Origin of the sequence: Thiolinea disciformis DSM 14473 (assembly GCF_000371925.1) — a bacterium.
GTDB classification, from domain to species: Bacteria; Pseudomonadota; Gammaproteobacteria; order Thiotrichales; family Thiotrichaceae; genus Thiolinea; species Thiolinea disciformis.
This window is the reverse complement of the sequence record NZ_AQVE01000002.1, coordinates 1-57,671: the sequence shown is the minus strand read 5'-3', so window position 1 is coordinate 57,671 and position 57,671 is coordinate 1. Positions and strand designations below refer to the sequence as shown.

The 57,671-nt window shown below is 43.8% G+C and carries 55 protein-coding genes; 17 read left to right on the top strand and 38 right to left on the bottom strand.

Annotation, left to right across the window (positions count from 1 at the left end):
* Window positions 1–135 precede the first annotated feature (135 nt).
* The 6 genes from A3IE_RS0101825 to A3IE_RS0101800 are packed head-to-tail and all read left to right on the top strand — an operon-like array spanning window position 136 to window position 6,851.
* Complete coding sequence (locus A3IE_RS0101825) at window positions 136–813, top strand: RDD family protein (RefSeq protein WP_020393869.1); 678 nt, start codon at window positions 136–138, stop codon at window positions 811–813.
* A gap of 3 nt (window positions 814–816) precedes the next feature.
* On the top strand, window positions 817–1,842 hold the full coding sequence (locus tag A3IE_RS0101820) for a stage II sporulation protein M (RefSeq protein ID WP_020393868.1): 1,026 nt from the start codon (window positions 817–819) through the stop codon (window positions 1,840–1,842).
* A complete protein-coding gene (locus A3IE_RS0101815; RefSeq protein ID WP_020393867.1) occupies window positions 1,839–3,416 on the top strand; it encodes a hypothetical protein in 1,578 nt (525 codons plus the stop codon). The genes A3IE_RS0101820 and A3IE_RS0101815 overlap by 4 nt, the downstream gene beginning before the upstream one ends.
* Window positions 3,413–4,579, top strand: a complete 1,167-nt coding sequence (locus tag A3IE_RS0101810) for a DUF4350 domain-containing protein (RefSeq protein ID WP_020393866.1) — start codon at window positions 3,413–3,415, stop codon at window positions 4,577–4,579. The genes A3IE_RS0101815 and A3IE_RS0101810 overlap by 4 nt, the downstream gene beginning before the upstream one ends.
* Window positions 4,576–5,547, top strand: coding sequence for an AAA family ATPase (locus A3IE_RS0101805; protein ID WP_020393865.1), 972 nt, complete (start codon window positions 4,576–4,578; stop codon window positions 5,545–5,547). The genes A3IE_RS0101810 and A3IE_RS0101805 overlap by 4 nt, the downstream gene beginning before the upstream one ends.
* Window positions 5,544–6,851 (top strand): DUF58 domain-containing protein, encoded by a 1,308-nt coding sequence (locus A3IE_RS0101800; protein WP_020393864.1) that lies wholly within the window; start codon window positions 5,544–5,546, stop codon window positions 6,849–6,851. Before A3IE_RS0101805 ends, A3IE_RS0101800 begins: the two co-directional genes overlap by 4 nt.
* Here the strand turns inward: A3IE_RS0101800 and A3IE_RS0101795 are convergent.
* Window positions 6,848–7,306 (bottom strand): Fur family transcriptional regulator, encoded by a 459-nt coding sequence (locus A3IE_RS0101795; protein WP_020393863.1) that lies wholly within the window; start codon window positions 7,304–7,306, stop codon window positions 6,848–6,850. The genes A3IE_RS0101800 and A3IE_RS0101795 overlap by 4 nt on opposite strands.
* 98 nt (window positions 7,307–7,404) lie before the next feature.
* On the opposite strand from A3IE_RS0101795, the gene recD reads away from it, so the two are divergent.
* Window positions 7,405–9,165 (top strand): exodeoxyribonuclease V subunit alpha, encoded by a 1,761-nt coding sequence (recD, locus tag A3IE_RS19640; RefSeq protein WP_020393862.1) that lies wholly within the window; start codon window positions 7,405–7,407, stop codon window positions 9,163–9,165.
* Here recD and A3IE_RS0101785 read toward each other — a convergent pair.
* From A3IE_RS0101785 to A3IE_RS0101775, 3 genes are all read right to left on the bottom strand, one after another.
* On the bottom strand, window positions 9,129–9,959 hold the full coding sequence (locus A3IE_RS0101785) for a M90 family metallopeptidase (RefSeq protein ID WP_026154722.1): 831 nt from the start codon (window positions 9,957–9,959) through the stop codon (window positions 9,129–9,131). The genes recD and A3IE_RS0101785 overlap by 37 nt on opposite strands.
* A gap of 65 nt (window positions 9,960–10,024) precedes the next feature.
* The gene (locus tag A3IE_RS0101780; RefSeq protein ID WP_020393860.1) at window positions 10,025–11,269 is read right to left on the bottom strand and encodes a TIGR03862 family flavoprotein; all 1,245 of its coding nucleotides are present in this window, start codon (window positions 11,267–11,269) and stop codon (window positions 10,025–10,027) included.
* Window positions 11,262–12,221 (bottom strand): hydrolase, encoded by a 960-nt coding sequence (locus A3IE_RS0101775; RefSeq protein ID WP_020393859.1) that lies wholly within the window; start codon window positions 12,219–12,221, stop codon window positions 11,262–11,264. Before A3IE_RS0101775 ends, A3IE_RS0101780 begins: the two co-directional genes overlap by 8 nt.
* 101 nt (window positions 12,222–12,322) lie before the next feature.
* On the opposite strand from A3IE_RS0101775, the gene holA reads away from it, so the two are divergent.
* A complete protein-coding gene (gene holA / locus A3IE_RS0101770; RefSeq protein ID WP_020393858.1) occupies window positions 12,323–13,354 on the top strand; it encodes a DNA polymerase III subunit delta in 1,032 nt (343 codons plus the stop codon).
* A 15-nt stretch (window positions 13,355–13,369) separates the two neighbouring features.
* Here the strand turns inward: holA and rimI are convergent, their stop codons facing one another.
* The gene (gene rimI / locus A3IE_RS0101765; RefSeq protein ID WP_020393857.1) at window positions 13,370–14,485 is read right to left on the bottom strand and encodes a ribosomal protein S18-alanine N-acetyltransferase; all 1,116 of its coding nucleotides are present in this window, start codon (window positions 14,483–14,485) and stop codon (window positions 13,370–13,372) included.
* A gap of 129 nt (window positions 14,486–14,614) precedes the next feature.
* Here rimI and A3IE_RS0101760 point away from each other — a divergent pair, with 129 nt between their 5' ends.
* The gene (locus tag A3IE_RS0101760) at window positions 14,615–16,132 is read left to right on the top strand and encodes a RimK family alpha-L-glutamate ligase (RefSeq protein ID WP_020393856.1); all 1,518 of its coding nucleotides are present in this window, start codon (window positions 14,615–14,617) and stop codon (window positions 16,130–16,132) included.
* A gap of 416 nt (window positions 16,133–16,548) precedes the next feature.
* Here A3IE_RS0101760 and cas2 read toward each other — a convergent pair whose 3' ends face one another.
* The 9 genes from cas2 to A3IE_RS0101710 form a co-directional block, all read right to left on the bottom strand.
* Window positions 16,549–16,839: a CRISPR-associated endonuclease Cas2 gene (gene cas2, locus A3IE_RS0101755; protein WP_020393855.1), complete on the bottom strand. Its 291-nt coding sequence runs from the start codon at window positions 16,837–16,839 to the stop codon at window positions 16,549–16,551.
* A gap of 57 nt (window positions 16,840–16,896) precedes the next feature.
* Complete coding sequence (cas1c, locus tag A3IE_RS0101750; RefSeq protein ID WP_020393854.1) at window positions 16,897–17,931, bottom strand: type I-C CRISPR-associated endonuclease Cas1c; 1,035 nt, start codon at window positions 17,929–17,931, stop codon at window positions 16,897–16,899.
* A gap of 4 nt (window positions 17,932–17,935) precedes the next feature.
* The gene (locus tag A3IE_RS19635) at window positions 17,936–18,367 is read right to left on the bottom strand and encodes a type II toxin-antitoxin system VapC family toxin (RefSeq protein WP_020393853.1); all 432 of its coding nucleotides are present in this window, start codon (window positions 18,365–18,367) and stop codon (window positions 17,936–17,938) included.
* Entirely contained in the window at window positions 18,364–18,579 is a 216-nt protein-coding gene (locus A3IE_RS0101740) for a hypothetical protein (protein ID WP_020393852.1), read from the bottom strand. The genes A3IE_RS19635 and A3IE_RS0101740 overlap by 4 nt, the downstream gene beginning before the upstream one ends.
* A gap of 41 nt (window positions 18,580–18,620) precedes the next feature.
* A complete protein-coding gene (gene cas4, locus A3IE_RS0101735; protein ID WP_020393851.1) occupies window positions 18,621–19,247 on the bottom strand; it encodes a CRISPR-associated protein Cas4 in 627 nt (208 codons plus the stop codon).
* A gap of 2 nt (window positions 19,248–19,249) precedes the next feature.
* The gene (gene cas7c / locus A3IE_RS0101730; protein ID WP_020393850.1) at window positions 19,250–20,059 is read right to left on the bottom strand and encodes a type I-C CRISPR-associated protein Cas7/Csd2; all 810 of its coding nucleotides are present in this window, start codon (window positions 20,057–20,059) and stop codon (window positions 19,250–19,252) included.
* Between the two features lie 30 nt (window positions 20,060–20,089).
* Complete coding sequence (gene cas8c, locus A3IE_RS0101725) at window positions 20,090–22,105, bottom strand: type I-C CRISPR-associated protein Cas8c/Csd1 (RefSeq protein ID WP_020393849.1); 2,016 nt, start codon at window positions 22,103–22,105, stop codon at window positions 20,090–20,092.
* Window positions 22,102–22,812 carry a type I-C CRISPR-associated protein Cas5c gene (cas5c, locus tag A3IE_RS0101720; RefSeq protein ID WP_020393848.1) on the bottom strand — a complete coding sequence of 237 codons (711 nt, stop codon included), beginning with the start codon at window positions 22,810–22,812 and terminating at the stop codon, window positions 22,102–22,104. The genes cas8c and cas5c overlap by 4 nt, the downstream gene beginning before the upstream one ends.
* A 352-nt stretch (window positions 22,813–23,164) precedes the next feature.
* Window positions 23,165–25,723, bottom strand: coding sequence for a CRISPR-associated helicase/endonuclease Cas3 (locus tag A3IE_RS0101710; protein WP_020393846.1), 2,559 nt, complete (start codon window positions 25,721–25,723; stop codon window positions 23,165–23,167).
* A 540-nt stretch (window positions 25,724–26,263) separates the two neighbouring features.
* Between A3IE_RS0101710 and A3IE_RS0101705 the strand changes: the two genes are divergently transcribed.
* On the top strand, window positions 26,264–27,775 hold the full coding sequence (locus A3IE_RS0101705; RefSeq protein ID WP_020393845.1) for a SpoVR family protein: 1,512 nt from the start codon (window positions 26,264–26,266) through the stop codon (window positions 27,773–27,775).
* Between the two features lie 153 nt (window positions 27,776–27,928).
* On the opposite strand, the gene A3IE_RS22805 is transcribed toward A3IE_RS0101705, so the two are convergent.
* The 4 genes from A3IE_RS22805 to A3IE_RS0101690 are packed head-to-tail and all read right to left on the bottom strand — an operon-like array spanning window position 27,929 to window position 30,509.
* Complete coding sequence (locus tag A3IE_RS22805) at window positions 27,929–28,201, bottom strand: tautomerase family protein (RefSeq protein WP_281167167.1); 273 nt, start codon at window positions 28,199–28,201, stop codon at window positions 27,929–27,931.
* Window positions 28,161–28,565, bottom strand: a complete 405-nt coding sequence (locus A3IE_RS22800; protein WP_020393843.1) for a WapI family immunity protein — start codon at window positions 28,563–28,565, stop codon at window positions 28,161–28,163. The genes A3IE_RS22805 and A3IE_RS22800 overlap by 41 nt, the downstream gene beginning before the upstream one ends.
* The gene (locus A3IE_RS0101695; RefSeq protein WP_020393842.1) at window positions 28,566–28,928 is read right to left on the bottom strand and encodes an Imm8 family immunity protein; all 363 of its coding nucleotides are present in this window, start codon (window positions 28,926–28,928) and stop codon (window positions 28,566–28,568) included.
* Window positions 28,929–28,979: 51 nt separating this feature from the next.
* Window positions 28,980–30,509 (bottom strand): 3-hydroxyacyl-CoA dehydrogenase NAD-binding domain-containing protein, encoded by a 1,530-nt coding sequence (locus A3IE_RS0101690; protein WP_020393841.1) that lies wholly within the window; start codon window positions 30,507–30,509, stop codon window positions 28,980–28,982.
* 110 nt (window positions 30,510–30,619) lie between these two features.
* On the opposite strand from A3IE_RS0101690, the gene A3IE_RS0101685 reads away from it, so the two are divergent.
* On the top strand, window positions 30,620–31,051 hold the full coding sequence (locus tag A3IE_RS0101685) for a tetratricopeptide repeat protein (protein WP_020393840.1): 432 nt from the start codon (window positions 30,620–30,622) through the stop codon (window positions 31,049–31,051).
* Window positions 31,052–31,409: 358 nt separating this feature from the next.
* On the opposite strand, the gene A3IE_RS0101680 is transcribed toward A3IE_RS0101685, so the two are convergent.
* A complete protein-coding gene (locus tag A3IE_RS0101680) occupies window positions 31,410–31,901 on the bottom strand; it encodes a hypothetical protein (RefSeq protein WP_020393839.1) in 492 nt (163 codons plus the stop codon).
* An 81-nt stretch (window positions 31,902–31,982) separates the two neighbouring features.
* Between A3IE_RS0101680 and A3IE_RS0101675 the strand changes: the two genes are divergently transcribed.
* Window positions 31,983–34,463, top strand: coding sequence for a hypothetical protein (locus A3IE_RS0101675; RefSeq protein ID WP_245539165.1), 2,481 nt, complete (start codon window positions 31,983–31,985; stop codon window positions 34,461–34,463).
* Between the two features lie 72 nt (window positions 34,464–34,535).
* Here A3IE_RS0101675 and A3IE_RS19625 read toward each other — a convergent pair whose 3' ends face one another.
* The 6 genes from A3IE_RS19625 to A3IE_RS0101645 form a co-directional block, all read right to left on the bottom strand.
* Window positions 34,536–35,753 carry an ROK family protein gene (locus A3IE_RS19625; protein ID WP_020393837.1) on the bottom strand — a complete coding sequence of 406 codons (1,218 nt, stop codon included), beginning with the start codon at window positions 35,751–35,753 and terminating at the stop codon, window positions 34,536–34,538.
* 111 nt (window positions 35,754–35,864) lie between these two features.
* Entirely contained in the window at window positions 35,865–37,058 is a 1,194-nt protein-coding gene (locus A3IE_RS0101665; protein ID WP_020393836.1) for an ABC transporter substrate-binding protein, read from the bottom strand.
* Window positions 37,059–37,153: 95 nt separating this feature from the next.
* On the bottom strand, window positions 37,154–38,539 hold the full coding sequence (locus tag A3IE_RS0101660; RefSeq protein WP_020393835.1) for a branched-chain amino acid ABC transporter permease: 1,386 nt from the start codon (window positions 38,537–38,539) through the stop codon (window positions 37,154–37,156).
* Window positions 38,536–39,549, bottom strand: coding sequence for a branched-chain amino acid ABC transporter permease (locus tag A3IE_RS0101655; protein ID WP_020393834.1), 1,014 nt, complete (start codon window positions 39,547–39,549; stop codon window positions 38,536–38,538). Before A3IE_RS0101655 ends, A3IE_RS0101660 begins: the two co-directional genes overlap by 4 nt.
* A gap of 2 nt (window positions 39,550–39,551) precedes the next feature.
* Window positions 39,552–40,259 carry an ABC transporter ATP-binding protein gene (locus A3IE_RS0101650; RefSeq protein WP_020393833.1) on the bottom strand — a complete coding sequence of 236 codons (708 nt, stop codon included), beginning with the start codon at window positions 40,257–40,259 and terminating at the stop codon, window positions 39,552–39,554.
* Complete coding sequence (locus A3IE_RS0101645) at window positions 40,256–41,062, bottom strand: ABC transporter ATP-binding protein (protein WP_020393832.1); 807 nt, start codon at window positions 41,060–41,062, stop codon at window positions 40,256–40,258. Before A3IE_RS0101645 ends, A3IE_RS0101650 begins: the two co-directional genes overlap by 4 nt.
* Before the next feature lie 349 nt (window positions 41,063–41,411).
* On the opposite strand from A3IE_RS0101645, the gene A3IE_RS0101640 reads away from it, so the two are divergent.
* Entirely contained in the window at window positions 41,412–41,858 is a 447-nt protein-coding gene (locus A3IE_RS0101640) for an RDD family protein (protein ID WP_020393831.1), read from the top strand.
* A 62-nt stretch (window positions 41,859–41,920) separates the two neighbouring features.
* Here A3IE_RS0101640 and A3IE_RS0101635 read toward each other — a convergent pair whose 3' ends face one another.
* Genes A3IE_RS0101635 through pilV form a run of 5 tightly spaced genes read right to left on the bottom strand, consistent with a single transcriptional unit; the run spans window position 41,921 to window position 48,220 of the window.
* Window positions 41,921–45,643 carry a PilC/PilY family type IV pilus protein gene (locus A3IE_RS0101635; RefSeq protein ID WP_020393830.1) on the bottom strand — a complete coding sequence of 1,241 codons (3,723 nt, stop codon included), beginning with the start codon at window positions 45,641–45,643 and terminating at the stop codon, window positions 41,921–41,923.
* Window positions 45,644–45,694: 51 nt separating this feature from the next.
* The gene (locus tag A3IE_RS0101630; RefSeq protein ID WP_020393829.1) at window positions 45,695–46,165 is read right to left on the bottom strand and encodes a type IV pilin protein; all 471 of its coding nucleotides are present in this window, start codon (window positions 46,163–46,165) and stop codon (window positions 45,695–45,697) included.
* Window positions 46,166–46,183: 18 nt separating this feature from the next.
* On the bottom strand, window positions 46,184–46,708 hold the full coding sequence (locus tag A3IE_RS0101625; protein ID WP_020393828.1) for a pilus assembly PilX family protein: 525 nt from the start codon (window positions 46,706–46,708) through the stop codon (window positions 46,184–46,186).
* 17 nt (window positions 46,709–46,725) lie between these two features.
* On the bottom strand, window positions 46,726–47,619 hold the full coding sequence (locus A3IE_RS0101620; RefSeq protein ID WP_020393827.1) for a PilW family protein: 894 nt from the start codon (window positions 47,617–47,619) through the stop codon (window positions 46,726–46,728).
* 4 nt (window positions 47,620–47,623) lie between these two features.
* Window positions 47,624–48,220, bottom strand: a complete 597-nt coding sequence (pilV, locus tag A3IE_RS21780) for a type IV pilus modification protein PilV (protein WP_083900560.1) — start codon at window positions 48,218–48,220, stop codon at window positions 47,624–47,626.
* Between the two features lie 225 nt (window positions 48,221–48,445).
* Between pilV and A3IE_RS0101610 the strand changes: the two genes are divergently transcribed.
* Complete coding sequence (locus tag A3IE_RS0101610; protein ID WP_020393825.1) at window positions 48,446–49,333, top strand: formylglycine-generating enzyme family protein; 888 nt, start codon at window positions 48,446–48,448, stop codon at window positions 49,331–49,333.
* Here A3IE_RS0101610 and folA read toward each other — a convergent pair.
* The 8 genes from folA to hisC all read right to left on the bottom strand — a co-directional run bounded on the left by folA (window position 49,330) and on the right by hisC (window position 55,985).
* On the bottom strand, window positions 49,330–49,812 hold the full coding sequence (gene folA, locus A3IE_RS0101605; RefSeq protein ID WP_020393824.1) for a type 3 dihydrofolate reductase: 483 nt from the start codon (window positions 49,810–49,812) through the stop codon (window positions 49,330–49,332). The two genes, A3IE_RS0101610 and folA, sit on opposite strands and share 4 nt — an antisense overlap.
* Before the next feature lie 5 nt (window positions 49,813–49,817).
* Entirely contained in the window at window positions 49,818–50,306 is a 489-nt protein-coding gene (locus A3IE_RS0101600) for a ClpXP protease specificity-enhancing factor (RefSeq protein WP_020393823.1), read from the bottom strand.
* A complete protein-coding gene (locus A3IE_RS0101595; protein WP_020393822.1) occupies window positions 50,303–50,932 on the bottom strand; it encodes a glutathione S-transferase N-terminal domain-containing protein in 630 nt (209 codons plus the stop codon). Before A3IE_RS0101595 ends, A3IE_RS0101600 begins: the two co-directional genes overlap by 4 nt.
* 98 nt (window positions 50,933–51,030) lie before the next feature.
* On the bottom strand, window positions 51,031–51,783 hold the full coding sequence (locus A3IE_RS0101590) for a cytochrome c1 (RefSeq protein WP_020393821.1): 753 nt from the start codon (window positions 51,781–51,783) through the stop codon (window positions 51,031–51,033).
* 11 nt (window positions 51,784–51,794) lie between these two features.
* Window positions 51,795–53,411, bottom strand: a complete 1,617-nt coding sequence (locus A3IE_RS19615; RefSeq protein ID WP_020393820.1) for a cytochrome b N-terminal domain-containing protein — start codon at window positions 53,409–53,411, stop codon at window positions 51,795–51,797.
* Window positions 53,411–54,007, bottom strand: coding sequence for a ubiquinol-cytochrome c reductase iron-sulfur subunit (petA, locus tag A3IE_RS0101580; RefSeq protein ID WP_020393819.1), 597 nt, complete (start codon window positions 54,005–54,007; stop codon window positions 53,411–53,413). Before petA ends, A3IE_RS19615 begins: the two co-directional genes overlap by 1 nt.
* 158 nt (window positions 54,008–54,165) lie before the next feature.
* Window positions 54,166–54,924, bottom strand: coding sequence for a Nif3-like dinuclear metal center hexameric protein (locus A3IE_RS0101575; protein WP_020393818.1), 759 nt, complete (start codon window positions 54,922–54,924; stop codon window positions 54,166–54,168).
* Window positions 54,925–54,926: 2 nt separating this feature from the next.
* The gene (hisC, locus tag A3IE_RS0101570) at window positions 54,927–55,985 is read right to left on the bottom strand and encodes a histidinol-phosphate transaminase (RefSeq protein ID WP_026154720.1); all 1,059 of its coding nucleotides are present in this window, start codon (window positions 55,983–55,985) and stop codon (window positions 54,927–54,929) included.
* Window positions 55,986–56,171: 186 nt separating this feature from the next.
* Here hisC and A3IE_RS0101565 point away from each other — a divergent pair, with 186 nt between their 5' ends.
* From A3IE_RS0101565 to A3IE_RS0101555, 3 genes are all read left to right on the top strand, one after another.
* A complete protein-coding gene (locus A3IE_RS0101565; protein ID WP_020393816.1) occupies window positions 56,172–56,771 on the top strand; it encodes a hypothetical protein in 600 nt (199 codons plus the stop codon).
* 119 nt (window positions 56,772–56,890) lie between these two features.
* On the top strand, window positions 56,891–57,382 hold the full coding sequence (locus tag A3IE_RS0101560) for a hypothetical protein (RefSeq protein WP_020393815.1): 492 nt from the start codon (window positions 56,891–56,893) through the stop codon (window positions 57,380–57,382).
* 59 nt (window positions 57,383–57,441) lie between these two features.
* The coding region (locus A3IE_RS0101555; protein ID WP_020393814.1) for a helix-turn-helix domain-containing protein at window positions 57,442–57,671 on the top strand (230 nt) is incomplete at its 3' end.

Genomic DNA, 57,671 nt, shown 5'->3' with positions numbered 1-57,671 from the left:
AGCTTAACCTATAATTTCTTTGACTTAGTTGAAAACTATCGGCTAATGATTGACAAATTAGCTACCTCCGCTTCATGCTTTGCGCTTAATTTTTATAAAATTAACTGACCATTTTAAGCGATCCAAATCTCAATTATGCGTATTGATACTACCTACACCGTGCAAACACCAGAGGGTATTGAGTTAAAACTCTCTCCGGCTGGCCCTGTGCCACGTATGTGGGCTTGGGTCATTGATTTAGGGATTCGCGTGGTTATTTATTTTTTGACCTTTGCATTAGCCAGCTTTTTAGGCGAAACCGGATTAGGCATTGCTTTTATTTTAATGTTCTTAATGGAATGGTTTTATCCCGTTTGGTTTGAGTTACGTTCTCACGGACAAACTCCTGGCAAAAAATACATGGGCTTATATGTAGCACATCTTGACGCCAGCCCTATTTCACCAGCCGCTTCTGTGGTACGAAACTTGCTGCGAGTGGTGGATTTTTTACCTCTTTTTTATGGTTTGGGCTTAATCAGCATCTTACTCAATCGCCGTTTTCAACGCTTGGGCGATCTGGCGGCCAATACGGTTGTTTTATATAAGCCTGAAGTCTCAAAACCACTACAAGCCAATCAAGCACCCGCTATGATGCCGCCCGTCAGCCTGACTCTCGCCGAACAACAAGCGATTATTCTATTTGCTCAACGCGAAAAAAGCCTGACGCCGGAGCGCCAAGAAGAATTAGCCGATTTAACAGGGACTTTAGTGGCAGGACAACTGCATAAAGCAGCTTGGCTGCGTAGTATTGCAAGCTGGATCACTGGGCAATAAACGATGAAACAATCCGCCTTTATTAATGATAATGAAGCCCTATGGCAACAAATTGAAACTTGGCTTAATTTCCAAGATTTATCACGCCGTGAACGAGCAAGACTCACAAAAACTGATCAACACAATGTGCCCGCTAGTTTTGACTTTCCGGAAGCTTATCGGCGCTTATGCCATCATTTGGCCTTGGCACAATCGCGCATGTACAGTCCACTGTTAATTGAACGCTTAAATCGTTTAGTAGTACGTGGACATAATCGCCTTTACTCACACAAATTCAATATTTTCAAGCAAATTTTAGATTTCTTTCTGTATGGTTTCCCACAACTAGTACGGCAAGAATACCGTGTTGTTTTATTTTCTACTGCTTTATTTTTTCTTAGCTTTTTCCTAATTTTTGGCGCTATTCAGCTCTATCCTGAATTAGTTTATTCAGTAATTGATGGTGAACAGGTGCTTGAAATGGAAGCCATGTATAATCCTAAGCTCACAGAACGCTTAGGGCGTGAGCGTCAAGCTGACACGGACGTTTATATGTTCGGTTTTTATATTAGCCATAATACGGGAATCGACTTCCAAACCTTTGCGGGCGGCCTACTCTTTGGGATTGGTACCTTAGTTGTGATTTTATTTAATGGCCTGAATATTGGAGCGGTTGCTGGGCACTTAACACATGTTGGCTATACGCAAACCTTTTGGAGTTTCGTTGCAGGCCATAGTGCCTTTGAACTTATTGCGATGTTTATTTCAGGGGCAGCTGGCTTTAAACTAGCCGAGGCTTTGATTAAACCGGGACAAAAGTCTCGTCTACTTGCCTTATTAGATAATAGCCAAATTGCCATTCGATTAATTTATGGAGCGGCAACGATGACGATTATGGCAGCGTTTATTGAAGCCTTCTGGTCATCCCAAGTCATTATACCAGCCCTTGTGAAATATATAGTCGGCATTTTACTCTGGTTACTAACCATTAGTTATTTTATCTGGGTCGGACGGTTCCGTACTAACACAGTCAGGCAGGTATCGGCATGAAGCTAGCCGAGCTTACCGTCATTATGCGCCCTAGGACTGAATGGGAGGCTATTGATTTAGGCTTTTCTTTAGTACAAGCGAATTGGCAAGTTCTTTATTGGCCTTTTTTCTTATTACTCACACTCATTTGCTCTTTTCTGTGGTTGGTAACGCCTCTTGATTATATCTGGGTAGCCTATACTATTGCTTGGCTACTAAAACCTTTATACGATCGCTTTATTTTACATATACTAAGTCATAGCTTATTCGGACAACAACTTAGTAGTGCGCAAGCCTTTTCAGCCTTACCACAGTTACTTCGTCATAGCGGCTTATTTGGTGCTTTAACTTATCGACGCCTCTCTTTATCACGTAGCTATAGCTTACCTATTTGGCAGCTTGAGGGATTACGCGGCACAGGACGTAAAGAACGTCAACAGTTATTATTTTTACAAGGTCATGATAAAGCAGTTTGGCTGACGATTGGATGTTTACACTTTGAATTTCTAATCACTATTACCTTATATGGATTAATCACTACTATTGATCCTAGCGGTTTTATGATGGATTTTATTAAAGATATATTTCAAGGAAAAACCAATTTAGATTTGAACTACTGGGCCGAGTTAGTTCAATATATTGTCTATACCCTGAGCATTTTTTTAATTCATCCATTTTTTGTCGCTGGAGGCTTTGGGCTTTACTTAAATCGTCGTAGTCAGCTTGAAGCATGGGATTTAGAGATTACCTTCCGTCATTTAGGTGAACGCCTCGAAAAACTAGCAAAGCCAGTACTTTCAAGTTTGGCTGTAGCCTTACTTACTCTGATTATTGTTTTTACGCAAGGCTTTCTGGCAACACCTAGCTATGCAGACACTAAACCAGAGAGCACTGAAACCCAAATACCGTCTCCTGAACCTCTGGAACCAAATGTTTTACCCGTCAATGAAGCTGAAGCTAAGCTAGAAGAAGTCATGGCACTACCAGAGTTTTCTGAAAAGACACAGCGTTGGACGTTTGTACCACGCCATAAAAAAGAAAAAAATCCGCGCACTGATTATGAGCCCACGCCTTTTCTAACAGGTCTCGCTAAAATTTTTGCTCAAACTATTAAAAGCTTATTGTATGTCGCTATTATTATCTTAATTATTCTTGGCATTATTTATCGCAAGAAACTACTAGCCTTATTAGATCACAGTGCTAAGAAATCCGATCCAATTGCCAAACCCGATGTATTATTTGGCTTAGATATTCGCCCTGAGTCCCTACCTGATGATATAGCCGGAACGGCTCGCCAATTATTTGAGCAGGGAAAAACGCGAGAGGCGCTAAGTCTATTATACCGTGCTGCACTCATGATTCTAACACGCCATGATACTTTAGATATTTTAAGTAGTCATACCGAAGGTGATATTATCAAATTAGCTCGGCCAAGTTTATCTGAATCACGTCTACACTACCTACGTGTACTCACCCAGCAATGGCAAACTATTGCTTATGCCCATCGCCAACCGAATGACCATGCTATTAGTGAATTATTTAATAACTGGAGCAACTTTCAGGCCGCACCTGAAAAAACTGAGCTAAGCGCATGAGCCTTAAAACTATTATCATCAATATCTTAGCACTCCTGTTTTTAGTTGCTTTGGGCTTTTTATTTGATGCAAATTATGAACTGAAACAAGTTGAGGAATACTCAGGATTTCAAGGTGAAGCACGCACTAATGACTTATATGCAGCCCGACTATTCTTAAAAAGAATGGGTATTCCCGCCCAAAGTCTCGATTATACTGGCCCGCCAGCAGACACTAAGACGGTTATCTTCTTAGATACCCAACGCTATAATATTTCCTCAGAAAAAATAGAGGCCTTATTAGATTGGGTTCAGCAAGGTGGACACTTAATAGCACGTACACGTAGTACTCATTCTGATTTTAGTATTTTAGCTGATACTCCTTTTGAAAACGATCGAAAACCTGATGTTTTACAAAATGCACTAAAGATTAGCTCAGGTGAATCAGTCTATCTTGAAGAAGAGCAGCTACCCCTAGAAATTAACTTGCCGAATACTGAGGAAACCTTAAGCGTTGGAGTAGATTTTTTTTATTCTATAATTGCTCCACAGGCAAGCTTCTCCGCGTCACATGAAAATAATAACTGGTTAGTACAACAAAAATATGGTGAAGGTTTAGTAAGTTTCTTAGCAGACTCTAGTATTTTTTCTAATCGCCACTTAGAAGATGAAGATCATGCTAAACTTCTATGGTACTTAGTCCATAGCCACGCCAAAGAAATTAGCAAGGTTTGGTTGATTGATAAAGATGATTATCCCTCGCTTATGAAGCTACTCCAAGAATACGCTTGGACTGTATTGTTAAGTTTGGCTTTGCTGATTTTATTAACGCTATGGGCATGGATACCGCGCTTAGGGCCATTAATTGATGTTGCTCCGCCTTTTAGGCGTCAGTTGTTAGAGCATATTCGAGCTAGTGGTTTCTGGCTATGGAATAACCCTGAGCAGCGCCAAGAAAAACTCATCCAAGCCACCCGCCAACAGATTCAACAGCTCGCGCAAAAACGCGTAAATGGCGGGCAATTACTAGACGATAAGAAAATCACTCAACAGCTAGCACTTTATTTAAATTGGCCTGATGATAAATACTCGACGCTAGAACATTTATTAAAATCGCCACAACTCTCTGAAGCAGAATTTTTAAACTTGGTAAAAATAGCTAATACTTTAAGGAACTCGACATGACTTACTCGCTTAGTTTGTCTCAAGCCAGCCAACTTGCTAGACAAATTCAATCAGAAATCGCCAAAGCCTTGATTGGCCAAGAACAAGTCATCCGTGAAACCTTAATCGCTTTATTAGCCGGTGGGCATGTGTTAATTGAAGGCGTACCGGGCTTAGGTAAAACTTTATTAGTCCGAGCCCTAGCAAATAGTATTTCTGGGCAATTTGCACGGATTCAATTTACACCGGATTTAATGCCAGCGGATATTAGTGGGCATGTCTTATTTGATATGAAGAATCAGCGTTTTGATTTACGCAAAGGCCCTGTTTTTACGAATATTTTATTAGCAGATGAGATTAATCGTGCGCCTGCTAAAACCCAATCAGCTTTATTAGAGGTTATGCAAGAACAGCAAGTCACAATTGAAGGTGAAGCGCATCCGGTGCCCTTACCTTTTATGACGCTAGCGACTCAAAACCCACTTGAGCAAGAGGGCACTTATCCACTACCAGAGGCTCAACTCGATCGTTTCCTGCTTAAAGTTTACATCGACTATCCTAGTGTTGAGGAAGAAAACGCCATGGTGGCCGTAGTCACGAATCAACAAATTGGCGATCGTTTTAATCTGAATGCACTCCAAGCAGTGGTAACGCCACAGGCTATAATGGAAATGCAAAAAGTCACTGCGAATGTGGCGGTGGATGAAAGCGTCATGCAATACGCCGTTCGTATAGTACGAGCCACACGTGGCGGCCAAGGTTTACGTTTTGGTGCAGGCCCGCGTGGTAGCATTGCGCTGATTCGGGCAGGACGCGCTCATGCTTTATTGGAAGGACGTGATTTCGTACACCCAGATGACATTAAGCAAGTTACCTTGCCGGTCTTACGCCATCGCGTTTCGCTCTCACCAGAAATGGAATTAGAAGGCTATAACACGGATCATGTGTTGAATGCTCTGCTCAACAAGACGGAAGCGCCGCGCCAATGATTCTGCCCGCACGACGCAGCTTTTATATACTCACAGGCTTTTTAGCGGCTGCGCTGGTGGTGAGCTTTTACCCTGATTTACAAACGCTTTGGTTACTTGCCTTAGGGTTATGGGTAGTAAATGCCACTTACGACGCCTGGCGAGCATGGCGCACGCCTCGCATTACGCTAAGCCGTGATGTACCGCACTCTTTGCCGGTAGGGATTCAGCGCAATGTGAGCTTGCATATTACACAAGATAGCCAACGCCCTTTGACGATTGAGCTTTTCGATCATGCGCCCGCCGAATTAGCTGTACAAGGTCTACCGCTGCGTTTTTCGCTCGCACCAAACACTTTTGCCCAGCCGCAATACAGTATTCGCCCCGTCGAACGGGGACGATATGAATACCAGATCGCACAAGCACGGGTCTTATCGCCCCTACAATTATGGTGGCATGATTATAAGCTAGCAGTGCCCTCAGAGCTGCGGATTTATCCCAACTTTGCCGCTATTGCACAATACACCCTACTCGCAACCGATAATAAGCTCAGTCAAATCGGCATTCGTAAACAACGTCGCCGTGGCGAAGGTCAGGATTTTCATCAATTACGCGAATACCGTGCCGGTGATAGTTTGCGCCAAATCGACTGGAAAGCGACTGCACGAATGTACAAAGCAATTTCGCGCGAATATCAAGATGAGCGTGATCAAGAAATCATTCTGCTCATGGATTGTGGGCATCGGATGCAAGCCCGTGACGGCGCGTTATCGCATTTTGATCATACCTTGAATGCAGCACTGTTATTAGCCTATGTGGCGCTACGTCAAGGGGATGCCGTGGGTTTAGGCACTTTTGGCGGCACCCAACGCTGGCTACCTGCCCGTAAAGGCCATTATGCCCTAAATCAGTTATTGAATGCGCTGTATGACTTGCAACCCACTCCACAAGCACCCGACTATAGCCAAGCCGCGACTGAATTATTAGTGCGTCAGAAAAAACGCGCTTTAGTGATTTTGGTAACGAATTTACGCGATGAAGATACCGAAGATTTAATGCCTGCCTTACATTTATTGCGCAGACGCCATCTATTACTCTTAGCCAGTATGCGCGAACAGGCTTTAGATAAAGCGTTACAAACACCAGTGGACAAACTGGAACAAGCCATTGAGCAAGCGGCAATCATGAACTATTTACAGCAACGCCAAACGACCTTAGAAAAAATTCGCCGCTCTGGCATACATGCCCTAGACGTAGCGCCCGACCATTTATCAACCGCGTTAATTAATCGCTATTTGGATATTAAACGCAGTGGGGCACTTTAGTGACGTGCTTGGCAAGCCGGACACTGCCCTTGCAGATTTAACTCTACTTGCTCTAATTGATAACCTTGGGGTAAGGCGAATAATAAGGCAGGCTGCAAGTTTTCAAGGCAAAATACTTGCTGGCAAGCTCGACAATAAAAATGTGCGTGCTGTTGCGCTAACCCTAGCTGTGCATTATAACGCCAAGCTCGATCCGCCCCAGCAATTCGATGTGCTAAGCCACGCTCCACTAGCCAATCCAAGGCGCGATATAGCGTAACCCGATCGGCTTCTATGCCTTGTTGCGCTGCTAAATTTTCAATATCAACATGGCTCAACGCTGACTCAGCTTGTAGTAAAATAGCCAATACATGCAAACGGGCTTGTGTTGAGCGGCCACGCGCAAAACTCAGTAGATTACGTGCCTGCTCAAGGGCTTGTGTTGCGGTATTAGCTGGCGCAGGCTCGACATTCATGAAGCAATTAAACCTTAGTACGAAAGCTGTATTATAACGATGCTCCAGCTAGTCGATGCAAGTTTGCAGTATATTTTCTTCCTAGCGCGAGTATATTTATGCGTCCTGTGGCGTTGAGTGAATCCAGTTCAGGCTTTTTAGATGAGCAATTTGCACAATTAATGCTTCGCTTATGCGAGCAAGAGCATTACGTGCTGAGCGAACTACAAAAAACACAACTATATGAATTAGCACGCGCTACCAGCCAAGCCACACGCCAAAATAGCATTGCTAATCGCTTGCCTAGCACACTGAGTGCCGATGAATTGACTGAGCTCCTAAAAACACCCGCCCTAGGTAAAGCGGGGGACTATAAGCCGCTCATCACAGAATATGGCTATATTTGGCTCAATCGTTATTGGCAATACGAGCAACGTTTGGCAAAGAATTTGGTGGCACGCCTGTATGCGATAGACTTATCAGCCGCCAACACCCATGAAATCGACAAAACCGTCAATCAATGGTTTAGTCATCCTGATACCGCATTACAAAAACAAGCCGTGGCACAAGCCGCCAAACACCCATTTTTAATTATTTCCGGTGGCCCTGGTACCGGCAAAACCACGACACTGACGCGCTTGCTGTGCCTTTTAATTGGGCAACTTGGCATTAAGCCCCAGCGCATTCGCTTAGCAGCGCCAACCGGAAAAGCAGCCATGCGTATGCAAGAGGCCATACGTCAAGCAAAGCAGACTTTAAAACTTGAGCCAGAGTTAGCAGCACATATTCCCGAGCAAGCCAGCACTTTGCATCGTTTATTAGGTTTTTTACCTAAACAAGTTGGCTTTAGACATCATGCTGGCCACCCGTTACCGGCGGATGTCGTCATTGTGGATGAGGCATCCATGATTGATATTTCACTTATGACGCATCTATGTGAATCGGTCAGTCCACAAACACGCTTAATTCTACTGGGCGATAAAGATCAGCTTGCCTCCGTAGAAACAGGATCTATTTTTCGTGATCTCTGCCTGCAAGAACCGAATAATCCCCATCCCCTTGATCCATATCGGGTGGTCTTGGAAAAAAGTTGGCGTTTTTCTAGCGAGAGTGGGATTGGACGATTAGCTACTGCGGTGCGCGATCGGCAGGAGAATGCTTTACTCGAGCTACTACAGCAACAACCCACAGGGGTTACGTGGAGTGAACTAGCACGCTTAGATTCTAAGACCTTGCAAACTGCTTGGAAGCCTTATTTATCGCAGGTACAACAATGGCAAACCAATCCTGATCCGGCTTTATTAAGCTCGCTATTTCAGGCATTTAATCAGTTTCGCGTTTTAACACCGCTGCGCAAAGGCAGCCTTGGCACAGAACGTTTAAATATAAGTTTAGGCAAATTATTAGCACCCGCCTTACCGCGCATACAACAGGGCGCTTGGTATGCAGGCCGCCCTGTCATGGTCATAGAAAATGACTATCGCCAAGGCTTATTTAATGGTGATATTGGCATTAGCTTACCCAGTGCTGAGGGTTTGAAAGTCTGGTTTGCGAACACTAATACAGGGGGCTTTCGCGCTATTGCGCCAGTACGTTTACCGGCTCATGAAACCGCATGGGCAATGACCATTCATAAAAGCCAAGGCTCAGAATTTGAGCGTGTGTTATTATTATTACCCGAGCAAGATGACTCTCAAATGCTGGTACGTGAATTATTATATACCGGTATTACTCGCGCCAAACAGCAAATTGATATTATGGGTCGCCAAAGTGTATTATTAGCGGCGCTTAAACGTGATCTCCCTACTAGCTCTTGTATTCGCCGCCGCTTACGTGATTTATATCACGCCTCCATCCAATCAGAAGGATCCACTTTATAATAAATTTTCAATTCATTAAATAAAGCGGGATGGCGATTTAATAATTCCAAAGGGCGCTCAAAAAAAGTCTCGGTCACAACTGCAAAAAACTCAGCAGGCGCGGTAGCACCATATTGATCAATTAGCGTTTCATCACCTTGAAAGGCTGCACGGCGCAAGGCTTCATATTCTTCGGTCAATACCGATGCCCAACGTTGATAATGCTGTTGATTCGCTAACACAGGAGCGCCATTCACTGAACCTGATTCATTATCTAATTGGTGCGCAAATTCATGCAATGCGACGTTATGACCGTCACGAAACTCACGATTTCCTTTTAATACATCAGCCCACGATAAAATAACTTTGCCATTGCTCCACGACTGACCTAGGAGACCGGACGGAAGCAGGCTTTTAATACCACCTTCTACGAATTTTTCTTCCTGTGTTATAAATCCATCGGGATAGACTAAAATATAACGCAAATCACCATACACTGATGTTTTACGATTTAATAATAATAAACAAGCACTTGCCGCTATAGTGACACGAATCTCATCAGTGATTTCCAAGCCATTACAGCCGGTGAAATGCTTTTCATGAATAAATTGCTTAATCAATTTTTGGAGCTGTCGTTGCAAGTCGCTCGGCAAATGACGATAAATAGGAAAGTTACGCGCTAGAATACGCCGCCATGCTTCAGGAAAAGGTGCGTTAATTGCTTTACGTAAGGCGTAATAAGGAATGAGCCACCACGCAATGGCACCACTAATAATTGCCAGCAATAAGAATAATGACCACACATATCCTGACATAAAACGCTCCAAGGCCACTTCCAACTGGAAGCTGCCTTAAAACATTCGGGCATAAGGCTAGAATTTCAAGAGCTTGGCACTTGATTCTGGATAAACGCGAGCGCTCCCTGCCCCGCTTTACGACCTGTCGCTAGCACCGCTGTGAGCAAATAACCGCCTGTTGGGGCTTCCCAATCCAACATTTCACCAGCACAAAATACGCCCGATAAGGCTTTTAACATCAAATGCTCATCCACTGCGGCAAAGGAAACACCGCCTGCAGTACTAATCGCCTCATCGATCGGTGTGGTGGCCGTTAGGGTGATTGGCAGAGCCTTTAGCAAGTGAGCTATTTGCCGTGCAGACGGTGGTTCATGACGCGGCAAACACTCAAAGAATAAAGCAGATTTGGTAGCATCCAGATGCAGGCGACTTTTTAGGAAGTTGCCTAAACTTTTTTGTTTGGGGCGATTGGCCAATAATCTTTCTAAGTCGGCAAGATTTTGCTGAGGCAACAAATCTAAATAAAAGCTAGCCTTGCCCTTAGCCTCAATCATATCGCGCAAGCGTGCCGAAAACGCATAAACTAAACTACCTTCGACACCCCGCTTGGTTATCATTAATTCACCTTGGCGAGTTTCAGTGTTTCCTAATAAATCCGTAAATCTCAGCGTCACAGCTTTCAGAGGAGCACCCGAATAATGACTGCGTAGGTGCTGACTCCAGTCACAAATAAAACCGCAATTACTAGGTTTTAAGGGGAAAATAGCAATATGGCGCGCTTTTAGTAGATTTACCCAAGCCGAGTCACTGCCGAGTTTTTTCCAACTCCCACCGCCTAAGGCCAAAATCAATACATCATAATCCACAGTGATCTCGTGGCTGGGAGTCGCAAAGATCAGTTGATTATTAGTGTTCCAGCCTACCCAGCGATGACGCGAATGAATAGTTAAACCCTGCTGCTTCAAGCGCAGAAGCCAAGCGCGTAATAAAGGGGCAGCCTTCATTGCTTTCGGAAAAACGCGCCCTGAGGTACCCACAAAGGTTTCAATGCCTAAATCCGCCGCCCATTCGCGTAAGGTATTCGCATTAAACAAGGTTAAACTCGGTAATAAATCCTGTTCCGCTTGGGCATAGCGCTGCATAAAATCGCTAAAATCTTCAGAATGCGTTAGATTCAGGCCGCCAATCCCGGCCAATAAAAACTTACGTCCTACGGATGGCATCGCATCATATAAATCGACCGCATAAGCAGCATTAGTCAGTTGCTCGGCAGCCATTAAACCAGCCGGCCCACCCCCAATAATCACAATGCGAGGCGCTTTAAGCATGGTGTTGCAAACGCAATTGCTGTGTCAAATAGTCTGGAACACGTTTATCCAGCCAAAACCCTTGGGTATTCATAAAACCGACATGCCCACCATGTTTGGAAATTTCTAATTGAATCGAAGCACTCACTTCAGCAGGGTTGGGCACTATACTGGGGTACATAAAAGGATCATCTAAGGCATGAATGACTAACGTCGGGATCGCTACTGTTTTAAGAAAAGGCTTGCAGCTAGAGCGCTGATAATAATCGTTGGCATCCTTAAAGCCATTTAAGGGCGCTGTCACTGTATCATCAAATTGATATAAGGTCTTGATTGACGCTAAATCAACAGAAAGGGGGGATGGAATACGCAAGAACTTCTCACGATACGAGGCTTTTAAATGGTTCAACAAATAACGATTGTAAACTTGTGAAAAGCCTTCGGATAAACGCTTAGCACAGAGTGCTAATTGAAACGGTGCGGAAATAGCGATGGCTGTTTTGAGCTGGGCATATTCGCCAGTTTCCCCTAAATACTTCAACAAGATATTAGCGCTCAACGAGATCCCGACTGCGGCAAAAGGCTGCTGATGACGCTCCGTTAATTGTTGCAATACTGCTGCTAAATCGGCACTGGCGCCTGAATGGTAACTACGTGGTAAGCGATTGGGTTCGCGTCCTTTACCACGCAAGGTCATAAACACCACACTGAAACCAGCCTCATACAAACATTGCATTAAAGGTGTAGCGTAATGGGATCGGAGTGAACCCTCCAAGCCGTGCATCACCAAGACCAATGGTGCTTGCGAGCGCTCATACCACGCTAAATCAATAAAATCGCCATCGGCCAATTCCATACGCTCCCAACGTAATGGCAGGTCTAAACGCTTTCGCAACAAGGTTGGCAACAAGGTTTGTACATGTGCGGAGCGTAAGCCCACAGGTGCTTGGTAGTTGGAGAAAGTCGACTCCATAGTGATTCTACTTGAGGAAAATGCGTGTTATAGGCGGCACAACGCAGCGCGTCAAGTTGAGCTGTGTTACGCTTGTGCCATGTGTTTGTCAGGATACTACGATGCAGGTACGCGCCGATCAAATTGAAACGCAACTTCAAACAGGCCTAAAGCCCGTGTATTTGATTACTGGTGATGAGCCGCTACAAGTTATGGAAGTGGCTGATACGATTCGGGTCTATGCTAGCCAGCATGGTTTCAGTGAGCGCGAAATTTTGCATGTTGATCCGCAATTTGATTGGGGTATTTTGCTACAAGCCAGTGAAGCTTTATCACTCTTTGCAACACGCCAATTATTGGACATGCGTTTTAGCAGTAGCAAGATTGGCGCGGCCGGCAGCAAAGCTTTACAACAGTATTTAAGTCATCCACCGCAAGATAAATTGCTCTTAATTCAAGCCCCTAAATTAGATAAAGCGGTGCGTAATGCGGCTTGGGTCAAAGCATTGGATCAAGTCGGTGCTGTCGTACAGGTTTGGGAACTGAATGCCTCGCAAACGCAGGCCTGGGTAGCAGCACGAATGAAAGCAGCACACTTGAAACCCGATGATGCAGCGGTGCGTTATTTGGCTGAGCGGGTGGAGGGTAATTTACTGGCGGCTGCACAAGAAATTAATAAACTGCAATTATTATTTGCCGGACAACCTATTAGCGTTGAGCAATTAGCCGCCGTTACGGCGGATAGCTCACGTTTCAGCGTGTTTGATTTAGCCGATGCGATTCTCGCGCCTGATGTGCCGCGCTTAAAACATATTCTTGAGGTCTTGCGAGAAGATGACACCCCCTTACCCTTAGTGATTTGGGCTTTAGGAGACGTGCTGCGGCAATTGGAAGAAGGCTGCACTAATGTCAGATACCAGCGCAGTAACCAACATCTCATTATGAAGACCACGCGCGACCGTCAAGCTTTATTACAACACGCGTTCAAGCGTCTTGCTAATACCAACTTTATGCCTCTATATCGTCGTTTGGCGATCTTAGATCAACATAGTAAAGGGGTAGGCGAAGGGGTGAGTAAAAGTGAAACACGCTTATGGGATGGAGTATTCGATCTGGCTCTAGCCTTAATGGGAAAGCGTTTATTTACGCAATAGCTTGAAGTGACAAGCTTATGCGCTTGCCTTTTTAGATAAGATCACGGCGGTTCTTAAGCGCGATTGCCCAAATTGTGACATACGATCAAAGTCTTTACGGCTAATGGGCAAATATTGGTTGTCTAATGCAAAACGAAACACCGGCTCATCAATAAAGGGGTCATGAATATAAATAAAGCGCTCATCCATCGCAGTCACGACGACCCAATGTGGCACTTTCTGGTTATCGAAGCGATAGGTACTAATTAACACAATGGGTAAAGCGCCCCGCTCTAGTGCCTCTTGTAATTGCACTTGAGACAGACTGGTATAATGCAAATGATCTGCTGCTAAGTACTGATACTGCTCCAGAAAATCTGCGTGTACTAAGCTCATCACATGCTTTTTCTTTTCATCACGTACCGAGTCCAAAAAAGGCGTGTCATTACTGGAAATATAAACATCAGTCATAAAGCCACGTCGCATAGCCGCTAAAGCCAAGCCTAACGGGCTGCAACCACCATGCCCTGCCATCATATAAATCGTTGTCGCCTCACGCCAAATCCTTAGCTCCTCCGTTGTTGTTAACGATAAGCGAGGATCCAGTGCTACCATGCCCATCATCAACGCCGCTGGCCCACAAGTGAAATCGGTCTGTTGCGCGTAATAGGGAACCTTGAGGTGGGTAGTGTGTTGCGCCAGATGCAGAATACGCTTTTGCAAACGTAAGGCATCTGCATGATCTTCATAGTAATCGTGATATTCGCCAAAACTATGATACCCCATACGCTCATAAAGCCGAATCGCACTGTGATTATCTTTGCGCACTTCTAAACGCATGGTGATTCGTCCGACCGCCACGCAACTTTTTTCTGCCTGCTCAATCAAAGTTTGGGCAAGGCCACGGCCTTGTTGGCGAGGATCGACGGCGAGTGAATAAATCCGTGCTAGATGCGTACCTTGATGCAGCAATACAAGAATATAGCCCAGCACTTCGCCTTCTGAACCAGCGACTAAAAAACAATTAGCACTACTTAAAAAATGGCGGAAACTGCGACGGCTTAAACGATCGGAATCAAAACAAGCCTGTTCCAGTTCAACTAAACGCGATAGATCATTTAGCGTGGCAGGACGAACTGGCGTATCGTTCATGAAAAAGTCTCATTTTATTGGTTATAGTTATGCAAAGTAGTCGGCGAATGCACTCTACACAGAGCATTTAAAAGCCGTATGATGCAGCACCTCATTAATTATTACATATAACAAGGGAAGCCCTCACGTATGCCTGAGTATTTACTCTTAGTCGACGATATAAAACATTGGAAAACGGATTATCCCAGATTTCCCGTCGCTGCGGTGCGTGACTATCTTACCGGCAGTGATTGGGCCAAAAAACGCAACCTGCATGTGATTAATCTCTGTCGTAATTTGAATTATCACAGTTTAGGTTACTATGCCTCGCTCCTCGCTGAAGCACGCGGACACCGCATGTTACCTTCAGTCAAAACTTTACATGACCTCACACGTAAAACCCTCTACGGCCCGATCATTGATGATCTAGACGACGTGGTTACCAAAGCGTTAGCGAAGCAGGCGCAACACCAGAACGTTGATATTGCGCGCTTTGAAATTGTGCTGCACTTCGGCAAATGCGACAGCGAAGCCTTGCGCCCCTTAGCACGCCGCCTTTATGAAGCGTTTCCAACGCCGCTGTTGCGTGTTGAATTTAGTCGTAATGGGCGCTGGCGCATTAGCAAGCTAAAGACCGGCAGCTTAACTACCCTTAGCAGTTTGCAAGAAGGCTATTTTTTCAAGGTTTTAGAAAATAAACTACAACAACGTTGGCGTGAACCTGATCAGGCTATACCAGCGCGTTATAATCTTGCGATTTTGCACGACCCACAGGAAGCATTGCCGCCCTCCGATGCCAAAGCACTGCACTATTTTATTAAAGCCGCAGCGGACTTAGGGATTGAAACCGAGTTCATTACTGGCAAGGATATTGGACATATTGCAGAGTATGATGCTTTATTTATTCGTGAAACCACGGCGTTAAATAATCATACGTATCGCTTTGCGCGTAAAGCAGCCAATGAAGGCTTAGTGGTTATTGATGATCCAAGCTCCATTTTACGCTGTGTGAATAAGATTTATCTCAGTGAATTATTGACCGCCAATAAAATTCAAATACCTCCCAGCGTTATTCTTGGTAAAGGTGAGTTAGAGCGTGCGGAGAAGAAACTCGGTTATCCCATGGTACTTAAGATACCGGATGGTTCTTTCTCACGTGGCATGTTTAAAGTCAAAGATCGTTCTGAATTAGAAAAAGCTGCTGCTGAATTATTCGAACACTCCGAACTAATTTTAGCACAAGCTTACACCTATACGGAATTCGATTGGCGGATTGGCATTTTGAATGGCGAGGCCATTTATGCTTGTCGCTATTATATGTCGCGTGGTCACTGGCAAATCATTAATCATAATAAAAATGGTAAGTCTGTTGAGGGGCGCGCTGACACCTTAGCTATTGACCAAGTACCTGTTGCTGTATTAGAAACTGCCCTAAAAGCTGCGCGGTTGATTGGTGATGGCTTATACGGTGTTGATTTAAAAGAGACAGCACAAGGCGTGGTAGTGATTGAGGTAAATGACAATCCTAGTATTGAGCATGGTGTAGAGGATCGTGTATTAGGAAAGCAATTATACCAACGCATTATGGCCGAATTTCTAAGGCGGTTAGATGCAAAACATCATCCGAGTAAAACCAAAAAAACCCTTAAGCCTAGCATAGAAGTTTAAGAAATTACACCCCCTCTATTACCTAAATACTTATCCGTTCCCAGCTTAATTAGCTGGGAGAATTTTTAAGGCCCTAGCAGCCCGTCAAGACAGGGGCGTTTCAATCCGCTCCCAGTTTAATTAGCTGGGAGAATAGTTCCCCCTTATCTCTCTAACGCCAAATATGTGGTTTCAATCCGCTCCCAGTTTAATTAGCTGGGAGAATCGCCCTTTTGCAAGAGCATGAAAAGTATAGCTTTTTTTGGGGAATGGCGCGAACTCAAAAGAAAACAGGGGAAAATTAGTTCACGGATGGAAGGCATAAAAATAAAACCAATTAAATCAGAAACTTAAATGATCGCGAACCATACAGCTTTTTGACTATCGCTCTAGGTTCGCGGAGCTGGAATACAACCATTATAGCAAAAGCCTGCTACTTACAACATCAAAGGCGCCTCAAAATCCTTGGCTTTAAACTTACCAAACTCTTGCACATTCTTACTCAAAGGCTCGGCCAGACGATAAATTCTTAAATTATCTTCAGCCAAATCAATTTCCTTCAGCAAAGCATCTTTCAACAACTCATAAGTCGCGGCATCCACCTTGCATTCAAACACGGACTTTTGTACGCGCTGACCATAATTCAAACAAGTTTTCGCCACCCGCCGTAAACGTCGTCGCCCCGCAGAGGTTTCGGTCGATACATCATAACTTACCAAAATCAGCATATTGATCAACCCTTTAACTCCCTTACCCCATTTGGGTTAAGGGAGGAAAGAAAATTCTCATTTGTTAAGGAACGGAATATAGGACGCTACATCCCCACGCAAATAACGCGCTAATAAACGCGCTTGCAATAAAGGTAATAAACCAATTTCTACCGCTTGCTCTAAGATAGGGTGCTGCAAGGTTTCTTTCTTACGCTCCTGATAAGCGAATACCACCGTTTTACGCCCCGTGTCATTCAAATAAACCGCGCCACCTTCTCGAAATTCAAAATCTTTTTCGTGTAATTGCCCACGATTAATGAGCGTCAGGGCTAAACGGTCGCCCAATACCGCTCTAAATTCTTCCAATAAATCCAAGGCTAACGCAGGTCGTCCGGGACGTACTACATGGTAAAACCCAAGTTGTGGATCAAGCCCCACGGTTTCTAGAGCACTACGACAATCGTTTAAAATCAAGGCATAAATAAATGAAATTAAGGCATTCACCGCATCCTTGGGCGGGCGACGGCTGCGCCCTTTATATTCAAACTCAGCACGCATTGACGGCTTAATCATGGTATTGAATTGCTCAAAATAAACCCGTGCCGCGTCACCTTCCAAACCTAATACCGAGGCAGGCGAGTCGGCATATTCTACATTGCGCAAATTAATCGCTAAGGCTTTGGCAGCTTTGGTCAGCACTTGTTTTTCAGACTCTTCCTTACTATCCCGCGCACTGCGCATTAAGACATTACGCGAATTTCTAAGCTTACCGGCAATAAATGCCTTACTTAAACCCAATGCCACATCAGGTTTATCCGCTGCCCGAAATTGCGCTTGGCGTAATAAAATATTGCCACTGACTTGCCCTTCCACCCGTGCATGAAAACGCCCATTCTCATCCAACCAAACAATCGAGCGCCCATCTCGCATACACCGCGCCATTAATTTGGGGCTAATCATTACGCGTCCTAAACACACAATCGAACCTAAGTGATGCAAAGGCACTTGCCCACGCTTTACGTTATCGACAGTTAGCACTAAGGTTTCACCCTCTAATTTGAGGTAGCTATCGTTAGTGGATAAGTAGAGGGTATTGAGGAGTTGTTTCATAAGCTTATAAGGCAACGGCTAATTGTTCAGCTTCTACTGCATCTGCAAGTAATCCATCTGCCACGACAAACGCCCAGTTTTCCTCCGCTAATAATGCAAAGCTCGCCAATTGAATAGCATCCAATGTTCTTAAACCTAATTGTTTGCCTTGACGCTGCATTAAAGCTTCAGCCTCATCCAATACAGCTTGACTAACAGGTTGGACATTAAGATTTTGCCATTCTTCCTGAAAACCTGATGCTATTTCAACTAGTTGCACGGCATCAAGATCACCCCTACGGAACTTGCGATATAAGGCGCTATTGAACTCAATACGAGCTAAATCAGATACCCAAATATCATTCTCAGGCTTTTCAATAAGAGCAATAACTTGCTCACTACCCATTTCTTGGTGAAAAAACTTTACTAAAGCCGAGGTATCAAAAAACAAGTTCACAGACGCTCTTCCCTATCGTCAATAATTAACTTAGCGATACTCTCAGAGCCTTTATTTTGCCAAGTAGTACGACTTTTAGCTGCTCCAGCCCCACGTTTCAACATCTGAACGCGCTGACGTTTCAAGGTCACCAATAAATTTTGCAATGCCAGTAAACTCGGCGTGTCTAAGGAAACTAATTCCTGTAAAACTTGTTGTCTTAAGGCACTCATTAACAAACTCCTATCTAAAATCCTATACGCTTAGACTAGAACTATTCATCCTCCACCACAAATAAATGCTGATGCAAACGGGCAAGCGTCGCCGTTTTCCCCACTAAATCAGGCTGGCAGGCATCAATTAAGGAACAATTTTGACACAAGGCGCGTTCAGATGTCGGCGCGGGAATCACACCCGACGCTAATAAATCACGCACTTGCTGGACTAAAGCAATCGTGTGTTCGCGTAAAGCTGTATCAATCGCCACTACCCGACGACGGCGCGTTTTATGGTGGTAAATTGCCCCTTCTGGTACAGGCTTACCCGTCATTTCTTCCAAACACAGTGCTTGGGCGGCGAGTTGCACTTCATCGTGTAGCTTTTGCTGGCGTTTACCTTGCTTATATTCCACAGGATAAGGCGTACCGTCCGCGAGAAACTCCACCACATCCGCCTTACCCACTAGACCTAAACGCTCACTAAATAACGGCAAAGCCCGCTCCACCCGCACGCCATACTCCATGCCGCTTTCCCCACTATCCACCCGCTCATGTGCCAAATGCCCACGAATGGTAAACACATTATCCTCAAAGATTTGCTCTTGATGTATCAACGCACACTGACGCGGACAATAGCTGTAGTGTTGCAGGGCGGAGAGCATAATGGGGTGGAGTTCGGGCATGGCTAAAAACCTTCTAATACTTCAGCTTTTAAACCATCCAGTTCTTTTAGTTCAAAACTACCATCATTATTCACATGTAAACTCTCGTGTACCTTTGCTGAGGAGTATTGACCACCTTTGGAGTTGTGTTGCCACCAAAATACTTTTAAGACTTCCATACTTCCTTCAGGTCGTGCAGAAGAAGCATCATTTTCAAACAGTTTAGGCAGAATCTGCTTAATAACATCTGCATCTGCATTACTAAAACCAGTGCGTTCAGCCAGTTGTGGATTCATACTACCTTTGAACACATAAATGCCACTATCCACCCGATGTTTCATGCCCATTGTATCCGAGCCTCGTTTAGTACCATCACCTTCACCACTGACGCTTTTAGTAATCTGAGTGCTGGTTACACTGACAGGCCCTACGCTAAAAGCCGACTGAATACTGACAGGGCCACGTACTGGAATAGAAACACCATCACCAGCTTTTTTATCTTTGGATTTAAACGCAAACACTTGCCCAAATGCACGCACATCAAACCAAGTTTCACAGGCAGCTTCTTTAGTCAGCTTTTTACCTAAAACCTTATCTGCTCGATCTTGTAGGCTGGTTGCATCATCCGTTTTATAATCATCGGATTGCACAAAAATTGGTAAACCCTGTTCCAATAAGCGATTACGGATTTTACGTTTTAAGGCTACATCGCTAATTTCGCCAATATTTTCGTAGTTAGTTCGTGGACGATTGCCATTAAGTGGATCGCCATTAGGATTAGCATTTTTTACGCTCAAAATTACAGAAAAATCAATTTTGTTTTGTAATGTCATAATATTTATATCCCTTAAAAATTAGATTACTTACTCGTCATTTTCCAAATCACTGGTCTCACTTTCATTATTAGCTTTGCCTTGCCAAAGTGCCTTGCGTTGACAGTGATACGCTAGTAGGTATTCACCTGTTAATGGATCAGGTCTATTAAAATCATCAACGGATTCAAACTTATTTTGTATCTCATCTAATAACTGCATCATTTGCTGCCAACGACCATAACGGTTTGTTTTTATACGAGACAAATAAGGATTCAGGTAGTCATACAACATTGGCCATGTTTGACTGGGATTCTGTGAAAAACGCTGCATAAATCTTGCCGCATTGGTTTGGCGTTTTTTTTCACTATTTTTTTCATCATCTGATTTATTATCTTGTTTTTTACCTTTGTCTAATTGCGCTATTTCTTCAATATAATCAGCCACTGCCAGCAATCGTCCATATAGATAATCACGGGTAGTACGTTCTTCATCCAAACCCATCGTCATTTCCTCTTTGTGTGTTCCACGCACTAGGGCGCAAGCAATACCTAAAATTTTCTCCCACTCCCACAAATCCTTAGGGCTAAATGCCGCTTTATTGCTAACTCGATGACTGATAGAACGAACCAGATCAGGTGGAAAGTGAGCTTTATCAATCAGACAAGGTAGTAAGCGTTCTACGGTTGCTTTCTTAAGGTTTTCATCTAGCCGCTGCCCATAAGCAGCTTCTGCAATATCTTTAGGTGAAGGTGCTCCAATAAAGTGGGAGTCTTTACCGTAGTTTTGAAACCACGCAAACTGTTGATGCCAGTATTCCAGCCGCTCGAAAAATTCTGATTTTTCTAATTCACGGTAAAAGGTGACCGCCATACGTCCTGGGGTGGCAGAATCCACACCCATTAATAAAATGCGTTGGGTATCCTGAATAGAAGCACGATAACCTTTCATTTTACGTATCAAACGCTGGGCATAGGCGTGCCCTACGTCTCCTATTTGACCTGTACTGACCGACTCATCATTGTTTAGATCAACCTCATCTTCATCATCGTCAAAGGCATCTTTGGTATTTGCCCACGGACTGGGTAAAGGTTTTCCTGTTTTTGCCCAAACAATAAAAGCCTGATCCCCCAAACGATAGGCTTGTTTACGTTGTATTAACCAGCGCAACGCATTATGGGCTTTTTGTGATACCTCTGAAGAAACGGTACAGGCTTGACTGCCCTCACTATCAGTAAAGCGACCACGAAAGGTATAACCGGAGGAATCATTAGATGAGATGAGTTTGGCTTTGTCTGCACCGTGTCTAATACCCGAAGGATGCTGAGTAGCTAGGGGTGACATTGTACCTGTTACCATACAAAGACCTTGTGTGGTAGCTCGTTTACTGTAAAAACTCATCCATGCTTTTCTAAGACTACTATCCTGCCATGTGCGTGGTTCTCGGTCGCCTTGTATCTCAACGACCCAACGCACAAAGGCCGCCTCAATCGTTTGTCCTGCTGGCATGATTCTAAAAATGGCAGGTGCTTCTTCCTTACTATTTGGTGCTTTTTCCCACTGTTTGATTAATTGTCCTTGTTCATTAACATAAAGACATTGTGCCTTTACCAAATCAGCAATCAAACAGGCTTGTTTCACATAAACATAAATCGCCTGAATTTTGGGGTGTGTATCATCAGATTCGACCCATTGGCTCAAATCCTTCAGGTAATTTTGATAAGGCTCTAGTGGATTTTTGCTATAACCCACAGTGACCGTTCCCCCAAAGTTTACATAGTCTCCTGCTACGTATTGCAGCTTGTCACACAAAGGATGATGGACTGGCTTACTGCCCGAACGTCCTGCCGAGCCTTCTGTACAAGGTACAACTGTTAATAAATCATTTTTTTCTAAAACCTGCGCTCGCAAAAATGCACCTTTTTGATTGAGTACTACTTCAATATGAGCGTTTTGCGTGGTGTGACTAATGGGTAATAGCGCGGGATTGTTATCATTACCCTTGAGAAACTCATCATTCTGACTACAGCATTCGTAAGTCTCATAAAGTTGTGCTAACCAACTCATGCCTCCAACTCCTCGTCTGTCAACATCCGCACTGTCTTATGTAACTCAAAAGACTTACGTTCCATCTCACGAATATATTTACGAGTCATCGAGTTTTCGGTCTGCTCAAAGCTAATGACACCTCGCTTCATGACAGGTTGCCCAAAACGAGCGTAAAGCTCACTGCCCCCTGTTTCATCGGGATAATCAAAACCTTGAAACATCAAGCCAAATGTCAACTCGTCTATCGCATCGTAAAAGCCTTCACCTGAACCAAATTCGCAGGGTTCGACATAACCTTGACAATCGCGTGTACCTAAAAAAATATCCTGTCGTCCCCCACGTTTTAAGGCACGCTCTGTCATAGCTACATGTTTGGCGGCATTACGATCCTCGGCTAACTCGGGGCGATGTAAATTCCACTCAAAATGCGCTCGCACTTGATATTCCACATCGGCAAGAAAGGTATAAATGGCTAGGGTATTGCCGCCACTCAATACCAAAGGTTTAGTTCCTTTCGTTTGAGTACGAATCGGTTTCACAATCCGCACTTTATCAATGACCCAAATCAATGTGGGCTTCCAGTAAATGGATTTGGCAACACCCTTTAAAGCTTCATAGGTCGGTACATGATAAGAACACTTTTCGCCACCCACTCGAGTTACAGGATCAGTAAATAAGGCATATTTACCCCATAACTTAAAATCGTAATGCCTTGATTGATACATATTAAATCTCCAAATTTAGGAGCTAATCACTTCTTTCGATAGTTCCGAAAAATAAATGCAGTGGTCAATAGAGCTACCACCACCACAAGACTCAATACATAGAACTTCTCATCAGGTAGTTGTAGAAGTAAGTTAGTTACCGCTTCAATTTCTTTGTCCATCGTTCCACACCAAAATTTTAACAGTCAATTTAGCATATAATGCTTTCACTGAGACTGTAAATAAATCTTTGAACAATTTGTAGATCACGGTACACTGTGATCTCACCTGCTATGGTGTGGATTGAAATACTGAAACTGTGAAGTTTAAAAACATCACATAGGGTCACCTAGTCTGCTAGGTGACCTTCTTCTTACATCATTTGAAAATTACTGAAACTTTCAGTTGTTGTAGTACTTAAACCAAAGTCTTTGCTGTAATATTGCGGTTTGATTAAATACAAAATATCTACATCATCTTGTATAAAATGCACAGCTTCTAAGTCATTTAACTTCTTAAGCTCTATAGGGAATACATTCACGGTATACTGTTGTGCTTCTTTTAATAAAGCATATTGCTTATCAGGTTCATACGCCGCACATAATGCTGTAATAATTTCTTGGCCTCGCTCATTATAAGGTACTAAAACACCTCGAGTAGGTGTGTCAATAGCTTTAAATGCCTTTGCTGCTGCCATAAAAGATTGTTTTAAATAAATATTTAATGACTTATTATTCACTCGCTCATAATTATCTACTTTATTCATATTACTAGATAATAAATTAAAGAGATTGTCATTATACGGCTCGGAAACTGAATAAAGCATTTCACTCTGACGTTTAAAGAAATAGTAATCGAAGTACTGTTCCATGGCGGTTACGCCAATAATATTTTCATTATCAAACGACAACGGATCTGATTTATATTCATCTAAAATACGCTGAGTGATTTTTTTACCTTCTACAATATCAGCAAGGCTCGAGGTTTTTTCCTCATTAGGGTTGACAATAGAAACACGGCCTATTTTTTCTCGTTTCCCATTTCGATTACAACGCCCTGCTGCTTGCGCTATAGAGTCCAAACCTGCTATTGAGCGAATAACAGCTCCAAAATCAACATCTACCCCTGCTTCAATTAATTGAGTACTAATACAAATGATAGAGGATTTTTGATTGTATTTGTTATTCTCCAACTCGGATTTTAATAGCTCTTTCATTGCAGTTAACTTGGCTTTACGATGGGCTGGACACATACTAGTACTTAAATGAAATACCATTACGCCTTGAACACTAGCCAGTTGAGACTGACAGTATTGAAATATCTGTTTAGCAGCATCTTTGGTATTCACAATTACTAAACAACTACCTAAATCTTGCATTTCGCTAATAGCTAACGCAGCTATTTGTGTATAACTCCATCCCTCTGTTTTACAAAGATTATTAACCACCACTCGACGTAAATCTTGATAAAGCCGTTTGACATCTGGTATTAATTCATTAGTCTTTTTAAGCGCTAAATGCCCTTTGCTGGGGTCAACTCGATCTAGTAATGGCTGTGTCGCTGTACATAACAAGACCGTGCTACCACAATGATCTACTAAAAAATTAATGGCATTATTAAATAAGTGTACGCAATTAATAGGCAATGTTTGAATTTCATCAAAGATTAATACGGTATTAGCTAATTGATGCATACGTCTCGCGCCACGAGTACCTGCACCAAACAAGGTTTCTAAAAACTGCACCATTGTTGTATACACTACAGGCGCATCCCAATTCTCGGAAAGAATCTTGGTTTTCCATGTTTGCAATTCAGGGGTTAAATTAGAATGGTGTTCTAAAACAACCTTACCCTCATCACCGCTACCAATAGGCTCTAAAATCTTGCGTGTTTCTTCTGCGTTTTGATCAATAATCGAAGTAAAAGGAATAATATAAATAATGCGTTCTAATGTATGTTTTTCGACATGCTGCAAAGCAAAGCGCAAGCTAGCTAATGTTTTTCCGCCTCCTGTCGGTACAGATAAGGTAAAAATACCTTGTTCATCTTTACTTCTTTGCAAACAAATATCAGAAATATATTTTCGATGCTGATTGACCTCGGTATTAGCCTCAGCATTAGCACTTAAATTAAATAGTTTATTCTCTAAACGCTCGATTAAAATAGAAAAGTGTTGATAACGTCCATTTGCGCGTTTCTTGGCAGCATGAGGATTTTCAAAGTCAGCCGTATCGATTCGGTCTGCATCAATCAAACAGCTAAATAAAAAGCGCAACAGTAAGCCCTGTTGAAAATGATAAATATCTTGATTTTTAATGGAGTGTCGCTTTTTTAGAGACTTAAAATGCTTATTGATAGTTTTAATTTTATTGAATACTTCATCTATCAAGGTGCTATTTCCAAGTAAATCATTTGCACGATTTTTAATACTTGCATCTACTTTACTCAAAGCTTCTTGTAAATGTGCTTTTTCCTCTGATTTACTGATGCGCTGGCTAAATTTATCTTTAACAGGTTCTCGCTCTGTTTCTTCTAAACAATCAATTAATCCAGAATGATGCGAAACAATACATAAAGCTAATAACTGAGCAATAGCTTGCGTTTTTTCATCAACTGGCTCTCGTTGCATCAAGGAAGTCCAGATGAATTGTGCCCCTGCGGTAGAATGGTCGATTTTGCCTTTAAAATGTTTCGGGTCTTTATACTCATCAGCATCAGGATCAATTTCATCTAAGGCAGAACGTAGGTAGTCCTGAAAATCTTGACTATATTTTCCCAGATCATGCAATAAACCAATCAACTCACCCGCGTTTACTAATCCCACTTTCTCAGCGAATTGCTTGGCAAGTTTAGCCACACCCTGTAAGTGCTCTTCAACCGATTGCTTACGCTCACCTTGTTGGTGGGCGAGGTAAAAAATATCACACGACATAAGCTCACTTCTTTTGAAACATTAGACCTCTTTCATAAATCAATTTTTAAGCGATCTCTCTGCGCAAAATACAGACAACTACTTCTCGTAGCCAAACTATAGAAAGATCCTTAGCATAAGCTAAAGTTGGCTAAATTTTGATTTATGAAAAGGGTCTATTATTTAAACATCTAACATATATCGAAACTGCGTTTAATAGATCAGAAAATCTTTAAAAACTTGATAAAAATCTCAAAAATTATTTTTTCTTATAAAAACCATAGAACCCATAAAACCAAGCCAAAATGAATGAAATATATTCACACCTATATTTCATGACACCTACTCATCTGCTTCAAAAATCAAGGCTTAAGCTTTATAGCATAACCTGTTACTTATGCCAGTGAAGCCTAGGAAAATCAGAATTCTACTACGTTCGCCCGCCATACTAGACCCTTCGCATGGCTTGTGTTATACCGATAACTAGGCTCGCAATTAGGAGCTGGGCGTTGGCCAGCCAAGACCATCATTAAAAATTCTTAAAAATATCATGAGTTCTTTATGAGTAAACAGCCACTTTCTACCAGCTCCGAATGGACGTTCGAGACCATTGAGTTGTATAACCGTGAGATTGCGCGCATCGCACACGACAAATTCAAGCTCGATACCTATCCCAATCAAATTGAAATCATTCGCTCTGATCAGATGATGGATGCTTATGCCTCGATTGGGATGCCGGTTTTTTATAATCACTGGTCGTATGGCAAGCATTTTGTGAATGTGGAGCAAAATTATTCGCGTGGGCGCATGGGGCTAGCTTACGAAATCGTCATTAATTCAAATCCTTGCATAGCTTACCTCATGGAAGAAAACACCATGACCATGCAAGCCTTAGTGATTGCGCACGCCTGCTACGGACATAATTCTTTTTTTAAAGGTAATTATTTATTCCGTAGTTGGACTGATGCGGAGGCGATTGTCGATTATCTCTTATTCGCGAAAAATTATATTCACGATTGCGAAGAACGTTATGGGGTTGAGGCAGTTGAATTATTACTAGACTCTTGCCATGCGCTTATGAATTATGGTGTGGATCGTTATAAGCGCCCTGCCCCGATTTCGGCTGCGGAAGAAGCGCAGCGCCAAAAAGAACGTGAACAATATATTCAACAACATATTAATGATTTATGGCGTACTGTACCGCGTAAAGCGCAAGCTGAGGAAGCGATTCAATCCCGTAAATTCCCTGCTGACCCACAAGAAAATATTCTTTATTTCCTCGAGAAAAATGCCCCACTGTTAGAAAACTGGCAACGCGAAATTATTCGCATTGTGCGTAAAACTGCACAATATTTTTATCCGCAGCGTCAGACGCAAGTGATGAATGAAGGCTGGGCAACTTTCTGGCACTACACGATCTTAAATGAAATGTATGATGAAGGTTTGGTGACCGATGGTTTTATGATGGAGTTTTTGACTTCGCATACCAATGTGGTCATGCAGCCTGATTTTGATAGTAAATATTATTCTGGCATTAATCCTTATGCGCTCGGCTTTGCCATGATGCAGGATATTCGTCGCATTTGTGAAAACCCCACCGACGAGGATAAACGTTGGTTTCCAGACATTGCCGGATCGGATTGGATAAAAACCCTCGATTATGTGATGCGCAATTACCGTGACGAGAGTTTTATTCTGCAATTTTTATCTCCTAAGGTGATGCGCGATTTTCATTTCTTTGCCCTACAAGATGATGACCGCCGTAATACGATTGATGTTACCGCCATTCATAATGATGAAGGCTATCGTGCACTACGTGAAACGCTGTCTCAGCAGTACAATCTCAGCTCGCAAGAGCCTGATATTCAAGTAGAAAATGTGAATGTGCGTGGTGATCGCTCCCTGACCTTACACCACCATATGCACAATCGTAAACCGCTAAGTAATGATAGTTATGAAATGCTGCGCCATATTCATCGCCTTTGGGGCTACGATGTGCACTTGCACTCCGTTGAACCGGATGGCCATCGTGTGCGCAGTTATCATTTACAGGGTGAAGGGGAAGATTACTAAACCAGATAGTCTTTTCGCACAGTAGCTATCTTTGTGGAAAAAACAAAAAGCTTAACAAGCTCGGCGGCAACGTAAAGACACCCAGCTTCGCCGTCGAGTGCTTTATTAAGCTTCAAATTGCCAATTCAAAAATATCCTAAAGTAGTGCCTCAATCACTTCGGGGAGGTTTCTGAATGATGATCGGCATAAGCAATCCCTAGACCAAGCGACCAATCCATTCGTGAGTTTTCTACCAAAGCAATCATAATGTCATCTGTTCTAAAACCCGATTGAACTGCTTGCTCTGCAACATGACGAAATAAAGCACGTTTCTGCTCATCAGTACGACCCCGCAAAAATACCACTTCAATTACACAAGCATCTTTTGAACGCTTAAGCCAAAATTTAGGGGTGGCTTGCCATCCAAACGGCTTGCAAATCAGCAATAAATGGGGGTAATGATGTTTGATCGGTCACAAATTCAAACTCAAGGCGTTGGCTGTGCTCTGTTAACATGCTTAACACGCCACTGACAACTATTTGTCCTCGACCATTACCACGAAGAGACAAGTAGGTTTCCTCATATTGCTTCTCGAGTTTAGCCTCACCCACTAACTTGGTGTACAAGCTCTCAAGTGCTGCGACAAACTCACTTAGCGATGAGCAATCAAATATAAATGCAACGCTGGCGGCAAATGGGTAGGAAACCACTTCTAATAAACAACAGACTTCTGAACCATCTCCACAAAGCCTGATGCTTTTCAGGCTCAATTGACAGTCTTCAGATTGGGTAAAAAGAGTAGCATTCATTTATGATCGCGTAGTGTCATCCGATGATAGATAGTTTTCAAACTCCCACTCCATGTAGTTACATAATACCTTAACAGCTTCATCCCAAGAGCAGACAGAAATACTTGAGACCAGCCGCTCAATCATGCGAATGACTTCTCGCCAAGAAAACTCAGGGATCAACAGACAGCCTTTTCCCCAAAAGGTGGCTGGGTGTTGAATCAGAAATTGAGGCGTTACCACCAACACGTGAAATTGTTCTGCACCCTCTGAATGTTTAAGACCTATGTCAACAAACACTGTCACGGCACAACATGCTGGGTCTTCTGGAAGAGCCAGCTCCCGTAATTCAGTGCTAAAAATTTTCTTTACCTCAAGATGCATAGGATTTTTACTAAACCTTCTAAACAAGCCCTTTAAAAGAGCCTGCTGTATTTAAGCATTAAACCATGGTCGATTGGCAATTCCTTGTTTAATCAACAACAAGGTCGGTTTAAACCGTTCTTGTCCATAGGCTGAAGCCATATTATCCAAGAGTGTAATGACTCGCGCTAAACCCAGCTCTTGCGACCATTTTAAAATGCCTTGGGGCAACATTAAGCCCTGTTGAAAGGCTAGATCAATATCATCAGCACTCGCGACTTGTTGGCTCATGACTTCTACTGCTTGATTGGTCAGCATACACAGGGTGCGCATCACACAAAGTCCAGGGGAATCCCGTAATACAATCACTTGTTTACCTAGAGCTTGCCAAAAACCAATCGCATTTTCGATAGCCTTAGGCGAGGCCTGTTCGGCGGGCGCAATACCAATATGAGTGCATTTCTCATAGTCCAATGACCAGTCGAATAAGACTAAATCCTCTGCCTGATCCTCTAAAGCACTTTGTAAGGCCAAACGTCCATCAGTCAATCCTAATACCGCCTCACCTGCGAGTACCACGAAATCATCATTGTTCGCACCCTTATCACGCTCAAATGGAATCTTTGCTTTTTCTAATAAACTTAAAATCCCAGCAGCAAAAGGCGCATCCCCCAGCACCGTAATGGTTTCAGGTTTTGCGCACTTTGGGGCAAGTGTTGGTGCAGGCTTCGGCGTATCGGGTGCATAAGGATAAAATCCCCGCCCCGTTTTGCGCCCCCAATGTCCGGCATCGACTAATTCGCCTTGCAAGGGTGAAGGCATAATACGCGCTTGTGCACCATACACAGCTTGTAACTGTTGAGCGATGCCATACACCACATCATTGCCGAGTGCATCCATCAATTCAAAAGGACCAAACTTAAAGCCACTACCTTTAAGTAAGGTATCTAAAGTCGCAACATCCGCCACACCTTCTTGCAATAAGCCTAAACTTTCTGCAAAAAACGGCTGCATAGCACGCTGTATCATGAAGCCTGCCGTGGAGCGTGTTTGAACGGCTTGTTTACCCCAATCATTGATCGTGGCATAAACGACTTGAGCCACTTCTGGGGCAGTAACAATACCGTTCACCACCTCAACCAAACGTGAGCCAATGACCGGATTAAAGAAATGCAAACCTAGAAAGCGCTCAGGATGCCGTAATACAGAACCAAGCGCATTAATCGATAACAACGGTGTCGTAGTGGCAATAATCGTTTGTGAATCCAGTCCGGCCTCAAGCTGACGCAACGCCTCTTGCTTGAGAGCGAGCTGTTCAGGGATGGCCTCAATCACCAATGCCGCCTGTGCCAATTGATGACTATGTTTGACAACATGCAAACGCGACACAATAAAATCACGCTGTTCTGCGGGCATCCGACCCCGTGCTATCAGCTTATCTATATTCGCGACAATGTGACGTATGCCTCGCTCGGCACTACCCGCGACACTATCAAACAATAAAACATTGTGCCCAGCCGTTGCGGCAATTTGTGCAATCGTTAGGCCACGGTTGCCCGCACCTACGATTGCAACATTGCTCTCTTTCGCTAAACCCATCATTGTGGTCTATCCCCGTATACCCCTAATAACTTGGAAGCTTAATGACTTATTGCTTTGCAGAGGCTTAAGCACATCGCATAATTATTCTTTGAATGATAAGGAGTTTGATCATGAGCATTGATAATGAAGACATGCAATTTGCCACGGGCTTAGCTGCTTTTGAGGCCAAACATTTTTCCCGTGCGATGCAAGCGCTTTACCCTTTTGCTGAGCAAGGTAATGCCAAAGCCCAACATCTTATTGCCATCATGTATCAAAACGGCTTGGGGGTAGTGCAAAGTGATTTAGCGGCTTATAAATGGATGAAGGCCTCTGCTGAACAAGGCTATGGCTTGGCACAACACGGCTTAGGCTTTATGTACTTAATGGGGGAATGCGCTGGTAAAAATCCCAGCAAAGCAGCGGAATGGTTTCAAAAAGCGGCTGATCAAGGCTTAACCGGCTCCATGCTGGCCTTGGCATCGATGTATGAAGAAGGCAATGGCGTAGCACAAAACCCAACTGAAGCACAACGGCTTTATAGTTTAGCCAGTGCCAACTAAATGCTAATAAATTACTTTAAGAAAAATAGATAAGGTTAAGTTTTAATTCAGCGCACCCCGTCTATTCTGCACGCTATGGAACACACAATAACACTAAGGACAGACAGTTTGAGGAAGTAGGTTAATACGAATGTCAGGGCTAAAAAACATTCGCCTTAACTAAACAATAAAGCATCTGCTGTATAGTGTGGTAGGGTCACAATATCTGAACGTTAGTTCAAACAGATGAATAATACTAAAAATAAGCCGGTTAATCATTCAGGCAGTTATAATAAAAGTTCCAATTAATAATAAGCTGCCTGTTTGTTTTATTTTAAAGAAACCTCTTCAAAAAAGCAATTAGCTTTTCCAAATCGATCTATAGATTACACCGGTCAAAACTGCGTTCTGAGCGAAATTGACGCCGACTTTGATCATAAGTATAAATCGCATAACATAAATCCTGCCCAACGTGCCCCACTGATTGTAAGACCCCGATATCCATCAAACCATCTCGGTCAAAATCACCCAAACGTAGATATTGATTGCGCCATTGTTGATAGAGTGGCCAATAAATACTTTCTAAACTTACTGGCTGAGCATTTCCGGCCCGAACCATCACAATCGTATCCTCTAAATACACTTGCGCTGGAATACCTGCACGCACCATAAATTGCCGTGCTACTTTCGGTTTTTGTGGCGGTAGTGGTCTTGAACCTAAATGACTAGAATTATTAGTGGGCTGCGGTGCCGTAATAGGCTTGGGGGTATAATGCGGTTGCTGCGTCTCATTCGGTTCTGCCAAAGCAATTGAGCAGCCGATCAGGTAAACTAGACAAATAATACTGAATTGACTGGTTTTAGTTGACATAAATTTAAGTATCATAAATGGTTATTAAAAATAAAATGGCAGTTACTAGGAACGGTCATTTACATGGATGAGGCAATCACTATGACAACACGTAAGGGCTTGGCAATCCTGTTAGCTGCACTCTTATTGCAAGCTTGCGGGGGGAATGATGGCGGCGATAATCAACCTAATCCTTTGCCCCCCACGCCACAACCTACACCTACTTCGGGTAAATTGTTAATCTCCAATCTGGCTGCTGGAACCCAAGTTCCACTCATTAATATTAACTACGTCTCAGACACCAGCACCCTGAATTACGCCCAACAAGCTGGAAATACCAATACCCCGACCGCGCAACAAAGACAAGTGGGTGTGACCAGTGTCACGGGTGAATTCAAGTTTGACACGGCTGATTCCATTACGTTCACTTTGCTGAATAAAAGCTTTGGCCCAATTCCCACTAAAGCACTCATTACAGAAGTTGATTTAGCGACGATTTATTGTGCCAATCTGCCTGCAGTTAATTGCATCCATAATACTACGCTCAACTTACGCCGTTTATTATTAAGTACGGATAACGATGCCAATCTCAGCAATGGCATTCAACTGCTACCTGATTTCGCACAAACGCCATTAATGCCCTTGGAATCAACACCAGAATCATTTGAAATGGCGCTCGCCAAGAAATTATCGCCTTTAGGACGTCAAGTCGCTGCGGCCTTTAGCCCTTCTTTGGGTATTAATCTGGAAGCGCCGCAACCAGAAGCAGATGAAGTCGGCGGTCAACCCGTACCTTTTGCTGATTTATTCCGAATTTCGCGCCCTTTTCCTGAATATTCCTGTTCTGGCATTAGTTATGATACCAATGGCTGGCCCACTAGAATTCCTAGCTCTTGCGATACTGAAAATCATAGCGTACTAAAAGTCCCAACTTGGGCTAGCACCTTTATTTTGCGTTATGTACCTTATGGCGCTATTCCAACTGGCAAATATACGGTTATTTATGAAGGTAGCGGCACACTGCAATATAGCGGTATCGCTAATAAAGTCTCGGCTGAAAGTACAGCAGGTCGGGATATTATTGAAATCACCCCCGATCTAATACGTGATAAAGCCTCTTCTGGTTTGCGCCTTATGCTAAAAAGCACGGATGTCAATAATCCAGTAAAAAATATTCGTATTGCTATGCCGGGGGGAATTTGTGACGGCAATCCCTTCTTACGAGTCGAAAGCGCAACTGAATGTCCTGCCGGTGCGTATCGCAGTTTTGCAGATACTTTAGCGCAAAATCGTAATGCGATAGTCTTTAATCCAGACTATTTACGCTTTCTTAAAGACTTTAAAGTAATTCGGACTATGAACTTTACCGAGTCTAGTCCACGCAATCCTTGTTATGTTTATAAAGATGCTGAATATACCGCTTGTTTGATGCAAGAATTTTCTTGGGAAAAACGCGCCAAAATGGATCAAGCCTCTTGGGGTGGCTCTAGTCGCACACCTTTAGTAGATCGTTATGGGCGCGGCGCACCACTCGAGGTCGTGATAGAACTGGCCAATCAACTCAATCGTGATCCTTGGTTTAATATTCCCCATAATGCTACTGATGATTATGTGCGCCAACATGCTACTTATGTTAAGGAAAATTTGAAACCTCATTTAAAAGCTTATATTGAATATACTAATGAACCGTGGAATGGTATTTTCTGGGGCGCTTTATATGTACGTGAAAAAGGTAAATTAACCGGTGAAACCAATCCGTATCGAGCAGGTTATACCTATTATGCTACACGTTCGGTAGAAATTTTTGATCGTTGGAAAGAAATCTTTGGCGGGGCCGATCGTTTAGTGCGCATCCTAAATACCTATACCCTTGATGATCAGGCCTCGAAGAATATGTTAGCGAATAATGCTAATTATAAATCAGTCGATGCCTTAGCAAGTGCTCCTTATTTCTATGGCTGCTGGAACAACGTCGATAATAAAGGCAATACGATTAGTGATTGTGCCGATACAACTAAAGTCCCTAAGCTTATGATTAATATTACGTCAGTGGATGATATATTTTCGATTATCGATAATGTGAATGATCGTTATGGTATAGCCAATACCATCGCATGGATTAATAAACAGGTAGCCGTCACCAAGAATAATCAATTCGTGAATGATAAAGGTAAGCCCATTGTTTTCTTTACTTACGAAGGTGGGCAGCATTTAACGATTGATTACACGTCTTATCCTATGCCTGCCGAGCTGCCAGCGGGAGCAACCCAAGAGCAAATTAAAGCGCGTGAGGCTGAAGTAGCCAAAATTAACGCTGAAATTACGCGTATGCAAAACTTAATCCGTGCTGCTAATCGTGATACACGCATGGGCGATCGCTATACGCAATTGCTACACGGCTTCAAAGATGCGGGAGGGCAATTATTCATGCTGTATACCATGCCGCAAACTTATCACCGCTTTGGCAGTTTTGGAATTAAAGAGCATTTGAATCAAGAACGTGCGCTAGCCCCTAAATACGATAAAGCCATGTATTTCCAAGAAGAGCAAGGTAAATGCTGGTGGGCAGACTGTAATAATTAAACGACTACTCCTAAAACAATTTTTCCTAAAGTGGAGAAACACCACTTTAGGAAAAACCTAGTAAATTACTAGCTACTCCACGACCCCAGCCGTCAATTGGGTACTGTGATCCACCGCTTGCAAAGCCACCAAAGCACAGCCCTGCATAATCATGTCATCCGCGTCTTGGTACCAAAGCAATTTAATTTCTGCTTCTGCATTATTGCCGGGTTTAGACAGGATTTTATAAATTTCAGGTTCGATCAGGCTGGCAATCATCGCACTTTCACCTACCAGTGCGACCGGAACAGGATCCGTGAGGGCAAATAAACTTCTCAAACCATAACCAATCGCCTGCCCCGCTTCACGCCATGCCTCACGCTCCTCTCCCTCTTGCAGGAGTGCTTGCTGCATAAAGTGCCTCATCATAGTTTCATCAATCGCTGCAGGTGGTGCACCATCGTGCTTATGAGTAGAAAGGCGTCGGAAAATCGCATATTCACTTGCATAAGCCTCAATACAACCGCGCTGCCCGCAATGGCATTCCGCTCCTTCCGGCTTATACACCATATGGCCAAACTCATTGCCGGAAGTACGCGTTCCCATAAATAAACGCCCATCTAACATTAAGCCCATACCAATCCCTTGTGACAGCAAAATAGCCGCAAAATGCTTACCAAATTGTTCGGGATAACGCCACTGCAAGGCCTTGGCTAATAAATTACAGTCATTATCTACACTCACTTCAACCTTAAAGCGTTTTGCCAAAAACTCACCGATATTAATATCCTGATCCGCCATAACCGGCGACCATAATAACGTTTGGCGTGTTACATCGACAGCACCTTGCACAGATACCGCAATATACCGTAATGGCATGGTAGGATGACTAGAACGACGCGCTAATAACTCACTGATTAAACGATCAATCTGTGTGAAAAGCTCTGGAGCGGGCGTACTTTTAGAATCAAAATCAAGATGATTTTGAGCGATGGTTTGTCCTGCATAATCCTGTAAGCGTGCATCTAAGCGATTCATGGATAACATGAGCGCTACAATGCAACCAACTTCTGGACGTAAGCTCAGAATGATGCGTGGGCGCCCACGACCAATTAAGCCGCCAATATGCTCTTGGCTAATCAGAATGCCATCGCTGATTAGGGTGGAGGTAATGCTTGAGATGGTGGCAGGCGATAAACCGGTTTGTTTGACAATTTCAGTACGAGACACCCGTTGGAGGCGACGTAAGCTGTCCATCACCAAACGAGTATTCTGCCTCCGCACATCATCGGTTCGTACTAATGTGGGCATAGCGGTGCTCGCAATTCCTAGCTATTGGTCATCGCAAGAATGGTAACGCGATGATTTTAGAAAGGCTAGCGATTCGCTAGCCTTAAATAGAATAATCTAGCAGTAGCTTAATTAATAAGCTTTTATGGTCTCGAACTTGCCTTCTTTGACTTCAACTTCGCGATAAGCGCCTTTTACATCACCAGCATCGTCGAACTCAACGCCCGTTGCGCCCACATAATCAACATCCTTGCCTTCAGACAAAAGCTTTAAGGCTTTAGCCAGTTCGCCTGCATAGATCTTTTCACCAGGCGCATTCGCGACGTCTTTAATTTTAGCTTGAATGGCGGCAGGATCTGCCTTACCAGCGGCTTGAATCGCTAAAGCCAGAATAGCGGCTGCATCATACGACTCACCACGATAGGGACCACCGGTAGGATCAATCTTGTTTTCCTTAGCAATGGCCTCCCATTTTTTCGACCCCTCTGTTTCACCACCGGGCATAGTGCCGAACGCCCCATTGATCTTAGTGCCGAAGTTTTTCGTCAAACCTTCGCCAATCATACCGTCAGCAAAAATAAATTTGTCAAAGGCACCAGAATCTAAGGAAGCTTGAACAATACCCTTACCGCCTTGGTCAGCATAACCAAATACAATTAAAGTTTTTGCGCCTGATGCTTTGAGCGCCGCTACATCAGCACTGTAATCTGGCTGACCATCGGTATGCGCAGTACTCGCTACAATTTTGCCACCTAATTTTTTAAAGGCCGCACCAAAAGACTCATTCAAACCTTTACCATAGTCATTGTTGGTATAGGTAATTACCACTTCATCAACACCACGATTTTTTACGATTTCAGCGAGTAACTCACCTTGGCGCGCATCAGAGGGAGCCGTACGAAACACGAAACCCTTGTCGTCTAAAGTCGTTAAGGCTGGGGCAGTGGCTGAACTCGATATCATGGGAATACCTTTCGGTATCAAGACGTTATTTGCTACAGCAGTAGCCGCTCCAGAACAACTGGCACCAATCAGGGCTACAATTTTGTCAGAGGTCACTAAACGTTCAGCAGCGGTAGTCGCATTGGCTGCATCCACACAGGTGTCATCTGCGCGAATCCCTTTCAGGGTCTTACCACCTAATAACGCTTTCGAGTCCGATACTTCTTTCAGCGCTAATTCCGCAGAAGCGGCCATCATCGGTGCAAGCGACTCGATAGGCCCTGTGAAACCGAATTCAATACCAATATTAATCGTATCATCCGCGGCTTGTGCACTCGTTGCGAATATGCTTGCCAACAGAGTTGCTAATAGCAATTTTTTCATAACTTATATCTCCACGTTTTGGTTGTATTACCCTATTGATAGACCTGTACTAAACTATTACGTTCCTTTATCACTCATAGCCTTAGGGTTATGTCTTAACGGCGCTGCCCATTCTGCTCTGGCAACAACCCCCAAGGGCTAAAGCGCATCACTAACAATAAAACTAAGCCCATTACAATCACACGCATGTATTGGGCATTATTGATTAAGTGCGTCCGCAAGGCATTCCCATCGTCTAAACCACTGGTGATGGTGTTCATCAGCCAAAAACCGGCTGGCTCTGCCTCAACCCACAAGAACCACACCACAAAGCCCCCTAACACAGCGCCTAAATTGTTGCCTGACCCGCCTACCATGACCATCACCCAAACTAAAAAAGTATAGCGTAAGGGACTATAAGCCCCTGGCGTGAACTGACCATCTAAGGTGACTAACATAGCGCCCGCCATACCAAATACGGCTGAGCCTAGTACAAAAATCTGTAAGTGTCGCCCTTTGACATCCTTACCCATAGCCGAAGCGGCGACTTCATTATCGCGAATCGCACGCACCATCCGTCCCCATGGCGAATGCAAAGCGAGCACTGACAGCAACAAGATTAATAATAGAACAGCCGTAAATAAGCCGGTATAGCTTAACTTGACAGCAATACTGGAAGCATCCGACACTAACTTTTGCAAAGCATCATTACGTGCGACCTCATCCAAGGCGGCAAGCTTAGCGCTATTCCAATTACTGACCCATTCAATAAAGCGCGGACTTTGTTGCAGTTCTACCTCATAAGGCACGGGACGTGGTACACCGGTAACATTTTTTACACCACGTGATAACCAATCTTCATTGCGTAACACCGACACGACAATCTCGGCAATGCCCAAGGTAGCTATCGCTAAATAATCCGATTTTAAACCTAAGGCAATTTTGCCAATGAACCAGGCCGCACCTGCCGCGAACAAGCCACCCACCAACCATGACAATAAGGAAGGCAAACCTAATCCCCCTAAAAAACCACTACGGCTAGGATCGGTTGCTTCAATCGCTTTAACGGCTGGCTCGTACACTAAGCGCAATAAGAAATAGCCCACTAAAATAATGAGACTTAAAACCAGCCAACGGTAAGATGAGCTTTGCAGTTTACGGTATAACGTCACACACACAGCAATTGTCGCCAATAAAACCACTAACGAACCTAGAATGCCTAAGCCACCCACTTGCCAAGCATCTTTCACCGGCGGATAAGACACTAAAACCGCCGCTATCCCCCCCAAGGCAGTAAAACCCATAATTCCTACATTAAATAAACCTGCATAGCCCCACTGCAAGTTAAGCCCTAATGACATAATGGCTGAAATAATACAGAGATTTAAAATCGCAATCGCCACGGACCACGATTGATTCACACCAACCAGCACGAGCATAAAAGCCATAATGCTGAAAAAAGCGAGGGCGCGTAGCGTGTTATTGTGCCATAACTTACTCATATTACTTTACCCCGCAAAATACCCGTTGGGCGCACTAATAACACAATTACCAAAATCACAAAGGTAATCGCAACTTTGTATTCCGTTGATAAAAATTGAATTAATCCCTCCGGCAACCATGCGGGGGGTACAAGATAGTTTAAGAAAGCTTTGTAAGCATAGGTCAATAAACCTTCGGTGAAGGCAATGACAAATCCGCCCAAAATCGCACCAGCCGGTTTGCCCACACCACCCACAATGACAGCCGCGAAAATGGGTAATAATAAATTAAAATAAGATAAGGGTTTGTAGCCTTTATCAAGACCATACAAAACCCCAGCAATCACCGCTAACGTTGCCGAAATCATCCATGTAATACGCACTACCCGATGCGGATCAATACCGGATAACAGCGCAAGATTTTCATTATCTGAATAGGCACGCATGGATTTACCAGTTTTGGTTTTTTGTAAAAACCAGAATAAGGCAATGACCAAAATAGCAGCTAAGACAATCGTAATCACTTGCGTGGTTTTGAGAGCCAAACCTTCCTCTAAACCTGTCATAAGTTTGAAGTCAGCAGCACTGATAATAAAACGCTCGCCATCTTCAAAATTGCGATCGCCCGCGCCTAATAAGAAACGCACCAGACCATTCATAACAAACATGACGCCCACGGAGGCCATCACGAAAACAATAGATTTGCTACGTTTCGTGCGATAGTAACGATAAACCCAACGGTCTGTGAGTAGAACCACACCCCACATGATAACAATAGCTGGTAACATACCCAGCAATGCCGTGGGCAACACGCCCAAACTGACGCCGATACTTTGTAATAAGGTCGTGCATAAAATCGCTAAGGCGGTGCCCATCGCCATCGTTTCACCTTGCGCGAAATTCGAAAAACGTAACACGGCATAAAGTAAGGTGACGCCTAAAGCTCCCAGCGCTAACTGTGAGCCGTAGGTAATCGCAGGCAATAAAACGAAATTGGTGAGTAGCACTAAGGCATTTAAAAAGTCCGTCATCCTTAACCCCCCAAAAATGATTTACGTACTTCAGGGTCCGCTAGCAGCTCAGCGCCTGTGCCCGTATAGCGGTTTTGCCCCAACACCAGTACAAAACCACGATCTGCAATTTCTAAAGCTTGACGTGCATTTTGCTCAACCATCAAGACGGCTACCCCAGTGGCTTTGACTTCTAGAATTCGATCAAATAATTCGTCCATCACAATCGGTGAAACCCCTGCGGTTGGCTCATCCAGCATAATCACTGAAGGTTTAGTCATCATGGCACGCCCTACCGCAACTTGTTGGCGCTGTCCACCGGATAATTCACCGGCATATTGATGACGTTTTTCTTTCAAAATCGGAAAAAGCTGATAAATCTGATCAATGGTATCCCAATAATCATCCTGACGCAGAAAGGCTCCCATTTCCAGATTCTCTTCGACGGTCATCGTGGTAAACACATTTTCAGTTTGGGGAACAAAGGCAATCCCTTCGGCAATACGTGCCTGTGGGGCAAGATGGGTAATATCTTTTCCATCTAAGGTCACGCTTCCTTCACGTAGATTGAGCATACCCAGTAGCGATTTCATGGCGGTTGATTTACCCGCGCCATTCGGACCAACAATCACCCCAATTTCACCCCGATCTACTGCTAGATCACAGCCGTGCAAAATATCAGGGCCACTGCCATAGCCGCCCACGAGGCCAACCGCTTTCAAGTAAGTCATGCTTTTGCCCCCGCTGTCACGCCTGTCCCGATAGTAGCGCGATTTTTTAGACCACGGCCTAAATAAGCCTCAATTACGCGCTCATCGTTGCGCATCTGCTCAGCCGTACCTTGCATTAATAGTTTGCCCTCGGCCAAGACCACGACTGGATTACACAAACGCGCAATAAAATCGATATCGTGTTCTATCATACAAAACGTATAACCGCGCTCTTGATTCAAGCGCAAAATCGCATCACCAATTTCGCCCAACAAAGTACGATTAACACCAGCACCGACCTCATCCAATAACACCACTTTGGCATCTACCATCATGGTACGACCTAATTCCAATAGCTTTTTCTGTCCACCTGATAAATTACCCGCACGCTCATACTGTACATGCGAAATTTTTAAAAACTTAATCACTTCTTCCGCTTTAGCACGCACCTGCTCCTCTTGGGCGCGCACTTTAGAACGGTGTAACCAAGTATTAATAAGGCTCTCACCCAATTGACGATCCGGCACCATCATCAAATTCTCCAGTACAGTCATACTGGAAAATTCGTGTGCAATCTGAAAAGTGCGTAGTAGTCCTTTGGCGAATAGCTGATAAGGCTGCATACCTGTGACATTTTCACCATCTAGCACAATCTGCCCTGAGCTAGGCGGATACAAGCCCGCAATCAAGTTAAACAAGGTCGATTTACCAGCCCCATTCGGGCCAACCAAACCTGTTATCGAACCTTTATTAATAGTCAAGGTGACATTATCAACCGCCTTAAGGCCACCAAAATGTTTTGACACAGCTTTAATTTCAATCATTTGTAAGACCTTTACAAACGGCTTAAAAACCTAAGGGAGAAGAGAAAGAGATCAAATCGCTTTGAAAAATGACTGCTAGTTATACTCGACTTAAGCATGAGATGTCAGCCATGATGTAGGGACTAGACAAAATTTAATACGAAATGGTGGTTTGAAAAACAGTAAAAGACTACAAGCTTACGAATGAGCCCTAACATAAGATAACTCCTCCAGCAGAGTGTGCTATGCACTGATTACGTGCACGCTACACTATATTAGCGATTTTTCAATACTTTGTTCGTGTAATTTTGGTTTGCGTATCAAAGTCTAAGCCGTTAAAGTGTTGGCGCTTGCTGAATTAGGATAGGCTATGAACCCCAGTGCACTTGACTCCCCCAGTTTTTTACGTCGCCTTGGTGCTATGTTTTACGATGGTTTACTCATCGGTATTAGCTCGTTTTTGCTAGTCGGTATCGTTGGCACCATCCTTAGCAAAGTGCTTGGCATACCAGAAATTCCAGCAGGCTCACTTCTTGCTAAAATGCTATTTCTACTAGGGCTTGGCATTGCCTTTTTCTTATTTGGCTGGTTTTGGACACATGGTGGCCAGACCTTAGGCTTACGGGCTTGGAAACTACGTGTGGTGGATAATGATGGGCGCCCCTTAGATTGGCAAAAGGCTTTTATGCGCTATGCATGGTCGTTACTTAGCTGGCTAGCCTTGGGGACAGGGTTTTGGATTGCGATTTTCGATCCCGAGAAACTGACTTGGCATGATCGTTTATCGCGCACAAGAATTATTAAAGCTGAGCGGTAAACAAATAAAAAAGGCTTTTGCCACTTGCGCAACAAAAGCCTAGCTCAGTCAGGATCGGTAACTTAAGGAGCGGTCGCTGCTCCCTTACCACCTGTAACACTATTATCTAACCAATATAAACGTGGCAATAAACGTGTCACATCAATCATTTGGTTATAATCTTGTGTACTATTTATAGCATCAACTGTCTTGACGTCCATCAAAGGCAATTTATATTTACCAATTTGGATTTGAATATTCTGCTTACAATCTTGGCCAGCACCCGTGCAAGCTGAGCCATCCTTAGTATTATAAATAGAACCAAACACTAATTGGGGAGCTTCCATCAGTTCATAGGCACCTACCACTTTAAATCTATCAGGTGCTTTTTGACCATTACTATCTTTTGCACCATCTAAATCCAATACACCACGACCGCTTAATAGATCTAATATATAAGCTCTGGAGGTATTTTTACCGGGCTCACAAGGCGCAGGCACACTACGCTTACCGGCTTCATCTACCACAGAAAAACTTGTAAACATAACTTTATCTAAAAAGGTAAAGGCCGACGATAAAACCTTTTCCCCCTCCAGTGTTAACGGCAAATACCAACCAAAAATATTCTTGTCGCTACTCATATAATTTAGAATATTTTTCCCAGCCTCAATCGTATTCGCATCCATTAAATTCGCTTCAGTAATCGGCTTAAAATTATTCGGAGGCAAACCATACGGATTAGGATCGATTAACACATAGAAACGATCTTGCTCCGCTTCAGTGTCTAAAGGATGCGAACGGTAACCACTGCCTAGAGCAATTGTTAGAATCGGTTTACCATTTTGCATCCGCATTGCGGTATCGGGTTCATAGTAAAACTTGCGATGATCTTTGTTACCATTACCGCCCCCTAAATCAGCAATTTGTGTTAGCAAGGCATCTTGGTAGTCATAATAGGAGGGGTCAGAATCATAAATATCTGCATCCAAATCGACCCGCCAAACATTGCCTCCGGTATCTGCGAAATAAAGGCGATCTAAAGACCCATTACTATCCATGTCTAGAATACGAATATCACCGGTAATACTATGTTTTAACTTATTTGCACCTTTAATAGCGCCACCGCGATTATAGCCTTGTTGCAATGACCAGATCAGCTCACCCGTTTCTAAGGAAACGATATAAACATCCTTACCCCAATTATCTTCAGGACGCTTAGGGCTTTGTTCCTCTTTGTTCGGGTCAAAACCAGCACCAAATACTAAAACATCTTTAACAACAGGGGGTTCATTACCATTCTGCACACGCATACGTGACAAGGTAGGCTTAGACCAAGCCTCCCCTAAGGTATTAAAGCCTGGACGCGAAGCGTGATTCCACCACAGTAAGCGCGGAGAATTAGGCTCGGTAATATCTAAAGCATAGTAATCACGTCCACCTCGACGCAAACCGAAAAATACATACACGCTATCTCCGTCACTACGGCGAATAATGCCATCATTATTTTTATCTTTTCGCAGCACGGTTAATGCACCATCAATACCATAGAGGTGTTCACGACCACTATCATTACTCATAAAAAAGCCAATATTTTTCAAGAGTGGTCTTGGTATATAAGCCCAATGCTCTTTTCCAGAATTGGCATCAAACGCATGTAAATAACCCTCGTTTGTTCCCAGAAAGACTATGTTTTTACCATTACCATAATTGACAGATACAGGTTTAGTATTGAGGGTATCGCCCATGTGATAGCGTGCGCCTGCATCAGGATTGCCATTCTTATAGCCCAATGCAAAATTAACTAAGGTTTCTCTTTCACTTTCGGTGGGTTGTATACCTGGACAAGTAGTCACTTGGGCAATATCAACACAGCCTGCACCGGTTTCGAGATCACCTTCAACCGTATGCTCTGTACCGGAGCAATCCTTATAATTGCCCCAACAACTTTTCTTTGGGTTTTGATCCCAAGGTAATAAGCTATTTCGAGTGACACGCTTAGTAGGCGTTAACATGCTAGTGGTCGCATTCTGAATCCTAACTAAAGCAACACTACCCGAAGTCGTATTGATGTCAGTCCATATTGTCCGCTCAGCAGGCTTTAATAAAGACGCGGCACCGCCTATCGATGCATCAATACCGTGTAATTCTTTAGACCAAAAATCCATCACATCAGGATTAATGGTTCCCTTATCCGTAAAGGCAGGCCCTGGAGAACCATTTAGACGCTTACCTACGACAACCCCTTGAGCATCCATTTTGTACTTGCGTAAATTGCCAGACCACAAGGTTGAACGGCTTGCGTCAAATACGGGGACATAAACATCAGTGCCTTGCGATAGGAACTGATTTTCATCGACTGTGAAAGAGGGGGAACTAAAAGACAAAGATCTTTGCTGAATATTACTGAGAATATTATTAAACGCATCGGCTAGACCGTCACGATTTTTGGCAGTATAAGCCCCCCCTTCAACGGTTGCTAATGAGGCTAAATAGGCCATCCCATCAGGGTCATCTAAACCAAAAGCAATAGTGTAAGTTTTTACGGTTTGTGTGCCCGGAATTAAGACCGCTTGATCACGTGTTGCCAAAAAACGTGTCAACTCTGCACCACATTTACCACTTTTAAAACCTTGGGGATCATCCACACAAATGGTCGCGGCATCTGCTTTAACCAGAGGGCTACTCATACCCGTTGAATCTAAAGCGGGTGTAGTAACCAACTTAGGAATCGTATAAGGAAATTGCGCTTGCGTTCTAGCTGGCGTGAGCGTTACGCCACCACTGGCATTGCCTGGTTCTACAGATTGAGGGTAAGTATTTATCGACGCCGATAGATTAGCGCTAGTACTCAGGTATTCCGGCTTACCATCTGACATCAAAACAATATAGTTGGCTTGGCAGGTATACCTAATGGGCGATTTATAATACTTTTTACCTTGAACCGCGCAATAATTGGCCTGACAAGTGTTGGCCGACATAGTATACCGAGGCGGAAAGCTAAAGGGCACCAGTGCACAACCGTTCAGCAAATCTGTGAGGATATTACAAGAAACCTCTTCGGTGCGACAATCAGAGAGGGTGGCTTTTTGTTCATTCACATAAGTGGTGCACTCACCATTATCTTTATTACAAGTCACTGAGTTGTATTGAGAACAAGCGCCCGTTGCATAGGTAGAAGGGTGTGCATGCCAACTCTCAAACTCTTTTCCGCCACTACTACGCGCGAAAGCGCCCCAAACCGGTGCCTCGCCACGAAAATAACGCGTTGCCTCATACAACGCATCAACAATCGGCGTGTAACCGCTCGGAGACCAACTGTCAACTACATTACTCAGATAGTTTCTGACCGGAATCCCCGATGCTGGAGGATCTGGCAAATAATCGGTGGAGGCTGCACTACCGATGATCGAAGTCGCATTTGCATTAATACTACTAATTGGAAAACTAACACCTTTAATAGCATTCCAATTATATGCGGAAAACTCTGAGCCATTGCTACTATTGGCATAATGCAGAAGCCCTACATTTACATTAGATGGTGCTTGGGTAATCACATCCTTAAAGGTTTCTTGAAGTACCTTGAGTCGGGTCTTACCTTCACTATCAGGCACAATGCTTCCCATACTACCCGAGACATCCAGTAGAAATAAAATATTGTTATTCACTGAACTTGCATCATTTTGAGCAAATATTTCCGTCTCATCTGCCTGAGCTGCTGTCCAAGCCAAGCAGAAACTACAAACTAAAATTCCTACTCCATGCCGCAGAACTTGCCAATTAAAATAACCATCCGGCTGATTTTTCATAATTCTTTCCGCTTATTTTTATACTATCACTCAGGCCAACTGTTCAAATGATTACCAGCAAGTGTCGGGTTGATTAAAGGCTACTCCGCCGGAGACCTGCTTTAAAGAGGTTTTTTGACCCGTGTTATCTAGACGAAATCGATAACAGTCCTTGTCTTTAGCTTGCGTTGAATTGGGCTTAGCTGTTGCAGTAAGGACATAAGTGCTTCTTGGTGGTGTCGTTCCACTAGGAACCTGAGCCACAATCGTATACTGTCCTTCAGGTGAGCTAATCGTCCCAGTGTCTGCATTGCTATCTAATGAACTATCTAGCGCTTTAGGGCTATAGCGATAATTATTTCTTATATAAAACGCCTCCATTTGCTGGGCGGCATTTTGTAAGGCCACTTTAGCATCGGCACGTTTGCCTTTACGCACATGGTTGGTATAACTAGGGTAAGCAACACCTGCTAGTATGGAAATAATGGCTAGTACAATCATTAATTCCAATAAGGAAAAGCCACTTTGCTTTTTTATTTTCATTGTTATTTGCCTTTCAGTCTATTTGCTTGAAGAAAGAGTCTGGCTACGTGCTGGCGAAAAATGCATAACTCCCATCGAATGAGTACTATGATTTCCTGATCCCACTAAATGACTCTTAGCAGTAATAATGAAACTATTACATTCATAGCCCCCTGCTTCTGGTGTCATCTCAATCCGCATGGCATAACCCTCTTGTGGATTGCACTGCGTTAAACGCTCGCCATAATTCACTATAATTTGACCGCTGGTAGCTGCCCCTGTCTGATTTGCCTCAAACGCTTTTTTATGCGCTTCGGCTTCTATCGTCATTTTTAAATAGGATAAGGTAGCTTCGGGCGCTAATTGATCCAAGGGTGGACGCATTTGGTTTAGCAAAGATTCGGCGTCCTGATACGTTAACATCGCACTCATTTCGTTGCCTACAATCTTGGTATCGGTAACGCCCATGCGGGCTGCTGCCACACCGATTACTGTCAGTACCAATAATAAAACCATCCCCCACAATAAAGCAGCGCCTTGTTGTCTTGCTTGAGTTATGTACATACCAATACCTCTTAGCCTTAACGCGCTATATTGCGTAAATAAATGGTGGTGCTATACACCGCACGCCGATAGCGGTCATTCGTATTAATAACGGTTCCGATTAAATCGTATTTAGCACTTTGTGCTTGGGGGAAGGCAGGCTCAATACTTCTTACTAATAAAGCAACTTGAATCGCAGCTACCTTGTCCCAAGCATTCGCAGAGGTCACTTGAGCGGCAGTTAGATACGCATCTACATCCCATAAGCGCCTTTCATTAGCCGCTGGAACCGTCAGATCAACCCCATACAGAATCTTCATATTTTCAATACCTTGAGCAATTGGTTGCGCGGTGGCATTACGCGACCCCGCACATTGCAAACTGGGTATACTGGTACCTAAGCTATTTTTCTGTGCACTTGAACTCGTTAAATAAAAAGAGCTATAAATCATCTGGGCTTGGCGCTTCTCCATCGCTGGTGGCATACAGGCATCGGGTAAGGCGCCTCCAGTACAATCAGTGTTCAATGACTGATCCGCAACATAAGTCACCGCAATTTGATCAGGACTTGCTACCCCCCCATTAGCGGTAATTTTAAGCACTGACGGATTGATGATGCTGGTTTCTGAACTAGTACAACTCGTCGTACTCGGAATCGAGGCTGTTGTTGGCAAAATATAAGGATAAACACGCTGCCCTACGGTTGAAGAATAGCCCGCATGCTCGAGATGTTCACGCAAAGCACGAATAGCCGTACGAGCATTCTCATCTAGCTCAGAGGTTTGCTCACGGAGCAGATAACTTTGTTTGCTACTGATATAAACAGCTCCCAGACCAGAAATCACAAAGACACCCAACATGGCTGCGATCAGTAGTTCTACTAAGGAAAGTCCTGCTTGCTTTTTATTATTTTTATAAAAGTAAGTATTCATAGCACTATAAACGCGCTCTTAATTGCATGGAAACCGGATTATTTTTATCTCTATTAACATTAAAAGTGCAGGCAGCGTTAAGAGAACCATCACCACAGGCTATGGCCACACTTCCTTTGACTTCATCTAGCTTACGCTCGGTCCATTGAACGTCGAACTCGATACCTTGACTGCAATCCGTTGGCACGGTACAGCTAATCCGGAGTGAGACTCCGGCATTTTGTGTCAATGCACCACCACTGCCACTGGTCGAATTCGTACCACACATAATATCGCGGATATCTTGCTGAGCAATTTGCGTACTGGTACACGTTGTATATTGGCAACCTACTGCAATCGGTCTGTCACACATTGCTGCGGTATAAGGTGTAGGGCTACTATAACTGCCTGCTATCGCAGCTTGCCGATTGGCACGCATTTTTTCTAATAAATTGTAAACGGCCAAAGTGGCTTGTTGTTGTGCCGTGGTATTTTGCGAACTTTTCAGGCCAGCGACTTGTAAACCTGCAAGCCCTAATAAACCGGCAGAGAGCACAACAACGGCAATAAGCACTTCAAGCAAACTTAGACCAGACTGAGCACGTAGCATTCGAGTTTTCATAGTACTTCTAATAATTATGATTTGACTATGGAACAATACTATCAGAAAACCGAGTCTATTTATAAATATAAATGATGACCAATTATCTGATGTAATAATTTGATTATAATTAAGCCTTACTGAATGCGGTACTGCTTGAGCTACTGGGGTAGGGGTGCTAAATTGTGAATATTAACATTAGCTAATAAAAGCTACTTATTTCAAGTTTACGTTGTGGAGTTCTGCATGTTGGCGGTCAATGCTCTTCCCGATACATCCCTAGCTTATGTACATGATTTAACTGAAACACAACTCCTTGACTTACAAAAAAATAGTGCTACCTCTTATAGTTCTCACCATTTTTTTCAAGATAAGATGAAAAGTGGTGGTTATGGCCCTGCTTTAGCGGTGATTCCGGCCGGTCGTTTTAGCATGGGATCAACAGCACAAGAATTTGGGCATCGCCGCGAAGAATATCCGCAACACACTGTCACATTAGCCCAAGCATTTGCTATCGGATGCTATCCCGTGACCGCTGAAGAATTTGAGCGCTTCCGCACCGCGACTGAATGGCAATTGCGCCCTGAGTTAATTTGGAGTCGCGGACGTTATCCCGTGATTAATGTGCGTTTAGAGGATATTAAACTTTATTTAGCATGGCTTAATGAGGAAACCGGCCAACGCTATCGCTTACCCACTGAAGCAGAATGGGAATATGCGGCACGTGCTGGAAGCTCTACCCCATTTAGTTTTGGGCATACGGTCTCCTGTAAAGAAGTGCAATTTAATCCAGCCTACCCTTATCAAGAAGCCTTAGAAAAAAAGCGCTGGTACTGGCCACGTTGTATACCAAGTGTACAAGCTAGTGAAGTAGGCCTACGCGCCGCTAATGTATGGGGGCTCTTTGATATGCACGGCAATGTATGGGAGTTTACTAATACGCATTGGAGCAGTTCACATTTAGGCGCTAATCGCGACGGTAGCCCGACCAGCAATACCGATCCACATTGGTACGTGACTAAAGGGGGATCGTGGTTTGACCCAGCCGTATTAGCGCGCAGTGCTGCACGCAAAAAACGCTATTGGGATGAATTAGATGTCAATCTTGGTTTTCGCGTCGTACGTGAGCTTTAAATACGTTCTAGTATCATAAACTCACAGTCATAAAGATGGTTGGCATCTTTAGGGTGCCCATGCCGCTCCACCAACTGCCATTGCTCAGCCTGATACTCAGGAAACCACGTATCACCGGCCAACTCAGCCTGCACTAAGGTTATATACAAACGCTGAGATTGAGGCAGGAAATACTCATAGAGTTGCCCCCCACCGATGATCATCACCTCGGATGCTGACGCTGCTTGTCTGATTGCCGCCTCCGGATCAGTTACCCAAATAGCGCCTGCCTCATGTTCGGGCTGAGAGCGTGAAATCACAATATTAGTTCGATTCGGTAAAGGGCGTCCTATCGACTGCCATGTTTTTCGCCCCATGATCACGGGCTTGCCCAAGGTATGGCGTTTAAACCAAGCTAAATCAGTAGGCAAATGCCAAGGCATGACACCCGCTTTGCCAATAACACGACTTGGCGTCATGGCAGCAATTAAAGAGATCATGCGAACTATTTAACGACCTTCAACGAGGGACGTGATTTTGGAGGGGGTTTATCATTATTATCATCAGATGAATTTTTCTTGGTAGAAGTTTTCTTCGAAACATCACTTAAAACAGGTGTAACGGGGCGTTTAGGCTCGGGCAACTCTTCTTCGTGGAGATCAGTATCAGAAGTTAAATGCGCATACTCATCTTCGGGGAAGGATGCGCCATCTTGAGTTTCACGGGAGTAAATCGCCAAAATCGAATAGACGGGGCAATACACATAAAACGCTACCCCGCCAAACCGAGCGCTAAAGCTCACTGCATCATTATCCATCATAAAATCTTGAATGGCCGTTGGGCTAATATTCAAGACAATACGACCATCCTTCACATGCTGCTTGGGTACTGACACATTTTTCGCATTCGCATTCACGAGGATATGCGGCGTCATATTATTATCGAGTATCCACTCATAGAAAGCACGCAGCAAATAAGGACGTTTTGGAGTCATGGGCGTATCGCTTTTTCAACTTTGCTAAGGGATTGTTGGAAGCCATCGCGAGAAAAAACACGTTCCATGTATTTCAGGATAGGTTTACCCTGCTTCGCTGGAACATCAATACCATACTTAGGTAGACGCCACAAGACAGGCGCTATGGTGCAATCCACTAAGGTATATTCATCGCTTAAAAAGTAAGGCTTAATGGCAAATACTTCGGCAGCTGATAACACACTTTCACGTAAAATCTTACGTGCTTGACTTGCCAGCTTATCATCACCACTTTCAATATCAGCAATCAATGAAAACCAATCTTTTTCAATGCGGAATAAAGCCAAGCGTGAATGGGCACGTGTGACCGGATCGACTGGCATCAAGGGCGGGTGCGGAAAACGCTCGTCCAAATACTCCATGATGATACGTGCATCGTATAGTACCAAATCACGATCAATCAAAGTAGGAGTGGTGTTATAGGGGTTTAATTCAGCTAAGTCATCCGGCTTGTCATCTGGATTGATATTCAGTACATCAACCGTAATATCCTTTTCAGCTAATACAATACGCACGCGATGGCTGTCGGCACAATCGGCGGCAGAAAATAAGGTCATCACGGAACGGCGACTGGAAATTGATGCCATAGTGAGCAGAAACTCCTTGGTTCAAAAAAGAAAAGCTGCCCCAGAATTCTGGAGCAGCAGTTACACATTAATGGAGTAAATCTTATATCAATTTACTATTAATGAACATCTTTCCAGTATTCCTTCTTCAACAGATACGCAACAGCTGTGAAGATTACTAAAAAGATTAGCACAAATATGCCAATGGTAGGGCGCGATAATTTAGAAGGTTCACCGACATAGACTAAAAAGTTAGTCAAATCCATGACAACTTCATCATATTTAGCGGGTGATAGCTTACCGGGTTGATCTAACACCAAGGTTTCCGTTTTGTGGCCATGCTCTTCCTTGACCTCTAAACGTTGTAGACCTTGTAACTCCCATAATACATGTGGCATACCTGCATTAGGGAAAACCGTATTATTCACGCCAAAAGGACGGGTTCTATCCGCGTAAAAGGATTTCAGGTAATGGTAAATCCACGTTTCCCCGCGTAACCGTCCTGACAAAGACAAATCAGGCGGTGCTACACCAAAAACGGCCTCACCGTATTTTTTACGCATCGCGTTGGTCATTAAATCGCCCGGCTTTTGGAGCTCGCCATCGTCATCACGGGTAAAGATAAAATTATCTTTGACCTGCTCTGGGGAAAGCCCTAAATCTTGAGCCACACGATTATAACGGCTAGAACCTAAACTATGGCAACCCATACAATAATTCACGAAATATTTTGCACCACGTTGCAAACTCTGCTTGTCGTGAATATTAGCCTTCACAGGCGGCAGCTCAACACCTGTTGAAGCCAGAACGCCGCTTACTGGTAGAACGGCTGCTGACAACGCCAATAGCATACCGCTTATAAACTTTTTCATTGGTTTACCCCTTACTCAGTTACGCGCTCAGGCACTGGTTTTTCTGCATTAACGCTGGGCGACAAAGCAGGCAACAACAAAGTCACGCCTAAATACACCACCGGCCAAATCAATTGCAGCAACATTTGTACGGTTGCCGTGGTGTCGCTAGGCACGAAGCGGAAATAGACATCATAGAAAATGATCAGTCCTAACAAAATGAAGAACCACGCTGCATAACGTGCTTTAACGCCATTCTTACCGAAGTATTGCTTCGCTATAAAATTACCTAACATAAAGATCAACGCAAAAGCCAAACCAACAACTATCCCAGCAAAAATACCGCCAAAAGATAAGAAGCCACTACCGATCCACACTAGCAAACCTAAGACCACTGCGATCAAAATACCTAAGACATTAGAAGGTTGGCTATTGGCAAACGGACGACTATGAATACCTAGCACCACAAAGAATAGGAAGTAGATTTGAGTCATGCGAGTGCCTAACTCTTTATAAAGTGGCTCAACACTCTTAGTGCCCATCCAACCCAAAATTAAGAACACAATAGCAAATAGAAGTAAGTTAGCCATGTGTGAGGCATTGCGATAGCGCCATGATTTGATAGGGTTTTTATCAATCCAAGGTAATAAGAACAACAAAATAATGGCTGAGAACATACCCACTGTGCCATACCATGGATCGGGAATCGAACGTAAAATGGTATAGAACGGTGTGAAATACCACACAGGTGCGATATGAAGCGGTGTTTTCAGAGCATTAGCCGGTTCAAAGTTAGGGGGTTCTAAGAAAAAGCCGCCCATTTCTGGCGCAAAGAACAAGACCGCAAAGAACACGAATAAGAAGACGCCAACACCAAAGACATCTTTTACGATGTAATAAGGGAAAAAAGGAATACCATCTTTCGGTGCATCTGGACTCCAACGATTACCTTTAGGGCCTTGTTTAATTTCAATACCATCAGGATTATTCGAACCCACTGCATGTAAGGCTACCATGTGCACAAACACTAAAGCTGGTAACACAATGACAGGGATAAAGAAGTGCAGTGCGAAGAAACGATTTAAGGTTGCATCGCTTAATACGAAATCACCCCGTAACCAAACTGATAACTGCTCACCAATAAAAGGAATAGTGTTGAACAGGTTAATGATAACTTGCGCACCCCACAAAGACATTTGTCCCCATGGTAATAAGTAACCCATAAAGGCAGTTGCCATGAGCGCTAAGTAAATGGTCATACCAATCAACCATAATAGTTCACGCTTGCCTTTATAGGATCCGTAGATCAGTGCGCGGAACATATGTAGGTAGACTACGATAAAGAAGAAGGATGCACCGGTGGAGTGCATATAGCGGATGAACCAACCGCCTGGCACATCACGCATGATGTACTCAACCGAATTAAAGGCCAAAGCAGCATCAGGCTTATAATGGAAGGCTAGGAATAAGCCAGAAAAAATCTGAAAAACTAAAACGAGAATCGCTAATGAGCCGAAGTAATACCAAATATTAAAGTTTCGCGGCGCATAATATTGAGCTAAGTGATAATTCCACGTCTCCATCAAGGGGAAACGATCTTCGACCCAGCCTAATAAACCCGTATAGTTATGCTTAGGATGATCTGCCATTACGCCTTTCCTCCATCTAAACCGACTAAGACAATATTGTCAGTTTTATAATAATGTGGCGGCACTACTAAGTTAGTAGCAGCCGGAACGTTTTTATAAACACGTCCTGCTAAGTCAAAGCGTGAACCATGACAAGCACAAAGCCATCCACCTTTCCATTCAGCGCCCAAATCAGCAGGCGCTACTTCTGGACGGTAACCGGGTGAACAACCTAAGTGAGTACAAATGCCAACTAACACCACATACTCGGGTTTAATAGAACGCGTTGCATTTTTCGCATATTCAGGCTGTTGGGTAAGAACGTCTGAATTGGGGTCACGTAATGCATTATCTAAGGAAGGCAAATTGCTTAGCATCTCCGGCGTGCGATTTACCACCCAAACCGGCTTGCCCTGCCACAACACGCGCGTGAGTTGCCCAGCTTCAATTTTACTAACATCGACCTCTACCGGTGCACCTGCTGCTAAAGCACGTGCACTGGGAGCCATCGATCCAAGGAATGCATATGCCAGCGGCGCCACTCCCACTGCCCCTACGACCGAAGTCGCGGCAATGAGAAAGCGACGACGCTTGGTGTCTACTCCAGAATTTGCCATCGTTAGCCTACTCCCAAATGATCAAAACTTATGCCCGCTATTGGTTAAGCTAAACAAACAGCAAGCCTTCAATTCCGGTTACAACTGACGCCTCCATGAACACGGCGCTAAATTTCTGGCGGCGATCATAGCATAAAAAATCGCAGTAGAATCTGACTTTAAGCAGGATTATTTACATCCACGAACTGACACTCAAGATCAAACTGCTCTGCAAGATGCTCCCCCAAAGCTTTTACTCCATAACGCTCAGTAGCATGATGACCTGCCGCCACGTAGTGAATCCCATTTTCACGTGCGCTATGGGTCGTGGGCTCCGACAATTCACCACTTAAATACGCATCTACCCGCAAACTGGCGGCATGATCAATATAACTTTGCGCACCACCGGTGCACCAAGCAATGCGCGAAATCAAATGTTCACCACCCGCAATCAATATCGGCTCACGCTCTAATAGCTTAGCAATATGTTGCCCCAAACTTGCCAAACTCATCGGCTCAGGTAAATGACCCACCAACCCCACCCCTTGTAATTCACGCTCATCCATATAAGCATCCACTATAAAACCCAAGTGTTTGGCGAGTTGACTATTATTACCAAACTCCGCGTGAGCATCGAGGGGCAAATGATAGGCAAATAAACTAATATCGTTTGTTAGCAAAGTAGCAAGACGCTGCTTTTTCATCCCCACTACAGCGGCTGCTTCACTTTTCCAAAAGTAGCCATGGTGTACCAAAATGGCATCCGCTTTCCATTCCAGTGCTGCATTTAATAAAGCTTGTGAGGCAGTCACGCCTGTCACCAAACGACGAATATCCTCACGCCCTTCTACCTGTAAACCATTAGGGGCATAATCGCGAAACTTTGCTACATTTAATAAAGTATTTAAGTAAGCCTCCAAGGCTTGACGCTTTACCACTATTAACCAACCAATTCAAACAAATGATCGAGTAAGATAGCCATATCTCTATCAGTTCCAATCGTAATTCTTAAAAAACGCTCCAAACGTGGTTTTTTAAAGAAACGCACTAAGACACCGCGCTGTTTTAAGGCTAAATATAACTCCTCTGCATTACCTTGGGCGGGAGCAGCAAATACAAAGTTGGCCGAGGACGGTAATACCGTAAAACCCAAACGTTGTAAGTTTTTGGTCACTTGCTCACGCGTCGACATAATCTTGGCGCAATTTGCCTTAAAATGCGTGCGATCTTTTAAAGCGGCTGCAGCACCCGCTAATTCCATGCGCCCTAGTGGGTAAGAATTAAATGAATTTTTTACCCGTTCTAAGGCTTCAATTAAATCAGGGTGCCCCATCGCAAAACCTACGCGCAAACCCGCTAAAGAACGTGATTTTGATAAGGTTTGTACCACCAATAAATTCGGGTATTGGGTAAGCAAAGGCACTACCGTTTCGGCACCAAAATCAACATAAGCTTCATCCACCACCACCACAGACTCAGTATTCACTTTAACTAAAGATTCAATCTGCGCAGTCGTTACGGCAAGTCCCGTGGGTGCATTGGGGTTAGGAAAAATGATGCCTCCATTGGGTTTATGATAATCCTCCAGCACTAAACTAAAATCCTCGCGTAAAGGAATTTGCTCTGTTTTTAGCTGATAAAGATTGGCATAAACCGGATAGAAGCTATACGAAATATCAGGAAACAAAACCGGCTTGTCTGACTGAAATAAAGCATGAAATACATGCGCTAATACATCATCTGAACTATTGCTGACAAAGACATATTTAGAGGGCAAACCATAAAAATCCTCTACCGCTTGTTTTAAAATATCGCCATTCGGATCGGGATATAAGCGCAAAGACTCATCAAGTTCTTCTGTAATCGCTTCAAACACTTCAGGTGCAGGCGGGTATGGGCATTCATTGGTATTCAGCTTGACGTAACGTTGATCTTTTGGTTGTTCACCAGGAGTATAAGGCTCAAGCTTTTGAACCAAAGGGTTCCAATACTTACTCATAAAACTATCCAGCGCATTGCGCTCAAATAGCCAGATAATATAAGGGAAATGCACCGTTGACTAGTGTTAACACGACAGCTCACTCCACTTATCTCTAAATTGCTAAACCCCATCACAGCTAAGCCTGCACGCACTTTCAATTTTATGAATACTAGCTGAATCCGATGACGATTAACGGCTTGAGTAATGGCTATGTCCTTATCCAATAAAGAATCTTTTCATACAGTGACCGTGCTCGCACAGAATGCGACTGCCTTTCCTAAAAATTACTACCAAACGGTTAATAATCGTCACTGTATCGCTGAAGCCTATCGCAATAACCCCTATCCCTTGCTCAAGCAACCTAAAATCACCGATAGACCATTAGAGCTTGAACCAGAGATTATGGAAGTTACAACGGTAGCCCCTCCAGTTAAGGTAGCAACAACACCAGCTGCTCCTGTTAAACGTACCTTAGAAACACCTGCTTACAATCCGGTGGTATTACCGAAAGTACTGCCTCATGAAATTATTACCTTGCCAATCGCACCCAAAACAGCAGCCAATCAGGAAAAGCTTGTTGTGGTAAATGCAGTACAACCCGCTAAAGAAAAGTCAGAAAAAGCGACTGCTCCAATACAAACACCAGTCAAATCCGCACCCCAAGCGACGCCTAAACGGGTCAACCACCATGACACCACTAAGCCGACCAACACTAAACGGGTCTGGAAACAGGGACGTGGTTCTATTGAAAAAATAGATAAACTAACCGGTGAAATCTTTCATTTAGTTGAAGAAGCGGCATAATTTGCACTATTACCTATACGATTTGTTAAAAACTGCTAAACTTTTGCCGTCCGCTACAAACCTGTAATTAGGGCTTTTGGGCACATTCACTGCCTCACAATCATTACAAGATAAATTGCATGATCACTAGGGATAAGCTGCAAACTATCCATACCTGTGTTTGGTTATTTGGTATTTTAACATGGCCACTACCCGCGATGGCCACCTTCACAACAGCCTGCAAAGCGGAGGTTTTACAACCGGCTACTTTTCAGCTACGTGAAAAACGCGTGATGGTGACCGAGAGTTCAGTCTCTTATACCAATATTCCTAGCGAAATGGCTTGGCGTGACATGGTTGTTCAAGTTGAACCGGCTCGACATCAGCAAGAAATAGAACCTGCTATTTATGAAGAAGTAGATGAAGTCATCGAGGTTGAACGCGCACGTACTGAGTTGCGCGCCGAAGCAGCGCAATACACTTCAACTACACGACGCGTGAAGAAGCAAGACGCACATCAAACATGGCGTACTAACTGTATTGGCACCGTGCAAGACTGTTTGGAAAAGATTCCTGAGCAATATGATGACCTCACGGTGCAAGTTGTCGAAAAACCAGCACGCATTATATAGTAAATTCTGCTAATTAAGCTACACTCTAATACTGGTCAATTCTCAAGAGACGCTCCGCGATGGGTGTGTATGGTTTAGAATTACGAGAACGCGTGTTGGCGGCTTATGAACGGCATCAGAATAAAAGTTTAGTGTGTCGCGAGTTTCAAATAGCGCGAACGACATTGGATGACTGGATACGCTGGCAGGCGGAAGGACGTTTAAAGCCGGAGGTGTGGTCGCGTGGACGTCGGCATACCATTCAGGATTGGGACGCGTTTAAAAGGTTTGTGGAGCAAGCCTCCTTCAC

What these genes read in the sequence shown, in the direction of transcription:
- A3IE_RS0101640 (WP_020393831.1), top strand. Translation starts at nt 41,412, where the DNA reads ATGAACCCCAGTGCACTTGACTCCCCCAGTTTTTTACGTCGCCTTGGT.
- A3IE_RS0101650 (WP_020393833.1), bottom strand. Translation starts at nt 40,259, where the DNA reads ATGACTTACTTGAAAGCGGTTGGCCTCGTGGGCGGCTATGGCAGTGGC.
- A3IE_RS0101590 (WP_020393821.1), bottom strand. Translation starts at nt 51,783, where the DNA reads ATGAAAAAGTTTATAAGCGGTATGCTATTGGCGTTGTCAGCAGCCGTT.
- A3IE_RS0101645 (WP_020393832.1), bottom strand. Translation starts at nt 41,062, where the DNA reads ATGATTGAAATTAAAGCTGTGTCAAAACATTTTGGTGGCCTTAAGGCG.
- A3IE_RS0101740 (WP_020393852.1), bottom strand. Translation starts at nt 18,579, where the DNA reads ATGAGTGCCTTAAGACAACAAGTTTTACAGGAATTAGTTTCCTTAGAC.
- A3IE_RS0101660 (WP_020393835.1), bottom strand. Translation starts at nt 38,539, where the DNA reads ATGAGTAAGTTATGGCACAATAACACGCTACGCGCCCTCGCTTTTTTC.
- A3IE_RS0101775 (WP_020393859.1), bottom strand. Translation starts at nt 12,221, where the DNA reads ATGGAGTCGACTTTCTCCAACTACCAAGCACCTGTGGGCTTACGCTCC.
- A3IE_RS0101690 (WP_020393841.1), bottom strand. Translation starts at nt 30,509, where the DNA reads ATGATGGGTTTAGCGAAAGAGAGCAATGTTGCAATCGTAGGTGCGGGC.
- A3IE_RS0101610 (WP_020393825.1), top strand. Translation starts at nt 48,446, where the DNA reads ATGTTGGCGGTCAATGCTCTTCCCGATACATCCCTAGCTTATGTACAT.
- A3IE_RS22800 (WP_020393843.1), bottom strand. Translation starts at nt 28,565, where the DNA reads ATGAATGCTACTCTTTTTACCCAATCTGAAGACTGTCAATTGAGCCTG.
- cas8c (WP_020393849.1), bottom strand. Translation starts at nt 22,105, where the DNA reads ATGAGTTGGTTAGCACAACTTTATGAGACTTACGAATGCTGTAGTCAG.
- A3IE_RS0101625 (WP_020393828.1), bottom strand. Translation starts at nt 46,708, where the DNA reads ATGTACATAACTCAAGCAAGACAACAAGGCGCTGCTTTATTGTGGGGG.
- A3IE_RS19625 (WP_020393837.1), bottom strand. Translation starts at nt 35,753, where the DNA reads ATGCCCACATTAGTACGAACCGATGATGTGCGGAGGCAGAATACTCGT.
- A3IE_RS0101560 (WP_020393815.1), top strand. Translation starts at nt 56,891, where the DNA reads ATGATCACTAGGGATAAGCTGCAAACTATCCATACCTGTGTTTGGTTA.
- A3IE_RS0101785 (WP_026154722.1), bottom strand. Translation starts at nt 9,959, where the DNA reads ATGTCAGGATATGTGTGGTCATTATTCTTATTGCTGGCAATTATTAGT.
- A3IE_RS0101820 (WP_020393868.1), top strand. Translation starts at nt 817, where the DNA reads ATGAAACAATCCGCCTTTATTAATGATAATGAAGCCCTATGGCAACAA.
- A3IE_RS0101805 (WP_020393865.1), top strand. Translation starts at nt 4,576, where the DNA reads ATGACTTACTCGCTTAGTTTGTCTCAAGCCAGCCAACTTGCTAGACAA.
- A3IE_RS0101695 (WP_020393842.1), bottom strand. Translation starts at nt 28,928, where the DNA reads ATGCATCTTGAGGTAAAGAAAATTTTTAGCACTGAATTACGGGAGCTG.
- A3IE_RS0101665 (WP_020393836.1), bottom strand. Translation starts at nt 37,058, where the DNA reads ATGAAAAAATTGCTATTAGCAACTCTGTTGGCAAGCATATTCGCAACG.
- A3IE_RS0101780 (WP_020393860.1), bottom strand. Translation starts at nt 11,269, where the DNA reads ATGCTTAAAGCGCCTCGCATTGTGATTATTGGGGGTGGGCCGGCTGGT.
- A3IE_RS0101630 (WP_020393829.1), bottom strand. Translation starts at nt 46,165, where the DNA reads ATGAAAATAAAAAAGCAAAGTGGCTTTTCCTTATTGGAATTAATGATT.
- recD (WP_020393862.1), top strand. Translation starts at nt 7,405, where the DNA reads ATGCGTCCTGTGGCGTTGAGTGAATCCAGTTCAGGCTTTTTAGATGAG.
- A3IE_RS0101800 (WP_020393864.1), top strand. Translation starts at nt 5,544, where the DNA reads ATGATTCTGCCCGCACGACGCAGCTTTTATATACTCACAGGCTTTTTA.
- A3IE_RS0101635 (WP_020393830.1), bottom strand. Translation starts at nt 45,643, where the DNA reads ATGAAAAATCAGCCGGATGGTTATTTTAATTGGCAAGTTCTGCGGCAT.
- holA (WP_020393858.1), top strand. Translation starts at nt 12,323, where the DNA reads ATGCAGGTACGCGCCGATCAAATTGAAACGCAACTTCAAACAGGCCTA.
- cas2 (WP_020393855.1), bottom strand. Translation starts at nt 16,839, where the DNA reads ATGCTGATTTTGGTAAGTTATGATGTATCGACCGAAACCTCTGCGGGG.
- A3IE_RS0101705 (WP_020393845.1), top strand. Translation starts at nt 26,264, where the DNA reads ATGAGTAAACAGCCACTTTCTACCAGCTCCGAATGGACGTTCGAGACC.
- rimI (WP_020393857.1), bottom strand. Translation starts at nt 14,485, where the DNA reads ATGAACGATACGCCAGTTCGTCCTGCCACGCTAAATGATCTATCGCGT.
- A3IE_RS0101595 (WP_020393822.1), bottom strand. Translation starts at nt 50,932, where the DNA reads ATGGCATCAATTTCCAGTCGCCGTTCCGTGATGACCTTATTTTCTGCC.
- A3IE_RS0101675 (WP_245539165.1), top strand. Translation starts at nt 31,983, where the DNA reads ATGACAACACGTAAGGGCTTGGCAATCCTGTTAGCTGCACTCTTATTG.
- A3IE_RS0101655 (WP_020393834.1), bottom strand. Translation starts at nt 39,549, where the DNA reads ATGACGGACTTTTTAAATGCCTTAGTGCTACTCACCAATTTCGTTTTA.
- A3IE_RS0101600 (WP_020393823.1), bottom strand. Translation starts at nt 50,306, where the DNA reads ATGACTCCAAAACGTCCTTATTTGCTGCGTGCTTTCTATGAGTGGATA.
- A3IE_RS0101795 (WP_020393863.1), bottom strand. Translation starts at nt 7,306, where the DNA reads ATGAATGTCGAGCCTGCGCCAGCTAATACCGCAACACAAGCCCTTGAG.
- folA (WP_020393824.1), bottom strand. Translation starts at nt 49,812, where the DNA reads ATGATCTCTTTAATTGCTGCCATGACGCCAAGTCGTGTTATTGGCAAA.
- hisC (WP_026154720.1), bottom strand. Translation starts at nt 55,985, where the DNA reads ATGAGTAAGTATTGGAACCCTTTGGTTCAAAAGCTTGAGCCTTATACT.
- A3IE_RS0101710 (WP_020393846.1), bottom strand. Translation starts at nt 25,723, where the DNA reads ATGTCGTGTGATATTTTTTACCTCGCCCACCAACAAGGTGAGCGTAAG.
- A3IE_RS0101810 (WP_020393866.1), top strand. Translation starts at nt 3,413, where the DNA reads ATGAGCCTTAAAACTATTATCATCAATATCTTAGCACTCCTGTTTTTA.
- A3IE_RS19615 (WP_020393820.1), bottom strand. Translation starts at nt 53,411, where the DNA reads ATGGCAGATCATCCTAAGCATAACTATACGGGTTTATTAGGCTGGGTC.
- cas7c (WP_020393850.1), bottom strand. Translation starts at nt 20,059, where the DNA reads ATGACATTACAAAACAAAATTGATTTTTCTGTAATTTTGAGCGTAAAA.
- cas1c (WP_020393854.1), bottom strand. Translation starts at nt 17,931, where the DNA reads ATGAAACAACTCCTCAATACCCTCTACTTATCCACTAACGATAGCTAC.
- cas5c (WP_020393848.1), bottom strand. Translation starts at nt 22,812, where the DNA reads ATGTATCAATCAAGGCATTACGATTTTAAGTTATGGGGTAAATATGCC.
- A3IE_RS0101565 (WP_020393816.1), top strand. Translation starts at nt 56,172, where the DNA reads ATGGCTATGTCCTTATCCAATAAAGAATCTTTTCATACAGTGACCGTG.
- A3IE_RS0101620 (WP_020393827.1), bottom strand. Translation starts at nt 47,619, where the DNA reads ATGAATACTTACTTTTATAAAAATAATAAAAAGCAAGCAGGACTTTCC.
- A3IE_RS0101815 (WP_020393867.1), top strand. Translation starts at nt 1,839, where the DNA reads ATGAAGCTAGCCGAGCTTACCGTCATTATGCGCCCTAGGACTGAATGG.
- A3IE_RS0101825 (WP_020393869.1), top strand. Translation starts at nt 136, where the DNA reads ATGCGTATTGATACTACCTACACCGTGCAAACACCAGAGGGTATTGAG.
- pilV (WP_083900560.1), bottom strand. Translation starts at nt 48,220, where the DNA reads ATGAAAACTCGAATGCTACGTGCTCAGTCTGGTCTAAGTTTGCTTGAA.
- petA (WP_020393819.1), bottom strand. Translation starts at nt 54,007, where the DNA reads ATGGCAAATTCTGGAGTAGACACCAAGCGTCGTCGCTTTCTCATTGCC.
- A3IE_RS0101760 (WP_020393856.1), top strand. Translation starts at nt 14,615, where the DNA reads ATGCCTGAGTATTTACTCTTAGTCGACGATATAAAACATTGGAAAACG.
- A3IE_RS0101685 (WP_020393840.1), top strand. Translation starts at nt 30,620, where the DNA reads ATGAGCATTGATAATGAAGACATGCAATTTGCCACGGGCTTAGCTGCT.
- cas4 (WP_020393851.1), bottom strand. Translation starts at nt 19,247, where the DNA reads ATGCCCGAACTCCACCCCATTATGCTCTCCGCCCTGCAACACTACAGC.
- A3IE_RS0101680 (WP_020393839.1), bottom strand. Translation starts at nt 31,901, where the DNA reads ATGTCAACTAAAACCAGTCAATTCAGTATTATTTGTCTAGTTTACCTG.